Source organism: Streptomyces sp. NPDC086989, assembly GCF_044745505.1.
Lineage (GTDB): Bacteria > Actinomycetota > Actinomycetes > Streptomycetales > Streptomycetaceae > Streptomyces.
In genome coordinates this window covers 219337-275844 of the sequence record NZ_JBIVAL010000007.1, presented here as the reverse complement: position 1 = coordinate 275844, position 56508 = coordinate 219337, and the positions used below count along the sequence as shown (strand labels likewise).

Below are 56508 nucleotides of genomic sequence, written 5' to 3'. Positions count from 1 at the left end.
GCAACCCCGGGTGGAGCCCCCGGCCCCCGTGGTGGCGCCGCCCGCCCCGCCCCCGAAGAAGCCGGTGGCCAGGCCCGCGTACCGCACGGCGGCCGCCAGGAAGGTCGAACACCACATCTCGCCGGTGACCTTCACCTTGATGACCGCGGCTCCCGCGGTGCTCGCGATCGTCGCGCTGCGCCCGCGCTAGACCCGCCCCGCACACCACTTTCGTGACCGATTGGGAGTCATCTTGTCGGAATGGCTCGTCCTGTCCCTCGCGATGGCAGCGGCTTGCGCCGTGGTGCTGTCCATCGCCTTCTTCAACCAACGGCGGATCGGTGAGGACGACGATCCCAGCGAGACCCCGGACGTCATCGAGTACATGACGATGATGATCGGGGTGATCTACGCGATCGTGCTGGGCCTGGCGATCGCCGGCGTCTGGGAGGGCCGCGGGGCCGCCCAGGAGTACGTGCGCCAGGAGGCACAGGCCCTGCACGAGATCAGCGTCCGATCCGAGGTCTACCCGGCCGAGGTGCGCAAGAGGATCCGGTCCGACGTCGACGCGTACGTGACGTACGTGGTGGACACGGAGTGGCAGCGGATGGCCGACCAGGGCGAGCTCACGGACCGCAGCGGGCAGCTGCTGGAGACCATCCGCCGGGACGTCACCGACTACGAGCCGCAGACCGACCACGAGGGACAGGCGTACCAGCCGCTGGTGGACCAGGTCGCGCTGGTCGACGACGCGCGCAATGCCCGCGGCCAGAGCGCGGGAGCGACGATGCCGGGGGTCGTGTGGTTCGGGCTGATCGCCGGGGCGCTGGTGACGGTGGGCCTGGTCTTCACCCTGCAGATCCGCCGCTCGTTCCGGGAACTGCTGCTGGCCGGCCTGTTCAGTGCACTGATCGCCTTCCTGCTGTTCCTCATCTGGGACTTCGACGCGCCGTTCGGGCGGGGCGTCGCGGCGACCGCCGAGCCCTTCCTCGCGCAGTTCCCGCATCTGCCCCTCGGCGGCTGAGGCTCCCGACGGGCGCGCCGGGCGCGCGGCCGAACCTGGCCCGCCGGGTACGCGGCCAAACCGGGGGCGGGCTCCGCGTCCCCGGTTCGGCCCACACCCGTGCCCCATTCGCCCGTTCCTGATCGCGGGGCGCGGCGCCCGGACCTAGCGTGGCGGACATCGAGGCGCACGACCCCCCACGTGCGGAAACCGTTCCGCGGCTGCTCCTCGGGGATCCGGAGAACCAACCATGGGTGCGATACGTACCAACGCCACAGCCCTGCTGAGCGCCGGCGCCACGGGTGCCGTACTCGCGCTCGGCGTCCTCGGCGCGCCCTCCGCGACCGCGGCCGAGGCCCAGCCCATCACCTCGTTCGGCTTCGCCATCACCCCGTCGACGGTTGCCCCGGGCGGCCAGACGGTGCTCTCCGTCAGCGGCTGCAGCGCGGCCTACGCCACCGTCTCGTCCGGGGTCTTCGACACCGTGAGCATCGCGCGCGGCAAGACCGCCCGGGTGACCGTCGACCGGGACGCCCGCCGCGGGGCCGTGTACTCCGTCTCCTTCACCTGCAACGGGGAGACCGGTTCGGCGGACCTCACCATCACCGGCGGCACCTCCCGGCCGACCACCAGTTCCACCTCGACCGCGATCGGTTCCTCGACGGCCTCCCGGGGCACCTCGCTCGGTGTCCGCGGAGGCCTGGGCGGCAGTGTGGCCGGGATGGATTCCCGTGAGCTCGGCGCGGGCGCCGCGCTCTTCCTCGCGGCCGCGGGCGGCACGGTGTACGTCCTGCGCCGCCGCCGCGCCTCCCCCCGCGGCCACTGACCGCGCCTCACGGGCAGCCCGGAGCGGAACACCGACCGCCGGTCGCCCCGAGTCCCGGCCGGGACTCGGGGCGACCGGCGTTTCCCGGGCTGCGCAGCGTTGCGACCGGGGCGGCCGGTCGTCAGGCCCGCCCGCGCAGCGGACGGCGCCTGCGCATCACGTGGACGCCCGCCCCCAGGGCCGCGACGCCGACGAGGCCCGCCCCGATGGCGGTCTCGGCGGTGGACGGGCCGAACGAGCCGCCGATACCGCCGTGCGCGCCGTTGCCCGCGAGGATCGTGAACCGGTGCGTGGCAACCAGGCTGTTGTCGTTGCACTTGACCGACAGCGTGTGGTTACCGGGTGAGGCGTGGTTGAAGATCCGGACGGTGGCGAAGCCGACGGAGCCGGCCGACAGGTTGGTCTGCGGAAAGTTGCCGGGCGACCAGACCGTGCCGCCGTGACGGCAGCCGGCTGCGCTGACCTGCATCGTCGAGCCCTGGTGCACGTTGTACGGGTTGACGGTGACGTTGCTCGGACCGTTGCCGGTGTTGCTCCCGTTGCCGCCCGCGGGAGAGCCGCCCAACGGGTCCGACGGGTTCGCGCCGGCGAACGGGGTGCTGAGCCCGACGGCTACGCAGGCCGCCGCGGCCACGGTGAGGGCGCGGAGAACACGCATGGTGGAACCTCCAGCGGGAAGCGCCCCGGAGCGGTCGCCCGGGAAGATCGACGAGAACGCCTCCCAGTCGAACCCTCAGGGCGGCTGGCACCCAGCGCATTTCCAGGCTTGGGCCGCAAGGTTGAGCGACACGCCGGGACACGCCGAGGGCGGCTGACGGATCCGCAGGTCACGACCCGTCAGACATTTATGTGACGAATACCTGGATGGACGCACCCCTTCCGGCCCCGCCACCCGTTCGCCCTTCAGCGATCGCCGTCTTGCGCAGGCAGCCTTAGCGTGCGTGGGGAAGGGCGTACAGGGGTGGGACAAGAACGCGGGTCGGGACCCCCGCGTCGGGAAGGGAGAGCCATGACCGAGGACGAGAGCGAGCAGCCACCGAGACGACGATCCCCCTGGGGCGTACTCGCGCTGGTGATGCTCAGCGGCCTCGCCATGATGCGCAACGGAGCGGACGTCGGTGACGGGCCGCCGCAGCCGACGGCCGCGGCGGCCGTCGGCGTGCCCGCCGAGCAACTGCCCGCGGATCCGCCGGGACCGGGACAACAGCCCATGCAACAACAGCAGCAGCCCGCGGCGCCGGCGGAGGTGGCGCCCCTGGAACACTCGTCCGTCCAGCGCATCCGCATCCCCAACATCAAGGTGGACGCCCCGGTGATGCCCGTCGAGCTCGACGCGCAGGGCTGGATCCAGGCTCCGCCCCCGCAGGACCCGAACCTGGCCGGCTGGTACCTCAACGGCATCTCGCCGGGGCAGCGCGGCTCGGCGGTGATCGTGGGCCACGTCGACAACGCGAGCGGCCCGGCGGTCTTCTACGGCCTGGGCGCGCTGCGCAAGGGCAATCACATCGAGGTGGAGCGGTACGACGGGCGCACGGCGGTGTTCGAGGTGTACGGCGTGGAGGTCTTCTCGAAGGAGACGTTCCCCGGAGCCCGGGTGTACGGGGACACCGGGCAGCCGGAACTCCGCGTGATCACCTGCGGCGGCGGTTACTCCAAGGCCCGGGGCTACGACGGCAACGTCGTCGTCTTCGCCCGGATGGTGCAGGTCCGCTGAGCGACGGCGGGCCCGCCGGACCGGGCGGGCCCGGCCGGGCTCAGCGGGGCGGCAGCGCGGGCAGGGTCATCCGGTAGCCCCGGCCCAGCAGTTGGGGCAGGTAGGTGCTCACCGCCCGGACGCTCTGCGAGCGGTCGCCGCCCGCGTCGTGGTTCAGCACGATCACCCCCGGAGCCGCGCCCTTGAGGACGTTCGAGACGATCGTGTCCGTCCCCGGCTCCGTCCAGTCCAGGGTGTCCACCGTCCAGGCGAGCGGTTCCATGCCCAGTTCGGCCCCGATCTCGAACGCGGCCCGGTTCCACGCCCCGTACGGAGCGCGGAACCACACAGGCGCCTCCCCCACGGCCTGCTGGACGACCTCGCTCGTGCGGGCGATCTCGGAGGCGAGGGCGGGCCGGCTGAGCGTGGGGATGAGCGGGTGGGTCCAGGTGTGGTTGCCGATGAGGTGGCCCTCGGCGGCCATCCGGCGCAACAGGTCCCGGTTGTCGGTGGCCATCTCCCCGCAGACGAAGAACATGGCACGGACGTCGTACCGGGCGAGGGTGTCGAGGATGGCGGGGGTGTAGCGGGGGTCCGGCCCGTCGTCGAAGGTGAGCACCATGGCGCTCGCGGTGCGTGCGTCGGGGGGAAGCTGCAGGATGGGCCGGGTCCGTACGGCGGGCTTCGCCGCGGGCGGGCGCAGCGGGACCTCGGAGGTCATGGGGCTAAGCCGGTACGCGGCCTGCCCGGGCGCCTGCGGACGCAGGGCGCGGACTCCGCCCGGTCCGGCGGCTCCGCCGGGTCCCGGCTGTCCCGGCGCCGGGCCGCCGGCGGGCGCGGCGCCGAGCCCCGCGCCCGGTGCACCGCCCGCCGCGCTCTGACCGGGTGCGCCGGTCTCGCCGCCGGTGAGCAGTCCGGAGGCTGCGGCGATTCCGAGGAAGACGGCGGTGCGCAGGAGCATGCGTCGCCCTACTGTCGGCTCGTCATTTTTCATTATTACTACGTATCAACGACATCCCCGCAGATGTCGAGAGGCGCGAACGGGCGGGCTTCCCCTCACCCGATCAGCCGCGCCGGACCAGCGGGAACGGCAGCGTCTCGCGGATCGTGAGGCCGGTGAGGAACATGACCAGCCGGTCGACGCCGATGCCCAGCCCGCCGGTCGGCGGCATCGCGTACTCCAGCGCGTCCAGGAAGTCGTCGTCCAGTTCCATCGCCTCGGCGTCGCCGCCCGCGGCGAGCAGTGACTGGGCGGTGAGCCGGCGGCGCTGTTCCACCGGGTCGGTCAGCTCCGAGTAGGCGGTGCCCAGTTCGGTGCCGAAGGCGACCAGGTCCCAGCGCTCGGCGAGGCGCGGGTCCCTGCGGTGCTGCCGGGTCAGCGGTGAGACGTCCGTGGGGAAGTCCTTGTAGAAGGTGGGCAGCTCGGTCTTCTCCTCCACCAGCCGCTCGTACATCTCCAGCACCACGTCGCCGCGGGTGTCCTCGGGTGCGTGGGGCACCTTGGCCCGGTCGCAGAGCCGGCGCAGGACGTGCTCGGCGGTGTCGGCGTCGACCTCCTCACCGAGGGCCTCGCTGATCGCCCCGTACATCGTCTTGACCGGCCAGGGTCCGGAGATGTCGTGGACGACGAGCTTGCCGTCCGGGCCTGCCTTGTGGGCGACCGGCGATCCGAAGGCGGCGGTCGCGGCGCCCTGGATCAGCTCGCGCGTGAGGTCGAGCATCACGTCGTAGTCGGCGAAGGCCTGGTAGGCCTCCAGCATCGTGAACTCGGGGTTGTGCTTGTAGGAGACGCCCTCGTTGCGGAAGGTGCGGCCCATCTCGAAGACCTTCTCCAGGCCGCCGACGCACAGCCGCTTCAGGTACAGCTCGGGCGCGATGCGCAGGTACAGGTCGAGGTCGTAGGCGTTGATGTGGGTGCGGAAGGGCCGGGCGTTGGCGCCGCCGTGGATCTGCTGGAGCATCGGGGTCTCGACTTCGAGGTAGCCGCGGTCCAGCAGTCCCTGGCGCAGCGCCTGGACGGCCGAGGAGCGGGCCCGTACCACCTCCCGTGCCTCGGGGCTCGCGACCAGGTCGAGGTAGCGGCGCCGCACGCGCGCCTCGGGGTCGGCGAGACCCTTGCGCTTGTCCGGCAGCGGGCGCAGGCATTTGCCGGTGAGCTGCCAGGAGGTGACGAGCAGGGACGGCTCGCCGCTGCGGCTGGCGCCGACTTCGCCGCTGGCGACCACGTGGTCGCCGAAGTCGACCTGGGAGGTGAAGGAATCCACTACGCCGGGGCCGCTCTCGTCGCGGGTGAACATCAGCTGTACGTCCCCGGACCAGTCGCGCAGGACGGCGAAGACCACGCCGCCGAGGTCGCGTACGAGCATCACGCGGCCGGCGAGGGTGGCCCGTTGCCCGGAACGGGCGCCGGGCGGCGGTCCCGGGTGGGCGGCCAGCAGCCCGGCCACGGTGTGGGTGCGCTGGGGGATGCCGACGGGGTACGGGTCGGTGCCGGCCGCCCGGATCCGCTCCATCTTGTCGTGGCGGACGCGGACCTGTTCGGGCAGCCGCTCGGCCCGCGCCGCCGTTTCGGCCTCCACCCCCACGAGGTCCAGTCCGAGGGAGTCGATGGGGGGCAGCCCTTCGGTGCTGGCGGGCGCGGTGACGCCCCGGGCGTGGCCGTTGCCCCAAAGTTTGCGCAGGCTCGGCACGGAGACGAAGCCCTCGGCGATGCCGGAGGCGAGGCTGACCCGGGCGAGCGAGCCGGCGTCCTGGTAGCAGAGGAACCGCGGGTACCACTCCGGGCCGTACTTGACGTTCGAGCGGTACAGGGCCTCCAGCTGCCACCAGCGGGAGAAGAACAGCAGCAGTCTGCGCCACAGCTTCAGGACCGGGCCGGCGCCGATCCGGCCGCCCTCCTCGAAGGCGGAGCGGAAGACGGCGAAGTTCAGGGAGATCCGCCGCACCCCCAGGCCCGGGGCGGCGGCGCACAGCTCGGCGACCATGAACTCCATGACGCCGTTGGGGGCGGCGCGGTCGCGGCGCATCAGGTCCAGGGAGATGCCGTCCCTGCCCCAGGGGACGAAGGACAGCAGGGCGATCAGCTCGCCCCGGGCGTCGAAGGCCTCGACGAGCAGGCAGTCCCCGTCGGCGGGGTCGCCGAGCCGGTCCAGGGCCATGGAGAAGCCGCGCTCGGTCTCGGTGTCGCGCCAGGTGTCGGCACGGTCGATGATCCACTGCATCTCCTCCTCGGTGAGGGCGGAGTGGCGGCGGATGACGGTGGTGGCTCCGGCCCGCTTGACGCGGTTGACGGCCTGGCGGGTGACGCGCATGTCGCGGCCGTCGAGGTCGAAGTGGGCGACGTGCAGGATCGCCTCGTCGCCGAGCTGGAGGGCGCTGAGTCCGGAGCGGGCGTACGCGGTGGCCCCCTCCTCGGAGGCCCCCATGACGGCGGGCTGCCAGCCGTGGCGGCGGGCCACGGTGAGCCAGGCGTCGACGGCCGGGGTCCAGGCGGCGGGGTCGCCGACCGGGTCGCCGCTGGCCAGGCAGACGCCGGCCTCGACGCGGTAGGTGACGCCGGCCCTGCCGTTGGGGGCGAAGACGACGGCCTTGTCGCGGCGCGTGGCGAAGTAGCCGAGCGAGTCACTGCGGCCGTAGGCGCCGAGCAGGGCGCGGATGCGGGGTTCCTCGTCCCCGTGCAGGGCGGCGGTCAGGCGCTGCGAGCGGAACAGCGTGGAGGCGGCGTTCAGCAGGGCGAGGGCGCCGAACAGGCCGAGGAAGAAGGAGAGCGGCCGGGGCGGCTGGCCGTCGAACTGGCGGGGTGAGACGAGGCCGCCGAAGACCTGCCGGGCGGCCCAGTCCAGCCACTGCCCCTTGGGGAGGGTGCCGGGGAACAGAGCCACCAGGCCCCAGCCGAGGAGCACGGCGGCGAGCAGGCCGAGGCCGAGGACGAGCAGGGCGCGCCAGAAGGCGCCGGGCCGGGAGGCGGCGTAGAACTCCTTGCGGGCGGCGATCAGGATCCCGAGGGCGGCCACGGCGAGGGCCATGGAGGGGCCGCCGATCCAGTAGTACTCGTCGGCGATGATCAGGACGTCGACCAGGACGAGCAGGGCCAGATAGGTGACGACGATCCACCAGGCGACCTTCTTGCGGGTGCCGAGCGCGGCGGCGAGGAGGAAGAGGAAGACGGCGTAGGCGAGGTTGGCGCTGACGGGCACCACGACCGCGTCGAGGAAGCGCACGACGTGCCGCAGGAGGTGGCGCAGGGTCGGGGAGAGCGCCAGCAGGGCGCACAGCAGTCCGAGCGTTCCGAAGAACGCGGCGAACGCGTCGGGCACCCGGTTGAGGAAACGGTTCCGGGTGCCCCGGGTCTCCTCCACGGTGGCACTCATGGTTCGCACTGTAGGGAGGCCCGCGCCGCCGCGCGCGGCGAAGGACATACCGTGGGGAGGGTGACTGAGCACGTGAACACGGGATTCGAACGCGGTACGGACGGCCCGAAGGTGATCTTGGCCGGGGTGGACGGGTCGGAGTCTTCCCTGCGGGCGGCGGCGTACGCGGCGGGCCTGGCCCGGCGGCAGAACGCACTGCTGGCGCTGGTGTACGTCCAGCCGGTGATGCCGGCCGGGGCCTCACTGGGCGCGCCGGTGGCCGGCACCACCGGTGAGATCGCCGAGGGGCTGGTGGCCGAGATCCGGGAGGCGGCGGAGCGCGTCAAGGGCGTCTACGACGTGCGCTGGCAGTTCCACACCTTCCACGGCGACCCGTACACGGGTCTGGTGAGCGCGGCGGAGGAGCTGATGGCGGACGCGGTGGTGGTCGGTGCCTCCGAGCAGGCCGGGCACCGCATCGTCGGTTCGGTGGCGGTCCGCCTGGTGAAGGCGGGCCGCTGGCCCGTCACGGTGGTTCCGTAACGGGCCGGGGGTCACGTATGCCGGAGGCCACCCAGGGCCGGCGGCCACCCGGGGCGTGCGGCCCCCGGGGCCGGAGGCCCCCCGAGCCGACGGCCACCCGGGGCCGGAGGCCGCCCGAGCCAGCGGTTGCCCGGGGCCGGTGGCCACCGGCCGGTGGCCACCGAGCCGGTGCTACCGGGCCATCGTCAGGCCGTCCTTCGCCGCGCCGCGGCCGAGGACGGCTTCGCTGACGGCGTCCCGCGCGCGCTCGTACTCGTCGTTGCCGGGGTCCTCGGCGAGGGCGGCGGGCAGGTTGACGACCTTGCCGGCGGACAGGTCCATCATCTGGGGGACGAACTCGGCCCTGGTGACCTGCCAGCGGCCACCCGCGGTGGCCGGCGGGGCGAAGGTGAAGCGGCCGATCGAGCCGTAGTTGCCGCGCATGTCCCGCGCGCCCGAGTAGTTGAACATCTCGCCGGCGACCTGGTCGCCCATGCCGTAAATGATCCACGTCCCGTTGACCTTCTCGTAGGCCTGCGGGATGTGCGCGTGCGTACCGAGGATCATGTCGATGTCGGGGCGACCGCCGGTCTGCGAGGCCGTCAGCTCCTTGCCGAGCGAGAGCTGCTTCTCGTCCGGATCCGTCTGCCACTCCGTGCCCCAGTGCAGGCTGACCAGGACCACGTCGGCGCCGGCCTTCCGGGCGGCCCGGGCATCCGCGATGATCTTGTCCTTCTCCATCAGGTTGACCGCCCAGGGCTGTCCCTCCGGCATCGGGTAGCCGTTCGTGTCGTACGTGTAGGCCAGGTGCGCGACCTTCGCGGAGCCCGCCGTGTACAGGGTCGGCGTGGCCGCCTCGGCGGCCGTACGGGCCGAACCGGCATGCTTGAGCCCGGCCTTGTCGAACCTGCCGAGGGTGCGCCCGATGCCGTCCGCGCCGGCGTCCAGGGTGTGGTTCGAGGCCGTGGAGCAGCCGTCGTACCCGGCGTCCTTGAGCCCGTCGGCCACCTCCGGCGGGGACTGGAAGGCCGGGTAGCCGGTGAAGGGTCCGTCGTCCTCCCCGTAGACGGTCTCCATGTGGCAGATCGCCAGGTCGGCGGCCGAGACCACTGGCTTGACCAGGGAGAACATCGGCCTGAAGTCGTGGCCGTCGCCTTCCGCGTCGGCTGCCGCCCGCTTGATGACCGAGTCGTGCGGCAGCACGTCACCGGTGGCCACGAGGGTGAAGCCCTTCGCGGCGCCGGCCCGGGCGGAGTGGGGCCCGGAGCCGGTGGACGGTGCCGGAGAACGGGAGTTGCCGAGAAGGGCGGGCGCGGGGCCCCTCCCGGCGGAACAGCCCGCGGCGGCCGCGGCCAGCAGGGCGGCCGACAGGAGCGTGAGGGCGTGCCGGATGTACGTGGTCATCTGAGCCAGCTCCCATTAGTAGGACTATCTGATCATCTGTAATCCATGGGGGAGGGCGGCACCAGTCGGGTTTCGGCTCCGGGGGCGTCCCGTCTCACCCGGGTGGCCGTTCGCCGCGCCGTTCGACCGTTCACCGCCGGGCGCGGCCGCCCACCGGTCGACCCGGGTGCTTGGGCGCACCGCCGGGACAGGACGGTTCCCGGGGCGCTCCGTGCAGGTGAGGGTGGGTCCGTCGGAGCCGAACGGACCCAGGAAGGAGCCACTCGTGCCCCTCTCCCCCACCCTCCTGCGCACGGACCCCGAGGCGCTGGCCGAGCTCCAGCGCGACCACGGGCGGGCCCTGTTCGGCTTCCTGGTCGGCCTCACGGCCGGTGACCGCCAGCGCGCCGAGGACCTCGTACAGGAGACGCTGGTCCGGGCGTGGCAGCACCCGGAGGTGCTGGAGAGCGACCACGAGTCCATGCGGCCCTGGCTGTTCACCGTGGCGCGGCGGCTCGCGATCGACGCGCGGCGGGCGCGCCTGTCCCGGCCGCAGGAGGTGGACCCGGAGGGGCTGGAGCAGGCGCCCGCGCCCGAGGACGCGGTGGCCGGCTCGGTCACGGCCATCGATGTGCGACGGGCCGTCGGCTCGCTCGGGCCGGAGCACCGCGAGGTGCTGATGCAGGTCTACTTCCAGGACCGCTCGGTCGCCGAGGCGGCGGCGGAGCTCGGCATTCCGACAGGAACGGTCAAATCCCGTACGTACTACGCGCTGCGCGCCCTGAGGAAGGGTCTGCAGGGGTACGGATACGGCCTCGGCGCCTGAACCTCCCGGGGGACCGCGCGGCGAACGAAACGAATACACGCGGACCGGACACAAAACGCATCGAAATCGGCCTCAGAGCGTTCAAGTTGGGTAAACATCCCCCGTTCCGCGCGTCGCTCGGTGAAGGCTCATGGCTGACGACGGGAAGCTCGACGCGCGGGAGAAGGTGGAACGGTGCAGCCCGAGGGTACGAACGGCACCAGTGACGGCGGGCTCGCGGTGCCCATGGCATGGCTCTACGCGGAGTACATCGCCGACGAACTGCTGCGCACGGGACGGCTGATCCCGGTCAGTACCCTGGAGTTCCGCGCCGGGCGGGACACGCTCGCGCTGACGATCTACCTCTCCGACGCGGCCGGCGAGCTCTCCGGGATCCGGGTGGTCTCGCAGCTCGACGAGTGGCTGTCGCTGACGGCGTACGGGCACCCCTGGCGCGACTGGGTGGACACCCGGTTCCTCGCACTGGGCGAGGAGGCCAGGGAGCACGGCCGCGGTGAGGACCCGGACCTCGAACTGGCCCGGGCCGCCTGGCGCTGGCTGGACCGCACCGAACTGTTCGCCACCAACCTCGACCCGGGCCGGCACGACCACGCCGACACCCCCGCGGGCCTGGACGAGAACGCACGGGTGTGGACCCCTGCCTGGCAACTGGGCCTTCCATTGGGCCACTTGGCGATGCACCTGTTCTGACGCCCGGCCCGGTACGGACGTTCAGGACCGCTCAGGCGTCCCGGCGCGGGGCCGGTGCCTCCGCCGGGTCCATCACCAGGCCGGTGAAGTCGGCCTCGTTGCGCTCGGCCCGGGTGACGTACCAGCGGGCGATCAGCCACAGCACCGGGTACACCACCAGGCCGAGGGCCACCCACACCGGCGGCCCCGACGCGGAGCGCGGCAGCGCGAACAGCAGCGGCAGGGTGCCGACGAGCAGCGTCAGGACGCCCAGTGCCCCCAGCCCGGCCCGGAGCTGGCTGCGCATCAGGGCCCGTACGTAGGTGGCGCCCAGGGTGGTCTGTTCGGAGATCTCCGAACGGGCCGGGGTGTGCGCGGGCGGCCGGCGGCGGGCGCCGCGGGGCACACCCGTGACGACCTCGCGCCGGGGCGGCGACGGCTGCTGCTGCTCGGCCATGGGGCCGGATTCTACGCAGGGCCGCCTCATTTGAGGAGACGGGACAGTCTCCGGTCGGCGAGCGGCTTCCCGCCGGTCTGGCAGGTCGGGCAGTACTGGAGCGAGGAATCGGCGAACGACACCGACCGGACGGTGTCCCCGCACACCGGGCAGGGCTCCCCGTCCCGGCCGTGCACCCGCAGCCCGCTCTTCTTCTCGGCCTTCAGGTTCCCGGCGGCCACGCCGTGCGCGCGCTCGACGGCTTCGCGCAGGGTCCGCCGGACGGCCTCGTACAGGTGGGTGACCTGCTCCCCGTCGAAGGAGGCGGCCAGTTTGAAGGGCGAGACCTTCGCCGCGTGCAGGATCTCGTCGCTGTACGCGTTCCCGATGCCCGCGATCACGCTCTGGTCGCGCAGCACGCCCTTGATCTGCCGCCGTTCCGCCGCGAGGAGCGCGGCGAACGCGTCCCGGTCGAACTCCTCGGCGAGCGGGTCGGGGCCGAGGCGGGCGATGCCGGGCACCTCCTGCGGGTCGCGGACGACGTACACGGCGAGCCGCTTCTGGGTGCCCGCCTCGGTGAGGTCGAAGCCGCCGCCGCCCTCCAGTGCGACCCGCAGGGCCAGCGGCCCCTTGCCCGGGCGCGGTGGCCGGTCGGGCAGGGCGTCGTGCCAGCGCAGCCAGCCGGCCCGGGCCAGGTGGGTGACGAGGTGGAGATCGCCGATCCGCACGGCGAGGAACTTGCCGTGGCGGGCGGTGGCTCCGGCCCGCTGCCCTTCGAGGGCGGTGAGCGGCGGGTCGTACGTCTTCAGCACGCTGACCGCGAGCGGGAGGACACGTTCCACGACCCGCCCGGCGAGGTGCTCGTCGAGGTACTCCCTCAGGGCCTCGACCTCGGGCAACTCGGGCATGCCTCCAGCCTGCCCCGCCGCCCCCGCCCCGGCTACCCGAACCGGGAGCTGCGCACCGGGCCGGGTGAGCGGACGGGGTCGCGCGGACCGCTGAGCCATCCGGCGGCCACGGCCGCGGTGAAGGCCCGCAGGGCCTCGTCCGGGTCGGCGGGGGTCCGCCCGTCGCCCTCGTCCGGGGCGGGGTCGGCGGTGACGATGTCGCGGGCGATCTCCTCGGCTGGCCGGGTGTCGGCCGACCGCTCCCCCTGCTGTGCCCACGGTGCGGCGGTGTACTGGGCCAGCAGGCCGCTGACGTCGGCGGGCACGGCCGGCGGGTCGGTCCAGCAGGTGGTGTGCTCGTACAGGACCTGGCCGTCCGCGCGCCCGTGCAGAGCGGACAGGAGCTCGCTGTCGTGGGCGTTCAGGTCGTACGCCACCACGAGGGTGTCCGTGCGTGCCGGGTCGTACGGTACGGCGGGCAGCCCGAGCAGCCCGGCCGCGGCCAGCCCGATGACGTGGCAGGACCGGCCGGGCAGCAGGGAGACGGTGGCCGGGCTGCGGCCGGGCCGCAGGCTGCGCACGGCCCCGGGGAGGTCTCCGGCCTTGATCAGCCGGCGGACGTCGTCAGTCGTCTGGGTCATCGCGATGATCGTCCGGCACCGCGGTGAGCGGCCGCAACGGAATATGTGGCCGGCGGGTCAGGACATCACGAACTCGCACCAGACGCATTTGCCGCTGCCCCGGGGTTCCACCCCCCAGACGTCGGCCAGCCGGTCCACCAGCATCAGGCCGCGGCCCGAGACGCCCGAGTCGCCCGCCTCGCGGCGGCGGGGCAGCGCGCTGGAGCGGTCCTCGACCTCGACGCGCAGCCGGCGGTCCGGGCCGGTCAGGACCCGGAGGGTGACGATCGCCGGGCCGTCCGTGTGCATCAGGGCGTTCACGATGAGTTCGTCCGCGACGAGTTCGATCTCGTCGGCCCGGTCCCGTGCGCCCCATGCGCGCACCGCCGCGCCGATCATGTGGCGGGCGGCGACCAGGGCTTCCGGGTCGCCCGGGGCGACGTGCTGCTGGAGGCGGCCGCCGCCCGGCTGGGCCTCCTCGGCCTGGCGGCGCAGCAGGAGGAGGGCCATGTCGTCGTCGCCGCCCCGCTCGTCGATCACCTCGCACAGCCGGTCCGCCAGCCGTGCGAGGTCCGCGGGTCCGCTGCGGACCAGGGAGGTGAGCAGCCGGATGCCGTCGTCGAGGTCCGCGCCGGGGTGTTCCACGAGACCGTCGGTGCACAGCAGGAGCGTTTCTCCCGGGTCCAGTTCCACGGTGGTGACCGGGTACGCCAGGCGGCCGAACTCCGCCGACAGGCTCAGCGGCATCCCGCCCTCCACCGGCAGCCGCCGGCAGTCCCCGTCGCGGGTGCGCAGCAGGGGGTCGATGTGGCCGGCGCGGACCACTTGCAGCACGCCGGTGGAGAGGTCGGCCTCCACGTACGTGCAGGTCGCGAAGCGGTCGGTGTCCAGCTCGTGCAGGAAGACGGAGGCCCGGGCCATGACGGTGCCCGGGGAGTGGCCCTCGGCCGCGTAGGCCCGCAGGACGATGCGCAGCTGGCCCATGACCGCCGCCGCGTGCGTGTCGTGGCCCTGGACGTCGCCGATGACCGCGCCGACCCGGCCGCCGGGCAGCGGGATGACGTCGTACCAGTCGCCGCCGATGTCCCGGCCCATCCGGGCGGAGCGGTACCGTACGGCGATCTCCGCCCCGGCCACCGACGGGATCCGGCGCGGCAGCATCGCCTGCTGGAGGCCTTCCGCCAGGTCGTGCTCCTGCTCCAGCAGCATCGCGCGCTGGAGGCTCTGCGCGATGCTGCTGCCGAGGGCGACCAGCAGGTTCCGCTCGTCCTGGGTGAAGCCGTCCTTGTCCTGGTAGAGGAGTCCGATCGCGCCGATCGGGCGGGCCTGGGCGATCAGCGGCAGGTAGGCGGCCGCCGAGATCCGCATGTACGAGATCTTCTCCCAGAGCTCGGGGTAGCCCTCGGCGAACTCCTCCGCGGAGTCGAGGAAGCGCGGTTGCAGCGAACGGACGACCTCGCTCATCGGGTACTGCTCGTCGATCCGGGTGTACCGGGTGCCGGGGACGAAACTGTCCTGGGGGCCTTCGGCCACCAGGTGGATGCGTCCGGCCTCGACCAGGCCCATCACCATGCCCATGGAGCCGAGCCGTTCCAGGCCGTGGGCGTCGCCGATGACGTCGATGACGTCCCGCACCGTCCGGGCGTGGGCGAGGGCGGCGGTGGTGCTCTCGACGACCGAGGTCTGGCGGCGCCGCTCCTCGTCGAGGCCGAGGCGCTCCGCGGAGTGGCTGAGCTCCTCGGTGGCGTCGCGGACGATGCCGATGATCCGGAACGGGCGGCCGTCGGGGCCCCGCATGACGCGGCCCTGGGTGTGGGTCCAGCGCAGCCGCCCGTCCCGGCAGCGGATCCGGAAGTAGGCGCCGTAGCTGTCCTCGCCGCTCTTGAGGGCGGCGGAGACGAGGGCGTCGAGCCGGGTCGCCTCGGCGGGCGGGACGCGCGGGGACAGGGACTCGGGCCGTCCGTCGTACGCGTCGGGCGTCGTGTCGAACACGTCGAGGGCGGCCGGGTCCATGTGCATGAGACCGGTCTCCAGGTCCCAGTCGAAACTGCCCATGCGGTTCAGCGAGAGCGACCGGTCCGGGTGTGCGGGCCAGTCGTCCGGCAGCGATACGGTGGTCGGCACCGATCCACCATGACACACGGGCCGGTCAGGCGCTCTCCAACGGGGAAACGGGATCCGGGGCGGACCCGCGCCGGTCCGCGGCGCCGAACGGGTCGTACGGGGAGCCCTGGTCGTTCGGGCCGAACGGGTCCGCCGCGTCGGGCGGCCGGTTCGCCGAGCCGTCCGGCTCCGGCCGGCGCCCCGGGTCGGTCTGGCCCTGCGGGGGCGAGTCCGGGGAGAGGCCGGCGAGCGGGTCGGTCAGGGGGTTGAGCGGGTCGAGCGGGTCGAGCCGGTCCGAGGGCGTACCCGGGGGGACGTCGCCCGGCTGGTTCCGGGGCGCGTCGGACCGCGGAGGCGCGGGCGGCTGCCCGGGCTGCCGCCGCTGCGGGGCGGACGGCCCGGACGGGGCGGGCTGGGCCGGCTGGGCGGGCTGCGCCTGTGGTCCGTCTGGCACCGGGACGCAGTCGGTGGCCTGCGGCGCCGGGACCCCGCCGGGTCCGCTCGGCGGCTTGGGCGGGGCCGGCGGCGCGGTGTGGGCCAGGCCGTTCGTCCCGGCGCCGGCCTGGTCGCCGGTCTCGGGCGGGGCGCACGGTTCGGCCGGGGCGACCCCGGGCGCGGTCAGGGGGCCGGCGGGGATGCCCTGGGCCGGGTCGTACGCGGGGACGGGCTGCGGAGTGCGGTCCTGGGCGCCGTCGTCGCCGGTCCTGCGCTCGAGCCAGGTGTTGTCGGCGATGTTGACGATGACCAGGCTCTTGATCACCTGCTGGGCCGGTTCGATGACGATGACCTGGTGGGGCTGGTAGCCGTTCCACTGGTCGCCCTTGAGCGCCGCCCCCTTGGGGGCGCGCGGTGCCTGGAGCGGGTTCCCGCAGGCGCACCGGACCCTGGGCATGCCGTGGTCGTCGACGAGGACGGCGGTGCCGGCCTGGAGGACGGACTGGAAGGGGTCCGCGCGGCCGTCGCGGAAGGCGTGGTTGGTGACGCGGGTGTCGGCGCGCAGGACGACCGGGGTGAGGCCGCGCAGGAACTCGGGGAGCTTCGCGGGCTCGACGGAGACGGCCTGGGCGAAGGCCTTGGCCTTGCCGTCGTCCTCCGTGAGGGCACGCAGCTGCTGTTCCACGTCGCAGCTGCCCAGCCGCTTGGTGCCGCCGTACAGGCCGGGGGTGGCCGCGTTGACGGTCCGGACGCCCTGACCGGTCGGGTTGGCCAGCGGGGGCTGTGCGGGGGCGGACTCCGCGGTGGCGGAGCTGGTGGTGAAGGGGTCGGGGCCGGCCGAGGCGACGGGCTGGAGCAGTACCTCCTGGCTCTCGGGGCCGGCGGTGCTCTTGGGCTCCTCGGGGCCGCCGCAGGCCGCGGCGAGCAGCCCGAGGACCGTGAAGAGGGCGGCGCGGACCGGTGTATGACGGCGCGGAGCCTGACGGTGTGTCGACACGTGCACGTGTATCTCCCTTTTCGCCCCGGTTGTTCCCTCCTGTCTGCCGCATCCGCGGAAGGCCCGCAACCGGAGCGCCCGGACGGGGCCGGGCCGCGTCTTGAACATGTTCAAAGAACCTCGTAAGGTCTCCATCGTGAGTTGAACGCGTTCAAAGCGTTTGGCCTCGTCCGGAGGGGGAGTCCGCGATGGCGGTACTGGTGCGTCTGATCGTCACGCTGGGCATGCTCTACGTCGTCCCCACCGGGCTGCGTCTGATCGACCCGGCCGGACTGCGGGCCACCGCCCGGATCTGGCCGCTGCTCGCGGCCCCCGGGGCCCTGTGCCTCTGGCTGCCGCGCGGCGACGCCGCCACCGCACTCGCGGCCGTCTACGCCGCGGCCACCCTGGCGCTCGCCGCCCGCGCCCCCGCCCGCCTGCTGCGGGCCCTGCGGACCCCGGCCGGCGCGATCCGCGCCCCCGCCCCGGCCGAGACGGCCGTGGCCACCGCGCTGATCGCACCGTCGGTCGCGGGCACGGCCCTGGTCGCCGAACGCGCCGGGTACCGGCTGTTCGGCTTCGACCTGGACATCCTGGCGCTGACCGTGCCGCACTTCCACTTCGCCGGATTCACCGCCGCACTGGTCGCAGGGCTGGTGTGCCGGGCCGCCGCACCCGCGCACGGCCCCCTCGCGCGCTGGGCCGCGTACAGCGTCCCCGGCGGGACCCTGCTCGTCCTCCTCGGCTACTTCGTGGACGACTGGGCGGAACTGGCCGGCGCGGTGGTGCTGACCGGCGGGATGTGGGCGGTCGCCCTGCTCACCTGGCGGGAGATCCGCCCCGCCGCACGGGACCGCGCCACCGGGGCGCTGCTGGCGACCTCGGCCGCGGTCCTGGTGGCCACCATGCTGCTCGCCCTGTGGTGGGCGCTCGGCGAGGCCACCGGCCTCGTACACCCCACCTTGACCTGGATGGCCGCGACCCACGGTCTCGGCAACGCGCTCGGCTTCGCCCTGTGCTCGCTGCTGGCCTGGCGCCGGCAGGCGCGGGACGCGGCCCGACAGGAGGAGACCACCCCATGACCCGACTCATCGGCACCGGCCGCGGCACCTTCAGCTACCCGGACCGGGGCGCGACGCGGCACCGCCCGCTGCCGGCCGGATACCACCACCTGCACCACCGCACCCGGGTCGGCCACGGACAGGCCGTGTTCGAGGCCGCCGGAACCGCCGTCACCACCTTCGGCGCCCACCGGGCCTCGGGCATGCTGGTCCGGGCCGGGCACGGCGCGGTCCGGCCCGGGAGCCGCGTGGTGGTCGGGATCGGCCTCGGGCCGGTGCGGATCAGCGCACCGTGCCAGGTGGTCTGGACGGCGTACGAACCCGCGGCCATCGGCTTCGCGTACGGGACCCTGGCCGGCCATCCGGAGTGCGGGGAGGAGTCCTTCATGGTGCTCCGGGACCCCGACGGCACGGTGTGGTTCGAGGTGACCGCCTTCAGCCGCCCGGCCGCCTGGTACACGCGGCTGGCGGGCCCGGTGGTCCCCTTCCTGCAGCTGCGCTACGCCCGCTGGCTGGGCCGCACCGTGCGCAAGCTGGCCGCCGGGGCCTGATCCGCCCGATACTGGAGGGGATGGACTGGTTCACGGCGCCCGGATACTGGTTGGGCCGGCTGGTCTTCCAGCGGGCCCTCGCCGGCGTCTACGTCTTCGCCTTCGTCGCGGCCGCCCTGCAGTTCCGGGCGCTGATCGGGGCGCACGGCATGCTGCCCGTGCCGCGCTACGTGCGGTACGTGCCGTTCCGTCGCGCCCCGAGCCTGTTCCAACTGCGCTACTCGGACCGCCTCTTCGCCTGCTGCGCGTGGGTGGGGGCGGCGGTCGCCGCGGCCCTGGCGGCGGGGGCGGGCGACCTCGTCCCGCTGGGCGCCGCCATGGGCATGTGGGCGCTGCTGTGGCTGCTGTACCTGTCGGTCGTGAACGTGGGCCAGACCTGGTACTCCTTCGGCTGGGAGTCGCTGCTGCTGGAGGTGGGCTTCCTCGCGGTCTTCCTCGGCAACGCGCGGGTCGGGCCACCGGTGCTGGTGCTGTGGCTGCTGCGCTGGGTCGTCTTCCGGGTGGAGTTCGGCGCCGGGCTGATCAAGATGCGCGGGGACTCCTGCTGGCGCAAGCTGACCTGCCTCTACTACCACCACGAGACACAGCCGATGCCGGGGCCGCTGAGCTGGTTCTTCCACCATCTGCCGAAACCGCTCCACCGGGTGGAGTGCGCGGCCAACCACGTGACGCAACTGGTGGTCCCCGTGCTGCTGTTCACTCCGCAGCCGGTGGCCTCGTACGCGGCCGGGATCATCGTGGCGACGCAGCTGTGGCTGGTGCTGTCGGGCAACTTCGCCTGGCTGAACTGGCTGACGATCACGCCCGCCCTGGCGGCGGTCGACTTCACGGGGATCGCGGGACCGCCGCCGGCGGCCGCGTCGAACCCCGCGCCCCTCTGGTTCGTGGTCCTCGTGTGCGCGGTGACCGTGCTGGTGCTGGTGCTGAGCCGGCATCCGGTGATCAACATGGTCTCGCGGCGCCAGGTGATGAACCGGTCCTTCGACCCCCTCCACCTGGTCAACACGTACGGGGCCTTCGGCAGCGTGGGCCGGATCCGCGACGAGGTGGTGGTCGAGGGGACCGCGGACCGGCTGCCGCGGGAGGACGGGATGTGGCTGGAGTACAGGTTCAAGGGCAAACCGGGCGATCTGCGCAGGATTCCGCGCCAGTTCGCCCCGTACCACCTGCGCCTCGACTGGCTGATGTGGTTCGCGGCGCTCTCACCCGGCTATGCGCGGGACTGGTTCGGGCCGTTCGTGGAGCGGCTGCTGGCGGGCGACCGGGACACGCTGCGGCTGCTCCGCCACAACCCCTTCCCGGACGCCCCGCCGGCGTACGTGCGGGCCAGGCTGTACCGCTACCGGTTCACCACCTGGCGGGAGCTGCGCGAGACGGGCGCGTGGTGGCACCGGACGCTGCTGCGCGAGTACCTGCCGCCCACCCGGCTCTCCGAGGCCGCCTGGTCAGAGCCCGAGTAGCGCCGCCTCGCGCTCAGCGGACAGGCCCGGGGCCGGCCGGTCGGAGCGCTGCGGGGCGACGAAGCCGAGGGACCGGAGCCAGGTCCAGGTGTCGGCCACCGTGTCCCCGACGGGGCGGCACTTCAGGCCCGTCGCCTGCGCCCTGGAGACGTCGCCGCCGTACATGTGGTCCTGCAGCTCGCCCTGCGGGAGCCAGATCGGCAGTTCGGTCCAGGGCTGTACGCCGGCTTCCGCGATCCGGGCCGCGTCGGTCCAGCGGAGCTCGGCGCCGCCGCCGGTGACGGCCGCGCAGGCTTCGAGGAGGCTGCCCATGGTGGCGTGCCCGGGCGGGGAGACCACGTTGTACGGGCCGCCGAGCCCGGCCCCGGCCGCGTCGAGGGTCCACTGCGCGAGGTCGCGGACGTCGATGTACTGGAGCTGGTCCTCCGGCCGGCCGGGGGCCAGGGTGGGGCCTCCGCGGGCGGTCCGGTTCAGCCACCAGGGAAGCCGGCCGACGTTCTCGTACGGGCCGAGGATCAGGCCGGCGCGCACCAGGAGGGCCCGGTCGCCGAAGGCGTCGAGGGCGGCGATCTCACCGCCGCGCTTGTCCTCGGCGTAGGCCGTGGCGTCGGCGTCGGGCGAGCCGTCGACCAGCGGACCGTCCTCGTCCGCGCCGGCGGGGACCGGGTAGCGGTGCACGGAGCGACTGGAGACGTACGCGTACCGGCCGGTGCGGCCGGAGAGCAGCCGGGCGCTGTCGCGCACGGCGGTCGGGGCGCCGCCCCAGGTGTCGACGACGAGGTCCCACTCCCCCGCGCTGAGGGCGTCCAGGCCGTCGGGTGCGGTGCGGTCGCCGTGCACGGCGGAGGTTCCCGGCGGCGGTGCGTGGTGCCCGCGGTGGAAGACGGTGACGTCCCAGCCCCGGGCCAGGGCGTCCTCGGTGATCGCGCGTCCGACGAACTCGGTACCGCCCAGCATCAGTAGCTTCATGCGGACCAGCGTGCCGGGGGGCCGAGGCGGTCGGAAGGCTTGATCGCCCTCAGCGATGACGCTCACGGCGTACCGCGGACGGGAACCTCCCGCGCGTCCCGAACGGTCGGGCGCGGGCGCGGGGCCGCCGGGACCGGCCGCGCAGCACCGCGCCCCCGTCGCCGGTGGGCTCGGGGGCGCTGCTTGGGGTCGTGGTCAGTCGATGCCGGGAAGGATGTGGGACTCCGCCAGGTCGTCCTCGTAGCCCGCGAGCCGGATCGGGGCGGACCGGGCCCAGACCTCGAGACTGCCGAGCTCGTCGGCATGGGGGCGGTTCCGCCGTGCCGGGTACTCCGCCAGCGTCTCGTCGGACTTCGTCGTCGTGTCTGTCACCGCGCACTCCTTTGTGTCGCGTAACCCGGAGGGCGAGCCGCGCGCCGGGCACAAGGGGTAAAGGTTTTCCGGACGCGGTGGCGCCATGGTGGAGCGGGGCCTGGATACGGCCGTCTTGTGCCACTCAGAGTACACATATGAGCGCGCCCCCGCTCGATGGGTTGGCAAAATCCACTCGACGGTTTGATTTCTCCGCGAGTTCAGGAAGTCGTACGCCGGTGTACCCGTGTCGGGTGGTCTGCTCTTCGGCGGCAGCACGACGGGAGTACGGGCGGCGGAGGGAGCGGCGGTGGCGAAGTCCGGTGTGCCGGGGGTACCGAGGGTCGACGGCGTCGAGGAGCTGATGGAGCTGCTGCTCGCGTGCCGCGGGGCGTGGGACACGCCCGACCGCAGCGGAGACCCGGTCGATCTGCACGATCATGGGCTCCAGACTGCTGCACTCCTGCGCCGCTCGCATCCGTTCGACAAGGAGCTCCAAGTCGCCGGCCTGGTGCACGACCTGGGCCACCTGCTGTTCCCGGGCGACGACGCCGGGCACGCCGACCACGCCGCGCAGGCGGTCCGTCCGCTGCTCGGCGAGCGGGTGGCCCGGCTGGTACGGCTGCACGTGCCGGCCAAGCGCTATCTGGCGGCGGTGGAGCCCGGCCGGGCGCTGTCCCCGCAGAGCGCGCTGACCCTGCACGCCCAGGGCGGGCCGATGGACGGGGCGGAGATCCGGGCCTTCGCGGCCGGCCCCGACGCGGAAGCGGCCGTGACGTTGCGCCAAGCGGATGACGCGGGCAAGGTCGTCGGCCTCGACGCCGGCGTGATGGAGGACTGGCGTCCGGTCCTGGAGCTGGTCGCGGCGGGGGCGTACGAGCGCACCCCGTGAAACGGCCGTGCCCCGGCCCCTTCGCGAGGGCCCGGGGCACGGGGTTGCGGCGCGCGGACCGGGCCGTGGGCCCGGGCCGGCGGCCTACCAGTTGGCGGGCGCGTAGTCCTTGAGGAAGACGCCGTAGAGGTCCTCGCCGGCCTCGCCGCGGACGATCGGGTCGTAGACCCGGGCCGCGCCGTCGACCAGGTCGAGCGGGGCGTGGAAGCCCTCCTCGGCCAGGCGCAGCTTGTCGAAGTGCGGGCGCTCGTCGGTGATCCAGCCGGTGTCGACCGAGGTCATGAGGATCCGGTCGGTCTGGAACATCTCCTGGCCGCTGGTCCGGGTCACCATGTTCATGGCGGCCTTGGCGGCATTGGTGTTGGGGTGCCCCGCGCCCTTGTAGCCGCGGCTGAACACGCCCTCCATCGCCGAGACGTTGACGATGTGGGCGCGCCCGCTGCCCGCCCGCCGGGCGGCCTCGGCCATGGCCGGCCGCAGCGCGCTGATCAGGATGAACGGCGACGTGTAGTTGCACAGCTGGGTTTCGAGCAGCTCGACCGGGGAGATCTGGTCGATGGTCTGCACCCAGGTGTTGGTGTCGACGACGTCCGGCAGCAGACCGCCGGCGTCGATGGCGGTGCCGTCGAGGTGCCGGGCGATGCTGGCGTTGCCCGCGACCAGCGCGAGGTCGGCGACCTTCTGCGCTTCGAGGCCGCTCACGCCGACGGGCAGCGCCGCCAGGCCGTCGACCGCGCCGGAGTTGAAGGCGCCGATGACGTGGTGGGCGGGGAGCTCACCGGCGGGCAGCGGGGCGCTCTCCCCCTCGACCAGCGCCGCGTAGGCGGAGGGCAGGCGGCGCACGGTCTGCGTCGCGTTGTTGATCAAGATGTCCAGCGGCCCCGCGGCGGCCACCTGGTCGGCGAGCGCGACGGCCTGGGCCGGGTCGCGCAGGTCGATGCCGACGACTTCCAGGCGGTGCATCCAGTCCGCGGAGTCGTCCATCGCCTTGAAGCGGCGGATGGCGTCCTTGGGGAAGCGGGTGGTGATCGTGGTGTGGGCTCCGTCGCGCAGCAGCCGCAGCGCGATGTACATGCCGATCTTGGCCCGGCCGCCGGTGAGCAGCGCACGCTTGCCGGAGAGGTCGGCGCGCGCCTCGCGCTTGGAGCGGTTCTCGGTGGCGCAGTCCGGGCAGAGCTGGTGGTAGAAGTAGTCCACCTCGACGTACCGCGTCTTGCAGACGTAGCAGGAGCGCGGGCGCTGGAGTATCCCGGCGATGCGGCCGGCCTCCGTGACCGAGGTGGGCAGGATGCCCTCGGTCTCGTCGTCGATGCGCTCGGCCGAACCGGTCGCGGTCGCCTCGGTGACGGCCTTGTCGTTGGCGGTCTTGGCGGCGCGGCGCTCCTGACGGCGGCGCTGCTTGACCGTGCGGTAGAGACCTGCGGTGGCGCGGCGTACGGTGATGGCGTCGGGGTGGTCGACGTCGATCTTGTCCAACTCGTCGAGCACGCTGAGGCAGAGCGCCAGCCGCTCGGGGTCGATGCCCGGCCCGTAGGCGTGGTCGTCCCCGCTCACGTGGTTGTCTTCGGTCACCGTCATGGCCGCTGCCGTTCCTTGCTCACTCGTCCGCGTCCGCCTGCTGCGGAAGTCCTCAAAACCGCCACTGTACGGATCCGACGCGCCCGGGGCCAAACCCGTCCCGGGCATCTCACGCACCGCGACGGCCCGGTCACCGTGGGCGGCATCGAGTGGGCCTGTACTCCCCGCGGAGTATGCCTGGAGTACCGCCGATGACCACCTCCAGGGGGAGGAATCGGGAGCTCGGGTCGGGCATTGTGGAATTCATGAGTGCCCTGGCGTTGTCGGTCCTGCTCTGCCTGGTGTCCGCCCTCGCGTACGCGGGTGGCGCGATCGTCCAGGAGCAGGTCGCGGCGAGTACCCCCGACCGCCCGTACGCGCCGCTGCGCCGGGCCGGCTGGTGGTGCGCGGTCGGGCTGAACGGCCTGGGCGCGCTGCTGCACGTGGTGGCCCTCGCGTACGGGCCGCTGAGCCTGGTGCAGCCGCTGGGTGCGCTGACCATCGTCTTCGCGCTGCCGATGGCGGCCGTCTTCGTGCACCGCCGCGCGGGTGCGGCGGCCTGGCGCGGCGCGGTGCCGGCCACCGTGGGGCTGGCCGGGCTGCTGGCCCTGACGGGCGGGGCCGGGGACGCGGACCAGCCGCTGGCCGGCGGGGAGCGGAGCCTGCTGCTGATCGTCACCGCGGCCGGGGTGGCCGGGCTGTTCGTGGCGGCGCACCGGATACGCCGGCCGGTGCTGCGCAGCGTGCTGCTGGCGGCCGCGGCCGGGACCGCCTTCGGCATGGCCTCCGTGTTCACCAAATCGGTGGCCGAGGAGGTCTCTCCGGGCGCGCTCGGGGCGCTGTGGCCCGATCTGGCGGGGATCGCCGTCCTGGCGTCCGTCGGACTGCTGCTCTCGCAGGCGGCCTACCGGGGCGCGGGGCTGACCGCGCCGCTCGCCACGGTGACCGTGGTCAACCCGGTGGTCGCGGCGGCCGTCGGCATCTCGCTGTTCGACGAGGGCTTCCGGTACGGGGCGGCGGGCACGGCGGCGGCGCTGGCCAGCGCCGTGGTGGCGGCGGCCGGTCTGGTCCTGCTCGCGGTCGTGCCGCCGCACGTAGCCGGGTCAGATGCCGACGCCCCGGCCGCGGAGGTACTTCAGCGGGTCGATGTCGGAGCCGTAGCCGGGGGACGTGCGGATCTCGAAGTGGAGGTGCGGTCCGCTGGTGTTGCCGGTGGAACCGGAACGTCCGATGCGCTGGCCTCCCGAGACCTGCTGCCCGGCGTTGACCCCGAGCGCCGACAGGTGCGCGTACTGGGAGTACCGGCCGTCGGCGTGCCGGATGACGACCTGGTAGCCGTATGCCCCCGCCCAGCCGGCGGAGACGACCTGGCCGGGGCCGACGGCCTTGACCGAGGTCCCGGTGGCCACGGGGAAGTCGACGCCCGTGTGGTAGCCACTGGACCAGGAGGCGCCCGCGACGTGGTAGGCGGTGCCGATGGCGGCGTCCACGGGGGCGACGAAGCCACCCGAAGCCGGCTTCTGCTGCGCTGACGCGGCCAGGGGGGCGGCCTTGTCGGCGGCCTTCTCCACCGGCTTCGCCGCAGCCTTCTCGGCGGGCTTCTCGGCGGGCTTCTGCGCGTTCGGCTCCACCGGCTTGACGGGCTCGGCGGTCCGCGGCGGCTTCTCGGGGTTCTGCGCGGGCGGTGCGGCGGTGATGCGCAGGGTGAGCCGCTGACCGGGGAAGATCAGGTTGGGGTTCTCGCCGACGGTGGCCCGGTTGGTCTCGTACAGCGCCTGCCAGCCGCCTTCGACGTGCTGGGTGGTGGCGATCGCCGAGAGGGAGTCGCCGGGCGCGACGACGTACGGGTTCGGCAGGACCGAGGTGCCGGTCGGGCGCGGCGTGGTGGTCTGAGGGGCGGCCGGCTCGGCCTCCTGGACCCGGACCTTCACTCCTTGGCCCTGTCCCTGGCCCTGACCCTGGCCCTGGCCCTTTCCCTGGGGGGAGACGGCGGGCGCCGGGCCGCTGCGGGAGAGCCCGGCCTGCTTCCCGCACGCCGGCCAGGCCTGCGGGCCCTGCCCCTTGAGGACCTTCTCTGCGACCGCGATCTGCTGGTCCTTGGTGGCCAGGTCGGCGCGGGCGGCGTACGCGGTGCCGCCGAAGGCTCGCCACGTGCTCTGGCTGAACTGGAGCCCGCCGTAGTAGCCGTTCCCGGTGTTGATGTGCCAGTTGTTGGTGGACTCGCAGTCGGCGACCTTGCTCCAGGTGTCCACCGAGGCGGCCTGCGCGGTTCCGGCACCGATCAGAGGGAGTGCGAGCCCGGCGCCACCGGCGGTGACGGCGAGCGAGGCGCGGTTGATGCTGCTCGGCTGGTACCGGCGATGCCGACCCCGTACACCCATGGGAGCCCCCATTGAAGACATCAGGAACCGCACAACCTAACGGTGCGATCAGAGCATGACAAGGGGCGCAACAGGGCGCACCTTCGCGGAAGTTGACAAGCTTTCGCATGGCGTGGGAACGGCAGGTATATCTGCCCGTGTAGCGTCGCTTTGACCCGCACATCGAAGCACTCAGGAGCGCATGCATGAGCAGCACGGCCCAGATCGGTGTCACCGGGCTCGCGGTGATGGGGAGCAACCTCGCCCGGAACTTCGCCCGCAACGGGTTCGCCGTCGCCGTCCACAACCGGACGGCCGCGAAGACCACCGCGCTGGTGGAGGAGTTCGGGCACGAGGGGACCTTCGTCGCCGCCGAGTCCGCGAAGGAGTTCGTCGACGCGTTGGAGCGGCCGCGCCGCCTGATCGTCATGGTGAAGGCCGGGGAGCCGACCGACGCGGTGATCCGCGAGTTCGCCCCGCTGCTGGAGCCGGGGGACGTCATCATCGACGGCGGCAACGCCCACTTCGAGGACACCCGGCGGCGGGAGAGGGAGCTGCGCGAGCAGGGCATCCACTTCGTGGGCGCCGGCATCTCGGGCGGCGAGGAGGGTGCGCTGCTCGGCCCGAGCATCATGCCGGGCGGCTCCGCCGAGTCGTACGCCTCCCTGGGCCCGATGCTGGAGAAGATCGCGGCGAAGGCGAAGGACGGTACGCCGTGCGTCTCGCACGTGGGCCCCGACGGCGCCGGGCACTTCGTCAAGATGGTGCACAACGGCATCGAGTACGCCGACATGCAGCTCATCGCCGAGGCCTACCACCTGCTGCGCGAGGTCGCCGGCTACTCCCCCGCGAAGATCGCGGACACCTTCAGGGAGTGGAACCGGGGCCGGCTGGACTCGTACCTGATCGAGATCACGGCGGAGGTGCTGGCCCACACGGACGCCGACACCGGCCGGCCGTTCGTCGACGTGGTGGCGGACGCGGCCGAGCAGAAGGGCACCGGCCGCTGGACCGTGCAGATCGCACTGGACCTCGGCGTGCCGGTGTCGGGGATCGCCGAGGCGGTCTTCGCCCGTTCGGTTTCGGGCCACGCGGAGCTGCGCAAGGCCGCCCGGGGGCTCGCGGGCCCGGCTGCCGAACCCCTGGCGGCGGAGGCGGCGGACGCCTTCGCGGCCCAGGTGGAACAGGCGCTGTACGCCTCGAAGATCGTCTCGTACACCCAGGGCTTCCACCAGATCCAGGCCGGCAGCAAGGAGTACGACTGGGGCGTGGACCCGGGCGCGGTGGCCTCGCTGTGGCGCGGCGGCTGCATCATCCGGGCCGCGTTCCTGGACCGGATCCGCGCGGCGTACGACGCGCGGCCGGACCTGCCGAGCCTGCTGGCGGACGAGGGCTTCGCGCAGGAGATCGGGGCGGCGCAGGAGGACTGGCGGGCCGCCCTGGTGGCGGCGGTGTCACACGGAATCCCGGTGCCCGCGTTCTCCGCCTCCCTCGCGTACTACGACGCGCTGCGCGCCGAGCGGCTGCCGGCGGCCCTCACCCAGGGGCAGCGTGACTTCTTCGGGGCGCACACCTACCGGCGCACCGACCGCGAGGGCACGTTCCACACCCTCTGGAGCGGTGACCGCTCCGAGGTCCGCACGGACTAGTTCCCGCCCTTCCCGCCCCGGACTAGTTCCCGCCGCGGCTGAGCGGTCCGGGCTGCGGGATCGGCGCGGGGCCGGGCGGCGGCGGCACCGGGTCGGGCTCGGGCACCGGCGCGGGCACGGGCGGCACCGGCCGCGGAATCGGCTCGGGGTCCGGGAACGGACCCGGTCCGGGCGTGGGCGGCACGGGATCCGGCTCGGGGGCGGGCGGCTGTGTCTGCTCTGCGTTTCGCACCATATGACCCACCTTCCCCGGTTCCGGATCCGTACGCCCACCGAAAACGACGCCCCCGGCGGCCCCAAGTGCCGCCGGGGGCGCCTTCGTGTTGCGGGGGCTCAGCCGCCGGAGACGGGGGTGCCCCCTCCACGACGGGGGCACCACCGCGGAAGGGCCACGGCCGCCCGTCGGCGGTGACGGCCCACAGGTCCGTCCAGGCCGTCGCCGGTGAGGTCACCGCCCGGCCAGGGGACCGGGTAGGCCGCACGGGCGATGCCCGAGCCGATCTGGACCGGGTTCGCCGTGGACGCCGGTCAGTGCGAGCGTGCGGCGCATCGCGTGATCGACACCGGGGTACGGATCACACGACGGCGCGGAGGGCCGCCCTCAGGCCGGGGGCCGGGCTGGAGAGGACCGGGGTCGCGGTCGTGGTCAGCAGGGTCGCGTCCGCCATCGAGGCCTGGGCCAGGACGATGGCGTCCGCGTCCGTGACGGCGTCGGCCGCCTCGGCCACCAGGCGCAGGTAGCCGGCGGTGTCCCCGGCCTCGAAGCGGGACCAGGCGTCCGGGACCACGTCGGCGGAGACCGACACGGGGCGGCCGGCCCGCCCGGCCTCCTCCGCCAGCAGGGCGAGCGTCGGGTGCAGCGTCGACTCCACGGTGGCCAGGACCGCGATGCGGGGGCCCGTACGGACCGCCTCGGCGGCCATCGGGCGGTCCACGCGCAGGACCGGGACACCGAGCCCGGGTGCCAGTGACTCGGCGACGGCGCCGATGGTCGAGCAGGTGACCAGGACCGGGGCGCCGGAGCCGTCCAGCAGGGCCCGGACGGCCGGAGCCGCCGAGGCCGGACCCTGCGTACGGGCCCGGTCCAGCAGCTCCGGCGCCACGAGGTGGCGCAGGACGGCACCGGGGTGTTCCCGGTCCCGCAGGGCGTCGAAGACCGGCACGTGGACCGGCGACGTGTGCAGCAGGGTCAGGCCCGTCACCACAGGTCGGGGCTTGCGTCGAGCTGTGCCTTCGCCGCGGCGACGACCTCGGCCGGCGCCGCGGGCGCGTGCTCGGGGTGGCGGGCGGCCCAGCTCGCGGCGTAGGGGCACAGCGGGACCACGGGCACGCCTGCGCCGGCGGCGATCCCGTAGAACGTCTTGACGAGGTCCCCGGCGATCCCGCGGCCCTCGTGCCCCGGCTCGACGACGGTGTGCACAGCCACCAGGGCGTGCGGCGCCGCCTCGGTCACGAAGTACGCGATGAGCCCGACCGCTTCCCCGTCCTCGACGGCGAGCAGCCGTCCGGCCTTGCGGTCGTCCTTGAACTCGATGGCACCGCTGTGCGACATGGTCCCGACTCCCCTCAGCCGGCCACCGCGTGGGGGCTGCGCTCCTGGTCCGTTCCCGGCACCGGGGCGGACGGGTCCGCGCCCAGTTCGACGATGCGGTTGTCCGCGTCGACGTGCACGACGCGGGGCTTGAGCGCCCGCGCCTCGGCGTCCTCGACCTGTGCGTAGCTGATGAGGATGACGAGGTCCCCGGGGTGCACGAGGTGTGCGGCGGCGCCGTTGATCCCGATGACCCCGGAACCCCGCTCGCCCTCGATGACGTAGGTCTCCAGCCTCGCCCCGTTGGTGATGTCCACGATGTGAACGAGCTCCCCGGGCAGCAGGTCCGCCGCGTCGAGCAGATCGGCGTCGATGGTCACGGAGCCGACGTAGTGCAGATCGGCCTGGGTCACCGTGGCCCGGTGGATCTTGGACTTGAACATGGTACGAAGCATGAAGAAACTCCCGGAATGTCTGCTCCCTGCCTGCTCCACGCAGGTCAAGGGCGGTCCCGGCAGCCTACAACCGTTCGCAAGTCCGGTCAGCTGTCCCTGCCTCAGGAGCGCCGGGAGGCGCAGACTCCGGTGAACCCGGCACCGCGGCGGTGCCCTTCCGGTTCAATCAACCCTGTGGCACGAGCACTGGGTTTCACCGACGAAGACCTCCGCAGGCTGGCCGGGTCCCGGTCTTATGACCGCGGCCTCGGCTATCTCTCGGCCGTGTCCCGGCTGGAGATCGAGGAGACGGCGATCACCGCGACCGTGGACGGCACCGACGCCTACGAGGTCGAGCTGACCGACGGCGCCGACGAGGGGCTCACCGGATGGTGCGACTGCCCGTACGGGCAGGAGGGCAACTTCTGCAAGCACTGCGTGGCAGTCGGCCTGGTGGTCCTCGGGCAAGCGGCGTCGGTGCCAGGGCAGCGGGCCTCCGCCGCGGGCCGCACCAAGGTGCTGACCGCTTGGCTGGACGGCCGTACCCGCGAGGAGCTCCTCACCCTCCTGCGGGAACATCTGGCCGACGACCGTGACTGGCGCCGCCGCCTGGAGCTGCGTGCGGCCACCGCCGGGGAGGACACCGGTATCGTCCGCGAACGGATCCTGAGCCTGCTCGACACCCGCCCCTTCGCCCGGTACGGCTACGTCGAGTACGCCGACGCCCACGCCTACGCGCAGCAGGCAGCCGAGGCGGTGACCGCGTTGCGTGCGCTGACGGCGAGCGGCCGGGCGTCGGACGCGGTGGAGGTGTCCCGGGAGGCCCTCTCAGCCCTGGGCCGAACGTACGGCGAGATCGACGACTCGGACGGCGTGATCGGCGACGTGGCGGCCGGGCTGGCCGAAGCCCATCTGGCGGCCTGCCTCGCCGCCCGTCCGGACCCGGTCCAGACGGCCGAGTGGCTGGTGACGCACCTCCTCGACGACCTGAACGACGCTACCGACATCGATCTCTTCACCTACCACGAGGTACTGGGGGAGCCGGGCCTTGCCCGCACCCGGGAACTGGTGGTCGCCGCCTGGCAGGCCAACCCGAAAGGGTGGGCGGAGAAGTACCTGATGGAACGCCTCCTCAAGGCCGACGGAGGCAGCACAGACGCGCTGATCGCCGTCCACGCGGCGGACCTCGCCCCGAACGGCCACACCCATCTGGTGATCGCGAAGGAGCTGGAGAGGGCGGGCCGCCCGCCCGAGGCACTGGAATGGGCCGAACGCGGCCTGCGGGAGGCCGAGCCGGAGTGGGGCCCGGACGGCGAGCTGGTCGCCTTCGTCTGCGAACGTTACGCGCGGACCGGCCGCCTCGCGGACGTGGTCACGCTCCGCCGGGACCTGCTGCGGGCCCGCCCCACGCTGGCCGCGTACCGGGACCTGCGTACGGCGGCCCGCGCGGCCGGAACCTGGCGGGCATCCGAGCGCAAGAGGGCACGGGAGGTGCTGCGGGCTGCCGATGCACCCACGTCCGGCCTCCGGTACGGCGGTTCGGTGCTGATCGATGCACTCATGGACGACGGCGACCTCGACACCGCCTGGCAGGCCGCCGCCGACGGGTACGCCGACCAGCGGCAGTGGCTGGCCCTTGCCGACCGGATCTGCGGCCAGCGGCCGGCCGACGCGCTGACCGTTTACCTGCGCGGGATCGAGCCATTGCGCAAGCAGACGGGAGACAGCACGTACGAGCGCATGACCGAGCTGCTGCTCAGCGCCCGCGACTGCCACCGCGCGCTGGGCACGCAAGCGGAGTTCGCCACCTACCTGGCCGCGCTGCGCGCCGACCAGAAGCGCAAGCGAAAGCTCATGGCGAGGCTCGACCGGCACGGGCTCTAGCCACGGCGCGGTGCGGGCGGGCGTCAGTGCCCGAGGGCCGCCTTCGCCACGGCGACCGCCGTCCCGATCGCCGCACCGACCGCGCGCATTTCGCGTTCCCCTGCGAGAGCCGCATGCACCACGCGAGGGGCCTGCTGATCGGCGACCAGTGCGGCCAGCCGCGGACCCACCCAGGCGTTCATGGCCGTCGCCGCCGCACCGAGGACGCCACACGGCGGCTGCCGCGAGCCCGATGACTACAACACCGCACACCTCTGCGGCCGCACCCTCGGTCGTGCGTCCGCCGCACCCTTCTCCGGGCTAAGCCCCCTCCCCACCCTCAAGAGGGGCGCACCGCACGCACCACTAACACTGATCTATAAATACCGCAAGGCACTTCATTGGTTTGAGTGAAAATACTTTGGCGGCGTGTGGATTGGTTTTCCCAACTCCTTTCACGCAATCACAAGTTCGACCGTGACTCCGCGAGAGTGAACGCCCCAAGTCGCGGCTCGCGATGGCGATGGAGAGTGTCAAGCTTCCGCTCGTCTGTTTAACAAGCCAAGGCGACGCAGGAGTTGACCGGCTGGTCGGTGCTGCCACGTCTGTCCCGAAGGGCATCGATCATGGATTCTCCTACAGAACCACCCCGTTCGAGTGAAGATCGGATGAAGTGCCGCCCTCATCGCCGGATCGGCATTTGGATCAGTGTGGCCAGGCTCGTTCTCATGGGCCTCGGACTGTTCACCGATAGTCCTGCCCTGCGCGCGGCACACAAGATCGCCGATTGGGTGGCGGGCCACGCCCGAGACTCCGAGTGATGTGAGGATGCACATGCCTGAAGCCGTCATCGAAGGCCCCTTCCCCTTGCCTGCTTCCAAGGAGTGCCAAGAGGAGTGGATCGAGGCAGTGCTGGCCACGGACGGGGTCAACCTTCCCCGCGGCGCACTGGAGAACGCAGCCCCCTTCATCGCCGACCCTCGTGAATCGCTCGGAGAGCCGGACTCCGATGGTGTACGCAGACTCAAGGGCGGAGCGGTGCGCCGTATCCGCACGGATGCCGGTGAGATGCTGGTGGCGGTCGTCCGCATGCACGGTGTCGGGGGCGTGCTGTGGAGCCACAACGAGCGCATCAGCTCGATCTGGCGTTCCGTGGCAGACCCGACGGTGGCACAGGGAACCGAGAAGACGCTGGCTTCGGTTCGCCCCTGGAGTCATGTCGACGATGAAGGACGCGAATGCTTCCTCGCGGCCCTGGAGAGTTCTGTACCGAACCGGCAAGCGTTGATCATGGATGCCGAGGACGCTGCGGATGCGTTGTTGAAGTACGACCGGCAGCGAAAGTACGACCTCGGCGAGGATCTGGTCCTCAACGGGCAGCAGGAGCCCGGAATGTACGTTCCGCAGCACATCCGGTTGCAGGAAAACCCGGAAGTGGACATGGAGGGAAACCCTATCCATCCGGACGCGTACTGGGGATGGATGGCAGTCCGCGGAAATAATCGAACACAGAAGCGCCAATCGATCTTCCGTCTGAGTTCCGGGGAGGTGCTCGCGGGTGTCCCGGCCGAGAAGCTGGGACGGAGCCAGGGCGGCGTCGTCTGCGACCCGCAGGTGTGGCTGGCCGAATTCTCTACTCTCCTCAACCGGGAATTCGCCGAATCGGAAGAAGACTTGGACCCGAAAACCGGCGCGCGGGCACACCGCGCCGCGGCCATCGCCGTAGTGGAAGCGCATCTCGTCATCGGCACCCCGACCCCACAGCGCCTCTACCGAATCGTCCAGATGAGCAACCGTCGCGACCATGTGAACCCGCCACTGGAGTTCGATGCCGTCGGCCGTTCCCGCGCCCTGGGGCGTGGCGTACTGGGCATGTACGTCGCACGGCAGCTCATGGACGAGAAGACCGCAGAGGTACTCTCCGGCCTAGCGCCCATCCGTGAACTCCCCGATGCCTCCTCGGACATGTCCGTCTCGGAGTTGCGTGATCGGCGTTCCATGGCACTGCTGCAGGCGCTGTTCCCCACCGAGCCGCTCAAGCGTCACCTTCTCCAGCGGGCACTCAGCGAGAATCCGCCGTCCCAACTGAAGGCGACCGAGATCCACCAGCGCGCCCGGGCCTGGTCGGCCCTCACTTCCGAGAGCTACCCGAAGCCGTGGAATCCGAGGATCGGCGAAATCTTCACCACCAAGATCAGGGACGGCGTGGTCCTCTCAGGACGCCCGCTGCCTGATCTGCTCGCGAGCGCGCACACCGACAACGACGCGTTCGAGGAGTTGGTCTCGTACCGTGCTGTGCACTGGCTGGCCTCCTTCGGCCTGGTGGAACCCGACCGTGGTTCGCTGGACGGCCAGGAGGCGATCGACGACACGGGCGGGCGCGTGGCCAGGGGGCGGCGGACGGTGACGAACGTCCTGCAAGCGCTGCGCCACGAGAAGAAGCGGATGATGGCGGTGGGCGTCCTCAGGGCGCTGGTCGCAGCGATGGACGAGGGGGACCGCAGACCATGGCGGGTCAGCAGCAACGGGTTGCAGCTGCCGGGCCGTGAGATGACGCCCCTCTGGTTCGACATGGAGTTCCCCAAAGAGATGGGCACGCGGCCTCGCAAGGCGCCCGTGCCCGCGCCTTCCGTGCAGGCCACCGCCCCTGCTCCACGGGCCACGGCCCCAGCGCGGGAGCAGGTCCGGGCCCAGGCGGAGACCGATCCCCCTCCACCTACCGCCCCTGCCGCCGTCCTCCCCGCCCAGGGAACGCAGGCTGCACACCCGGCACAGTTGGCGATCCCGGCGAGCCCTCCCCCGAGTCCGCCCGTGGCGGACACCCTGATGGTGAGGATCGAGGAACTGATCCACGGTGTCAGTGACGGATCAACCGAGATCCGCCGGCTACTCCAGGTTCTGAAGAGCCGGGCGGAGGATTCCTCAGCGTCTCCGCCCATCACCCGTGGCCGGGCCGACGCGGCTGTACGCCGCCTCAACCAGACAGTGGCCCGCCTCCGTGAACTGCCTGAACTCCTGGAGACGATGGCGGAATCGGAGTGAAGGGACGCGACAGGGCCGGCTCTCCTGATTAAGCACCAGCCCTGCACTTACGCCCCCACGCTCTGCCCAAGGTCGACGACGATCGCGGCGAACCGCTTGCGAGGTCGGGCGGTCACGGCCCAGCTCTGCTCACGAGAGACTGCACCGACGCACAACCTTGGGTAGGAGAAGCTGCTCAGTGCATCGCGGCCGATGGGCTCCCTCCGCACCGGTGGTGGCGCCACCGATCTGTTCATCGCCCACCCGATCTGGCTCGACGGCAGCAGGGCTCGGCGGCTGCGCCAACTCGCGGAGACCGCTGCCCTGCACGTGGGGGCCGATCCCGTCGAAAGTGTTCAGCGTCTCGGGCATGCCGTTCGGGAGACCGCGCGCCCGGTCGAGGTGGTGCATCGAAGTCAACAGTGGTTACCACCGCACCGGGGTCCTCCCGGCCGGCGCCGTCGTCGTGGGCAAGACGGCAGCCGAGGCCGGGCTGGACGTTGCCGGAGTGTTCCCCTTCCCCGGGCACGCGACCGGCGCGAAACCCGCCCCATGAGCAGGAGGTCCGCAAACGTGGGACATCCTGCCTGACCCGCACATAAGCTCAGGACGGCCAGCTTGGCAGCGCCCGGCTGGCGAACCGGGGCAGGGGGGGCAGCGTGGAACATCTCTTCACCGTCGACGGTGACACGGCCACGCCCGTCCCAGCGACTGCGCTCGCGGCGGAAGGCCTCCTCGAGCGACAGCACCTCCAGGAGTGGGTGATCGCCAATCCGCAGGTCCTCGGGGAGTCGGTGCTCGTGATCACCTCTGAGTTCGACCGGTGGGCCGACACGGACGGGGTACCGGCGCGAGATCGCCTGGACGTCCTGGGGCTGGATGCCACTGGGCGGCTCGTGGTCGCCGAGCTCAAGCGTGGGACGGCCGACCGGGACGTCCACCTCCAGGCGATCACCTACGCCGCCCTGGTGTCCCGGTTCGACCTGGACACGCTGGCACAAGCTCACCGCGACTTCCGGAAGGGCAGGGGGGAAATCCTCGAACTAGACGCGAGTCGCCAGCGCCTGCTGGACCACGTGGACGGCGAATGGAGCCCTGATCTCCTCCAGCGCCCCCGGCAGGTGATCATCGCCGCCGACTTCCCCAAGCAGGTCACCCACACCGTGGTGTGGCTGTCGGAGATGAACCTCGACATCGACCTCATCCAGGTGGGACTGTGGAAGGTGAGGGAGCAGCTCGTCGCCGGTTTCACCAAGGTGTACCCCACGCCGGAGGTCGAGGAGTTCACTCTTGCCCCGGCCCGGATCGAGGCCAAGGCCGCGGCGCAGAAGCTGGAAGAACGCTCGCGGGCCCGGAACGCCGTGCATGTCGTCGTCGGCGCCGGAGTGCTCCCGGACGGCACCCTGCTCACGCTCACGCCGAGGCACGGCGTGACCGAAGGCATCCGCGAGGACATCCTCGCCTGGGTTCGTGAAGAAGGCAGCCGCGCACGCGTCACGTGGAACAACAACACCGCCAAGCCGCTGACATGGCAGGCGGATGGCAAGCCGTACACCCCGACCGGACTGGCCAACCACATCTTCACCAGCGTGACCGGCCGCAAGGCCGACGGTATACAGGGCACCACCTGGTGGGACGTCGACACCGTCCACATCCCGTACGCCGTCGACCCCGACGAGTGGGGAACCCTGGCCGGCACCAGCCTCGCCGGCCTGGCCAAGCAGCTCGGCGGCACCGGCAAGGACTGGACGAGCCTGCACGCAGTCCTGGCGGCCGTTCCCGCGGGCCGGTGGGCGACATACGGGGACGTGGCCACCGTGATCGGCAGCCATGCCGTCCCGGTCGGCACCCATCTGGCCACGTGCGGCCAGTGCCCCAACGCCTGGCGGGTCCTGAACGCGGCGGGCCGCATCAGCCCGGGCTTCCGCTGGACCGACCGCACACGCACAGACTCTCCCGCCGACGTCCTGTCGGCCGAGGGCATCCGCTTCGATGCCGGGGCAGCGGATCCGGCCGCGCGCCTGTCCGTGGATGCCATGCAGAGCCTCGTCGGCAACTGAACCCGAGCTGCGGGGAGACAGGCCGGGAACCAGCCTGGCAGCCCGGCGAGCCGTCGCTGGCCACGCTGATCGCCGGCGAGGGCGACCCCGCCACGTTGCTCAGCCAGTCGGCGCCCCCGTCCGCCAGTGACGAGGCGGTCCACATCGGTGCGTGGTACGAGATGCCGGTTCTGGTGCTCCGTACTCGCGGTGCGCGTGCCGACCCGGCGTTGACCGGGCGGGGGTGATGGTGTCGCGCACGGGTGGGTGGGAATATCTGTGTTCACGGGATGAGAATTTGGCGGACCGCGCGCTGAGGGTTTTTCACGGCTTAGAAGAGCTTAGGAGAGGGCGCGCACATTTACGGCGCGGGCCACCGTGCCGTGCTACTGTCGATCTCAGTTGCAGTTGTGGTTCCCAAAATTGCAAGCGCCCAGCAGGACTCCGCGTCCACTGTCAGCGCTTGTGCATTCCGGCCTTATCGTCCGGCGGGGCAATCATCGCGGCGACACGAGATCCGCACGGTGCGGATCCCGTTGTACTGCCCCAAAGGAGATTAGACATGGCCAGTGGCACCGTGAAGTGGTTCAACGCCGAAAAGGGTTTCGGCTTCATCGAGCAGGACGGTGGCGGCGCTGACGTGTTCGCCCACTACTCGAACATCGCCGCGCAGGGCTTCCGCGAGCTGCAGGAAGGCCAGAAGGTCTCCTTCGACATCGCGCAGGGTCAGAAGGGCCCCACGGCCGAGAACATCGTCGTCGCCTGACGCTGACGCGTACTGTGCAGCTGGGGCCCGCATCCCTCGGGGTGCGGGCCCCAGCTGCATGTCTTCCCCGCAGTGAGTTCACCTGCGGGACGATCCGGGGGGATTAGCGGCCCTCCGCACGAGGATCCTCGCCCAGGGACACCGGCACCGCCTTCGCGCCGCGTCCCCGTTTCCAGCACCTGAGTCCGCACTGATTTTCGTCTTTGGCGGCCAGATTCGCTTCACGCTTCATCCGGCCCATTCTTGCAATTCTCCGTGCGCTCGCCGCTTCGGGAATTCCTTGATATGCGCCGCATTCGAGGAAGGTTCCGCATGAACCGCACACGCACGACCGATCGCTCCTCCGCCTCCTCCTCCCGGACGGGCCGGAAGGGGTTCACCGCGGCGGCCCCCGGCCGTTCAGGCGGCCAGGCGCGCCCGGGAGGACAGGGCCGGCCCGGAGGACAGGGCCGTCGGCCCGCCGCCGTACAGGGCGAGTTCGCCCTCCCCCGGACGATCACACCCGCGCTGCCCGCCGTGGAGGGGTTCGCCGAGCTGGACATGCCCGCCCCTCTGCTCGCCGCGCTCGGCGCGGAGGGCCTGAGTGTCCCGTTCCCCATCCAGGCCGCGACCCTGCCGAACACCCTTGCGGGCCGTGACGTGCTCGGCCGCGGGCGCACCGGCTCCGGCAAGACCCTCGCTTTCGGCCTCGCGCTGCTCGCCCGGACCGCCGGACGGCGGGCGGAGCCCCGTCGTCCGCTGGCCCTCGTACTCGTCCCCACCCGCGAGCTCGCCCAGCAGGTCACGGACGCCCTCACCCCCTACGCCCGCTCCGTGAGGCTGCGGATGGCCACGGTCGTCGGCGGCATGTCGATCGGCAAGCAGGCCGGCGCGCTCCGCAGTGGCGCCGAGGTGGTCGTCGCGACCCCCGGACGCCTCGCGGACCTCATCGAGCGCGGCGACTGCCGGCTCGACGACGTGGACACCACCGTGCTCGACGAGGCCGACCAGATGGCGGACATGGGCTTCATGCCGCAGGTCACCGCCCTGCTCGACCAGGTCCGCCCGGGCGGCCAGCGGATGCTGTTCTCGGCGACCCTCGACCGCAACGTCGACCGGCTCGTGCGCCGCTACCTGAACGACCCGGTGGTCCACTCCGTCGACCCTTCGGCCGGAGCCGTGACCACGATGGAACACCACGTGCTGCACGTGCAGGGCGCCGACAAGCACGCCACGACCACGCAGATCGCCGCCCGCGACGGCCGCGTGATCATGTTCCTGGACACCAAGCACGCCGTCGACCGGCTGACCCAGGACCTCCTCGACAGCGGCGTCCGGGCCGCGGCCCTGCACGGTGGCAAGTCCCAGCCGCAGCGCACCCGCACCCTGGCCCAGTTCAAGACCGGGCACGTGACCGTGCTGGTGGCCACCAACGTCGCCGCGCGCGGCATCCACGTCGACAACCTGGACCTCGTGGTCAACGTGGACCCGCCCACCGACCACAAGGACTACCTCCACCGCGGCGGACGCACCGCCCGTGCGGGCGAGTCCGGCAGCGTCGTCACCCTCGTCACCCCCGGCCAGCGGCGCGACATGGCCCGCCTCATGGCCACCGCCGGGATCACCCCGCGGACCACTCAGGTCCGCTCCGGTGAGGCCGAGTTGCAGCGCATCACCGGCGCCCGGACGCCGTCCGGCATCCCCGTGGTCATCACGGTGCCGGTGCGCGAGCGCACCGAACGCGGCGCCGGGCCGCGCGGCCGACGGGGCCGTCCCCCGCAGTCCTCGCGCCGCGGCGGCCGGCGCCAGGGCACGTTCGACGCCGCGGCCTAGGGCCCCCGGCGCGCCCGGGCCGCCTCCCGCTTCCGTACTTCCCCCTTCCTCCCGTGAGTGAGGCATCATGCGCTGTGTCATCGCCCGGTTCCCGTTCGACCTCACCAAGGCCGGCGTGCTGGAATCGATGAAGGGCGTCAAGCCCGAAACCGTCGTGGGTGAGTCGGTGATCATCGGCCGCCGCGTCTACCCCGTCATGCAGGTCGGCGAGGTCATCACCCGCCAGGACCGCCGTGACTTCAGCGCCGGCGAGGTCATCCGGGCCATGACCCGGCTCGGCTTCACCCTCCGCGGCCTGCCCGAGGCTCCCGCGGCGGCCCTGAGTCCGCTCGAGCAGGCGTCCGCCATGCTCGGCGGCCCCGTCTGCGTCTGACGTCCGAACGACACCGACAGCCCCGACAGCCCCGACCGGCACGCGCCGGCCGGGGCTGTCGCCGTGCGCGGCGTCCGCGAGCGCGAACACCCGCCCGCGGGGCAGGAAACACACCAGAGCCGGCGGATGGTGTTGAATTTCCTCCGGGGCCCTGGTGCCGTACGGCAACAGGGCCCCTCGACGCGTTCCCAAGAAGAGGTGCAAATGACAGCGGACGATTCGCTCGGCGGCCGGCTGGACGACGATGACTACCCCGCCTACACCATGGGCAGGGCCGCCGAACTGCTCGGTACCACGCCCGGTTTCCTCCGTGCCGTCGGCGAGGCCCGCCTGATCACCCCGCTCCGCTCGGAGGGCGGCCACCGCCGGTACTCGCGCTACCAGCTGCGCATCGCCGCCCGCGCCCGGGAGCTCGTCGACCAGGGCATGCAGGTCGAGGCCGCCTGCCGCATCGTCATCCTCGAGGACCAGCTCGAAGAGGCCCAGCGCCTCAACGAGGAGTTCCGCCGCGCCGCGGGCACACCCTCCGACACGTCCGGCTGACCCGCCCCCAGTCCGGTGTCGGCGCCGGCCGCCCGGCGAGCGGGCCCGCCTTCGGGCGGGCACCGTGTCGCACCCGGTGCCCGCCCCCGGCCGCCCGCGTCAGGCCTGGAAGAGGGCGCGGACCGAGTCGTCGTACGCGGCGCTGATCCGGAAGGCCTTCTCCGCCAGGGCCAGGCGTCGGGACAGGGGGACCGCCGAGGGGCTGCCCGCACCGGACTCCAGCAGGGCGAGGACCTCGTCGTAGTCGTCGGGGTCACCGAGCGGGATGACGTGCTCGCAGTTCTTCGCGGCGCCACGGAGCATCGCCGGGCCGCCGACGTCGATCTTCTCGCGGAAGGCGGCGAAGTCGATGCCCTGCTGCCGCTCGGGCAGCAGGTAGTAGTTGCAGGCGACGAGGTCGACGCGGGTGATGTCGTACGCGGCGATCTCCGCCAGGTCCGCGGGGGTGTCACGGGCGAGGATGCCACCCATGCGGTCATTGACCGTCCGCGGAGAGGATGGCGTCGACGCCGAAGGATCCCCGGTACTCGGCCTCGTCACGGAGGGTCTCGCCGGTCCTGCCCCAGATCGCAGGCTTCGAACGCCTCGGCCAGGCACTCCTTCGTCAGCGCGCTGACGGTGGAGGGGAGGAGCCGTGCTCCGGCCCGCTTCCAGAAGGAGTCCGCGATCGTCTTGTCCTCGTACCGCAACCACTCAGGCCGGCGCCATCCCAGGCAGCGGCGGTCCAAGAGCGTGCTGTGCCCGCGCTCGAAGGGCGGGGTGACGACGAGGGCCTCACGATCGGCATCGAATGCGTCCAATGCCGCGCGGAGGTCGGGGGACGGCGTGACGAGCCGGTCCTTGAGCTTCCTCAGCCGATCGTCCACGGAGTCGGCACAGACACCTAATCCGAAGAAGCGATCCTCGGGCGACAGCTGCGATGCGCCGCCCACCACCAGGAACGGGTGTCCATACCGTGCGGCTGGAGGAGGTCGAGCAGCCAGGACGCGGCTGCGGCGCGCGGCGACACGAAGATGATCTCCTTGTCCCTGAAATGGCGCGCCGCCACGTTCGCGAGGCGTTCCTTTGCACCCTCCGACACGCCTCCGACCTCGTTCACCACTTCTTCCTTGCGCCGCGCCCGTCAGGGCCTGTCCGCACGCGTGGCAACGAGGTCGTACAGCGGAGTCCCCACCAGCCTGGGGCTCTGCGAGACCTCGGCGGACAGACCGTGCTTTCCGAGGAGTGCCACGATCTCCTCCAAACGACCGCCTTCGGCGTGCACTTCTGCAGCCACGCAGCGGATGCGCGGCCAGTGGTCGTCCTCGATGCCTCGCAGCACGGACAGTTCGGCGCGCTCGACGTCGACCTTCAAGAGGCCTATGTCATCGAGTCCGTACCGGCGGATGGTCTCCGATACGGTGGTGGCGGGCACGGTGAGGGACGTACCGCAGTGGAGGCCTTCGAGGAGTTCGTCGATGAACTCCTCGTCGATCCCCGAGTTCCGCAGGAAGTGCCGGGTCGTCTCGTCGTCCGCCTCGCGGTCCGCGAAGAGACCGGAGTTGCCCGGAGAGTTCGGGTAGAAGGTGAAGTCCAGCTCCCCGACCTCGTCGCTCACGGCGGCGCGCACCGCAACGGCCCCCGGAACGTGCCGGCGCAAGTTCTCTTCGAGACACGCGAAGGTCATCGGCGCCGGCTCGAACGCGATGATCCGCACGTCCGGGACCGTGTGTCGGAACATCAGCGAAGCCAGTCCGATGTTCGCCCCGATGTCGAGTACGGCATCGCCGGGGCGCAGGCGGCCCGCCGCAATGCCGTACATGCCCTCCTCGGACATCTCGGACCACAGCAGGAGCGCTTCGGACTCGGTGATGCAGGCAACGGCCTGCCCGTTGGGCAGCTCGACGTTCAACTGTCCCGCGCTCGGTTCATCGGTCTTCATCGTGGGAATCCTCTCTGTCGCCGTCTTTCGCTGCGGTCGCTGCCGAGCTGACCGGGCTCAGCCGTGCCATGACTTTTAGGGGACCGCGTGTGAAGTTGGACGGACTCCACTCCACGGGCGCGGTCAGCTCGATCTCCGCGACCCGGGTGCGCAGGTCCTCCAGGAAGGCGGCGATCTCCATGCGCGCGAGTCGGGCACCGACACAGACGTGGCGGCCGCTGCCGAAGCTGAGGTGCCGGTTGGGGCGCCGTGCCACGTCGAACACATGGGCATCAGGGAAGACGGCCGGGTCACGGTTGGCCGCGTGGGTCCATACGGTGACCCGGTCACCGGGAGCCAGGACCTGATCGCCGATCCGCGTTTGCCGGGTGACGGTCCGCATCGCGTGCACCGCGGGCGACACCCAGCGCAGGATCTCCTCCACTGCCGGAGCGACGAGTTCGGGGTCCTGTCGCAGTCGGGCCCACTGGTCGGGATGCTCCGCGAGCGCGACCAGTCCGCCCGCGACCGCATACCGGGTCGTCTCGTTCGCGCCGATGAGAATGCCGGCCAGGTTCACCACGAGGTCGACGTCGGAGAACGGGTGTTCGCCCGATGCCTCCGCCTCGGCGGCGGCGCCGACGAGGATGCTGATCAGGTCTGGACCCGGCTTCTGCCGGCGCTCCTCGATCACCTCGGTGAAATACAGGAACAGCTCCGTGTTGGCAGCCATGCGGACTTCTTCGTCCTCGGAGTCGATTCCCTCGGTCGTCAACCGGCCGATCCAGTCCCAGTCGCCGCGAGGCAGTGCCATGAAGGCACATATGACGTGTGTCGGGAGGGGACGCGCGACGGACGAGACGAACTCACAAGGGGCGCCGCCGAGAGTCGTGTCCATCAACTCCCCGACAACGTCATTGACGTGGGATTCAAGGGTGCGGACGACGGGAGGCGTGAAGGCGGCTCCCACCAGTCTGCGCACCCTCACGTGCTCGGGATTGTCCGTGACGATCAGCATCTTGTCGGCCACGGCCTTGACTGCATCGGCATGGCCCCCGAGGCGCATGCCGCTGCGTGAGCTGAACAGGTCCGCGTTCGCGTAGACGTGGGACACGTCCGCATGGCGGGTGAGGGTCCAGAATCCCGGTCCGTCCTCCTCCTCGTGGAAATGAACCGGGCTTTCCTCCCGCAGGTGCCCGAGCACATCGATGAATTGATCGTCGGCGAACAGCGCCGGATCGGTGAGATCGATGCACCTTTCCCGCTGCCTGCCCCCTCCCGAGTACATGACGCTTCCCCCTCCGGCGTGGCCGTGACTGAATTTGTTGGCGCGCGCGAATGGCGCAGAGATCGGCAAGAAAAGACGCAGGAGCAAATGCTCACGGGTTCAGGCCCCGGCCACGGCTCCCGGTCGGCGTGCCGCACGGAATTCCGATCGTCGACCGCACGCCGCCGATCATTCCTATCAGACGTCAACTGGTGCGTACAGAGTGATCGGTTCGGCTCGCCGCGCCGCAAAATCTTCGCTATCACGCCAGAATGTCACTCGCCCCCACAAAAACCGCGTACGGTAGCTTCTGTGCGACAACGTCCGGTATGGCCTGACCGAACGCCCCGGCACCCCCTCTGAGCGGCAACGATACTTGAGTGATTCGCAGTTGACACTCGATGAGTGGTGCTGTGTATCGTGCAACGGCCTCCTCCAAGATCACCTGCCGAGAGGGGGCGTGACCGAGAGTGCGAGCACGGGGGAGGCAGGTTTGCATATCCACACAGGTCAACCACAAACGGAGACCAGGGCTCCGGCAACGCCGGCCCAGCGCCGAATTTGGCTGGAAAGTCGAGTTCGGGAGGACTCGGGATCCGAGAATGCGGGATTCCACTCAGTTCTGCTCCTCAAACTTCAACCACGCGTGTGCTTCACCTCGTTAGGCCGCGCCCTGTCCGGGCTGGTGGAACGGCATGAGGCACTGCGCACCACTTTCGAAGTCATCGCGGACGAACTCTTCCAAATCGTCCGACCTTCCCGCCCACCGGAGCTCTCCGTCGTGCGGCAGGGCTCCGAAGGCGAGCCGTCCCCGGAGCACCAGCAGTCGGCCTTCTTCCGGGAACCGTTCGACCTGGCCGCTGGACCGGTCTTCCGGGCCCGCGTGTTCACCTCCGCATCAGGCGAGCAGACGCTGATGCTGGTCATGCACCACATCGCGACGGACGGCTGGTCCCTCGGCCTTCTCCACAACGACTTGTCCGAGTTGTACCGAGCCGAAGTCGAACACGGCACGCCGGAACTGCCGGAGCTCCCACTGCGGCTCACCGACCTGGGTGAGCAGGCCGCCGGCGACGCCGCACTCGCCGACATCAAGGACTGCCTCGTCCACTGGGAGCAGCAGCTGTCGGGCGCCCCACCGGTCCTGGAGCTGCCGCTCAAGGGCACGCGGCCCGCGGTCCGTTCCCACCAGGGCGACCGTGTCGAGCTGGAGATCCCGGACGTGCTGCGGCGCCGTGCCCGTGGCCTGGCCGCCGAGGTCAACAGCGCGGACTTCGCCGTGTATCTGAGTGTTCTTCAGATCGCTCTGGGCCACTGGTGCGGTCAGGACGACATCGTGGTGGGCACGGTGACCGCAGACCGGTTCGAGCCGGGTTCGGAGCACCTCGTCGGACCCCTGGTCAACATCCTGCCCCTCCGGGCCCGGATCGACGAGGAAATGAGCTTCCGGCAACTGGTGTCGTCCAACCGTGACATGGTGCTGGAGTCCATGCAGCACATGGCCCTCGGGTTCGACGAACTGGTCCACCACCTCGCTCCCGAACGGGTTCCCGGATGCGCACCGCTGGTCCAGGCGGTGTTCAACGACATCCGCGAGGTCGAGCCCGCCGGCGACTCCGTGCTCGGCACCCCCGTGCCGTTCGCCTACGGGGAGAGCACGCACTTCGACTTCGTGGCCGAGCTGGAGGACCGTGCGGGATTCTCCTACCTGGCGCTCTCGTTCGCCGTCGACATACTGGACCGCCGCTCCGTCACCGCCTTCGGGGTCCGGTACCTGCACCTGTTACGGCTGCTCTGCGATCGGCCCGACCTGCCCCTGGCGGCGCATCCCCTGGTGAGCCCGGCCGAGCGCGCCGAGCTCCTTTCCAGGGGGGCGGGTGGCGCCGCTGCGCCGGCACCGGGTTTCGTGCAGCGTGTGTGGGAGTCCGCGGCACGCCATCCCGACCGTCCGGCCGTCGTGGCGGCGGGCGAGACGCTCACCTATCGGGAGCTGACCGACCGCGCGGCGCGGCTCATGCACGAACTGCGCGCGGCCGGCGTCGGGCCCGAGAGCCCGGTGGGAGTCCACCTCCCCCGCTCCCCGGAGCTCGCGGTGGCGTTGGCCGCCGTCATGGGGGCTGGCGCCTCGTACGTGCCGCTCGACCCCCGCTACCCCGTGGACCGGCTGCGCTACATGGCTCAGGACTCCGGTATCCGGGTCCTGGTCACCGCCGATCCGGAGGGAGCCGCGGAGTGGGCTGGCCCGTGCACCGTGCTGCGGCCCGCGGCCGCGGGGTCGGGCACTGCTCCGGCGGTGCTGGCCGGACCCTGCCCGGACGGCGTCGCCTACACGATCTACACCTCCGGGACCACCGGTCGCCCCAAGGGAGTACAGGTCCCCCACCGCGGACTGGGCAGCATGGTCGACTGGTACGTCGACACGTACGGGCTGACCTGCCACGACCGGATCCCCCAGCTGGCAGGCATCAGTTTCGACGCCGCGATCCTGGAGATGGCCCCGGCGCTCGCCGTCGGCGCCTGCCTCGTCGTCGTACCCGATGACACCAGGGTCGACCCGGCGGCGCTGTGCCGCTTCCTCGACGCCTCCGGGGCCACGGTCGCCTTCCTCGTCACGCCGGTGCTCACTGCGATCGAGGGCGCCGGGCTCGCACTGCCCGACCGGATCCGCGCGGTGCAGGTCGGCGGCGACGAGCTGCCCGCGGTGCCCCAGGGGTTGCACTACCGGCTCTCCAACCTCTACGGCCCCACCGAAGTGTCCGTGGTCAGCGCTGCCGGAGAGCAGGTCGAGGGGGCGGCGGTCACGCTGGGCGGTCCGCTGCCCGGCGGGCTCCTCTACCTGCTCGACGACAGGCTGCGGCTGGTGCCGGACGGGACCCCCGGCGAGCTGTACGTCGGCGGCACCGGGGTCGCCCGCGGCTATGCGGGCCGACCGGGCCTGACCGCCTCGCGGTTCCTCGCCGACCCGTTCGCCGCCGACGGATCGCGGATGTACCGGACCGGCGACCGCATGCGGTGGGACGACGACGGGACACTGGTCTTCCTGGGCCGCAGCGACACCCAGGTCAAGATCCGCGGATTCAGGATCGAGCCCGCCGAAGTGGAGCGGGTCCTGCTGGAGACCGAGGGAGTGGCCGTCGCCTGCGTGGTGGTCCGCGAGCTGCCCGGCGCGGGGAAGCAACTGGCCGCGTACTTCGTGCCCGAAGCCGCGAAGGGCGGCGGCCCCGACCCCGAAGAGGTCCGCGACCGTCTCGCCCGCACGCTGCCGCAGCACATGGTGCCGGCGTCACTGGTCAGCCTGTCCGAGCTCCCCCTGACACCGAACGGCAAGGTCGACCGGGTCGCTCTGGCCCAACGCCCGGCGCCCGCCAGCGACGAGGCTCGTTTGACGGCCCCCGAGGGTCCCGTGGCCGAACTCCTCGCGGACATCTGGGGCGAGGTCCTGGGCATGGCCCGGGTGTCGGCCCGCGACGACTTCTTCGTCCTCGGGGGCCACTCCCTGCTGGTCACCCGGGTGGCGGCGCGCGTGGGCGACCGACTGGGCCTGCCCGTGCCCCTGAGCCTCTATTTCGAGAAGACCGTGCTCCAGGACCTCGCCGACGAGATCGAGCAGCGCATCCTCGCCGCCATCGGCGAAGCCCCCTGAACCCCCCTCCCTTCTTTCACTTTGCCAGGAAGAGACACATGACAGCCTCTGGCGCCCACCACCAGGTACTCGTGAACGACGAACGGCAGTACGCGATCCACCCCGCCAGGCTGAGTCCACCGGCCGGCTGGCGGACAGCGGGATTCACCGGCACGGAGACAGCGTGCATGGAATTCGTCGATGAGGTGTGGACGGACATGCGTCCCCAGAGCCTCATCGACCAGATGTCCGGGAGCAGTGAGTGAACCAGACGGCCGATCGCAGGGCAGCCATCGCGAAGTGGCTGGCAGAGCGCGCCGAAGCCGCATCGCAGGGCCCCGACGCGACACCTGCGAACACGGGGCGCATTTCCATGGGCCAGCGCGGGCTGTGGTTCCAGAGCGGACTGGGAGAGAGCGAGAACACCGGCTCCGCCTTCTGCTACCGGCTTCGCGGCCACCTGGACCACGACGGCCTCGCCCGCGCCTTCGAAGCGGTCATCGCCCGCCACGAGCCGCTGCGCACCCGCTACGTGTACCGGGGCGACGAGCCGGTCATGGTGGTCGACCCGGCTGCGCCAGTGGTCCTCGACGTCACCGATGTCGAGGCTCCTGCGGGCGAGGAGGGCATCGACTGGCTGGTACCCGCGGTCCAGCAGTACGTCGGCGAACCGTTCGACCTCGGTGCGGACGCGGCCTTGCGCCTGAAGCTGTGGAGGATCGCGCAGGACGACCACGTCCTGGCCTTCGTGGTGCACCACATAGCCTTCGACGGCTGGTCCCTCGGCGTCTTCCAGACCGAGATCTCGCACTTCTACGACCACTTCGTCGCGGGCGGTCCGGTCACGCTGCCCGAACTCGGCACCACGTACGGCACGTTCGCCGAGGAGCAGCGTCGATCGGTGGACGAGGGGCGGTTCGGCGAGCACGCCGCGTACTGGAGCGAGCAACTGCGCTCCGCCCCGCCGCTGCTCGACCTCCCCACCGACCATCCCCGTCCCGTGGTGCAGTCGTTCAAGGGCGACCTGCACGACGTCGTGGTGCCGTCCGGTGTCTGCGGGGGCCTGAGCGCGGTGGCCGAGGAAGAGGGGGCCTCACTGGCCATGGCCCTCACGGCCGGCTACGCGCTGTTCCTCGGCCGCTGGACGCGCAAGGACGAGGTCGTCGTGGGTCTCCCCGTGGCCAACCGGTCCCGGGCCGAACTCGAGTCGCTCATCGGCATGTTCGTCAACCTCCTGCCGATCCGGGTCCGGCTCGACGGCGAGCTGACGTTTCGCGGACTGCTCCGGCAGGTCCGTGCGACGATGCTCGCGGCCTTCGACCACCAGGAACTGCCGTTCGACCAGATCGTCCAGGACCACCGGCGGGCGGACGAGGACCAGCGGTCCACGCCCATCGTGAACGTGGCCCTCGCCCTGCAGACGGCCAACCGCGGCAGCCTGGTGTTCGGCGAGGCGTCGGTGGAGCCGCTCATGGTGCACGAGCGCACCAGCATCTTCGACCTGACGCTGACCATGGCCCCGGACGGGGACCGGTTCGCCGGATACATGGAGTACAACAGGGAACTGTTCGAGGCCGAGACCATCGGCCGGATGAACGAGGCGCTGGCCGTGGTGTTCGCCCACTGCGGTGGCCGCCCCGACGCCCTCCTTGCCGACCTGTCGCTGGCGGGGGACGAGCCCGCCGTACGGAGCAGCGGTCAGCCGGCGTCGGCAACGGCACCGGACGAGCCCGCCGCCCGAGGCCTGTTCGACCGGTTCCTGGCCACCGAGCGGGACGAACCCCAGCTCGAAGCGGTCACAGACGAACAGCGCACCCTCAGCTACGGCGAGCTGGGCGCGGCTTCGGCTGCGTTGGCTGCCCGGCTGACCGCGGCCGGCGTCGTCCCGGGCTCGGTGGTGGGCGTGCACCTGCCGCGGGGCACGGACCTCCTTGTTTCCTTCCTGGCCGTGCTGTGGGCCGGCGGCGTCTACCTTCCGCTGGATCCCGTCCATCCCGAGCAGCGGCTGCGCGAGATCGTCGAGGACAGCGCTGCGGGCCACATCGTGTCCGATGCCCCCGCACCGGCCGCGCCGTGGACGGCCGGCCGCGTCGTTCTCGCTCCCTCGCCTGACCGCGACGACGTGGTGGCGCTCACGCCCGACCACGGGGGCCGTCCCGCTCCGCTGCAGGTGGAAGGTTCGGCCCCGGCCTACCTCATCTACACTTCCGGGTCCACCGGTCGGCCCAAGGGCGTGCTGGTGAGCCGGGCGAGCCTCGACCACCTGGTCGCGGCGCAGGATGCGCTGCCGGTGGAGGCGATGGAGCGCTTCGCCGCCGTTGCCACACCATCTTTCGACGCCTCGGTCTGGGAGATGGTGCTGCCCCTGGGCCGGCGGGGACGCCTCGACTTCTGCGCTCCCGAGGAGCTCGCGGAGCGGCTCGCCTCGTACGGAACGCAGGTCCTGACCGCCACTCCGTCGCTGCTGGGGACGGCGGACCGGCTGCCGCCGTCCGTGAAGGTGGTCGTGTCGGCCGGTGAACCGCTGCCGGAGGCCCTCGCCGAGAAGCTGGAGCAGTCGGCCGTCCTGGTCAACGCCTACGGGCCGACCGAGGCAACGGTGTGCGCCTCGTTCTCGACCTCCGCCCGCGGTCAGGACACCCGCAGCATCGGCGTGGCCCTGCCCGGCGTCGGCCTTCACGTCCTCGACGAGAGATTGCGTGAGGTGCCCCGCGGTGCCGTGGGCGAGATCTGCATCAGCGGTGCGGGCGTCGCCCTCGGCTACCACGGCGACGAGGCCCTCACCAAGGCCCGGTTCCCCGATTCCGTGGTCGAGCCGGGTGACCGCGTCTACCGCACCGGCGACCTCGGCCGGTGGGGGGCGGACGGCTGCCTCCACCACCTCGGCCGCGCGGACGACCAGGTCAAGCTCAACGGCCAGCGCGTACAGCTGGCGGACATCGAGGCAGCGGCATCCCGGGCCGGCGGCGTCGCCGCAGCAGCCGCGTACGTCAGCCGGACGGCGGCGGGCGTGCATTTGGGCCTGGCCGTGACCGCACGGGGGACGACCGACCCCGCCGCCCTGGTCACGGCGGTCGGGGAAGCGTGCAGCGCGTGGCTCCCGTCCGGTGTCGTGCCCACGTGCGTGTGGGTGGCCGAAGAGCTGCCGTTGACCCCGAGCGGGAAGGTCGACCGAAAGGCCCTGGCCTCCGCGGAACCGGCGCCGGCGCAGGCGACACCGGATGCGGCGCAGCCGCGCACCGCACTCGAGGAGTCGGTCGCCGGGATCTGGGAGGACGTGCTGGGCGCGCCCGTGAACGACCTCTCGGCCACCCTCTACTCCCTGGGCGGCCAGTCGCTTCAGGCGGTCCGGATCATCTCGAAGATCCGCGAGCAGCACGGCATCCGGATCGCCGTACGGGACTTCCTCTCGGCCCCGACCGTGGCCGCGCTGGCCGAACGGCTCGGCAAGGAACTGAACCAGTGACGCCGGCCACCGCATCCGCACCCGTCCTGGTCCTCCTCCGCGAGGCGGACCCCGTAGCCTCCGGCGCCCCGCTGGTCGTCCTCATGCCGCACTCGGGCTGCAACAGCGGTGTGTTCCTGCCCGTGGCGCAGGCCATGATCGGCCCATCAGCCGTGGTGGCCGTCGACTACCCCGGCCACGGTGGACGTTTCATCGAGGCGCCCGCACCCGACGTCTTCGTCCTCGCCGCGGAGATCGCCGACGCCGTGGCCGCGCTCGCCCCGGCGGAGGTCGTCCTCTTCGGCCACAGTTTCGGATCCATCGTCGGCTTCGAGGTCGCACGCGGGCTCGCCGAACGGGAGGTGCGGGTCCGCCGGCTCGTCGCGTCCAGCTGTGTCAGTCCGCATGCGATGGCCGCGGAGACCCGGGCGGTCCACCAGGTGTCCGACAAAGTCCTGCTCGACCTGCTGGTCGGCCATGGCGGCCTCGATGCCGACCTCCTGGCAGAGCCCGAGCTGCTGGAGGTGATGCTCCCCGTCATCCGTCACGACACGATGCTGGGCGAGCTACACCGCCCCGTGCCGGGCGCGGTCGTCGAGGTACCGGTGACGGCGGTCGGCGGATCCGAGGACCCCACCGTCAGCCGGACCGATCTGGCCGGCTGGGGCACGTGCACGACGGCCGAATGCACGGTCGAGTTCGTGCCCGGAGGCCATTTCCACGTGATGGAACACCCGCAGAACATCGCGGCCCTGCTCACGGCCGCGGCACACCGCGACGCCGGAGCGCCGCTGGAGAACACCGGAGGACCGACATCGTGAGGCCGCTCTCGCCGAGCTTCTGGGAGCTCACCCCCGACGCTGCACCGGAGCTCCCGGTGGCACTCGTCTTCCCCTTCGCAGGCGGCAGCGCCCACTCCGTCCGGGAGTGGGGCGAGCGCCTCGCCGGCCACCGCGCCATCGCCGTGCAGTACCCGGGCCGGGGGACCCGGCTCGGCGAGCCCTTCGCCGCGTCCGTGGAGGAGTTGGCCGCTGCGCTGGTGGACGAGTACGCCACGTTCTCCGCGGAGGCACCGTCGCTGCTCCTCGGTCACAGCATGGGCAGCCTCGTCGCCCTGGAGACGGCGCTGGTCTTCCAGGAGCGCGGCACGCCCGTGGGCACCCTGGTCGTGTCCGCGGCCGGCCCCCCGGGCACCCGGGCCCGCGGTGACGGCCCGCTGTCGGAAAGCCGGCACGGCAAGCCCCTGCACCTCCTCGGGGACGACGAGCTCGCCGCGTCTCTGGTGGCGGCGGGCGGCCTGCCGGCGGAGACCCTGGACGAACCCGAACTGCTCGCCATGGCACTGCCGGTGGTGCGGCACGACTTCCGGCTGGGGTGGACCTATCGGCATCCGGTGCCCGGACGGGTGGTGTCGTGCCCGCTGTTCGCCCTGGGCGGCATCGACGACCAGGCCGTGCCCGCCGAGGTCCTCCGGGGCTGGGCGTCGTTGACGACCGGTACGTTCACCACCCGGACCTGGCCGGGCGGTCACTTCTACTACCGCAGGGAACTCGTGGACTTCAACGCTCTGGTCCATCCGGGGACGGCTGCCCCGGCCGGCGGCGCCGACGCCGCGCCGCAAACCGCTCCTGCCGCCGCGCTGCAGGACGCGGAGGACGAAGTGCTGCAGGCGGTCGTCGACGTCTGGGGCGAGCTGCTCCCCGGCGCCGCCCTGGACGGGCAGACGCGCTTCTTCGAGGCCGGGGGCACGTCCATCGCAGCCATGCGGGGCTGTGCGAAGCTGAGCTCCCGACTCGGTGTCCGCGTTCCCGTGAAGGTCCTCCTCAACCACGGCCGCTTGGACGAGTTCGCCACCCAGGTCTCCGAGCTCCGGCGCGCCGCCCGATGAAGCGGCTGCTGGTGCCCTATGACAAGGGTGCGGTCCATCCCGCGGAGATGGCGGGCGCCCTGGGTGACGTGGCGGAGATCGTGTACGGCGTCGCGGACTCCGAACACGCCCGGCGGCTCGAACCGGTCATGGCGGCCCTGGGCCGTACCGTCGCGTTGACCGGTGGCCGCGAAGCCGACCGGAGGGCGGTCGAGGCGCTGGACGTCGACGGCGTGGTCACTTTCAGCGAGCGGATGATCAGGACGGCGGGTTGGCTCAGCGCGGACCTGGGCCTGCCGGGCCCCGGCGCCGCAGCGGCCGAGGCGGTCACCGACAAGAGCCGCCAACGTGACCTGATGCGCGCCGGCGGCGTCGACACCACGCGGTCCGCGGTGATCGCCTCCGGCGCCGACTGGGACGCAGCCGTTGCGGCCGTCGGTCTGCCCGCCGTGCTCAAGCCGGCGCGTGGCGGGGGCAGCCGGGAGACCCACCCCGTCACCGACGCGCAGGAAGGACGCCGTCTGCTGGCCCGCGTCCAGGGCGCGGGTGAACCCTTCGTACTGGAGGAGCTGCTGCTCGGGCGGGACCACAAGCCCTTCGGGGACTACGTCTCGGTGGAGAGCCTCGTACTGGACGGAACGCCCCACCACTTCGCAGTGACCGGCAAGTTCCCGTTGGCGGCCCCGTTCCGCGAGGTGGGCCAGTTCTGGCCCTCGCCGCTGGGGATCGCTGAGACCGACGCCGTGCTCGACCTGGTGACGGCCGCACTGCGGGCAATCGGGTTCGGCACGGGGGTGACGCACACGGAGCTGAAGCTGACCCCCGGCGGCCCCCGCGTCATCGAGGTGAACGGCCGTCTCGGTGGACACATCAGCGAACTCGCCCGCAGAGCGGCGGGCTTGGACGCGGTGCGCATGGCCGGCACGGCCGCCCTCGGCGACACCTCGACACCGTCACCGGTCCCGACCTCGGGCCGGGTGTACTGGCAGTACAACAACCCGGCGCCACGGGAGCGCTGCGAGCTCCAGGCCGTCCTCGGATGGCGCGAGACCTTGAGGATCAAGGGCGTCACCGCCTACACGCCGTATCTGCGGCCGGGGGCGGGGCTGCCGGGCGGAGTGATGACGGAACCGCTGGACCTCGTGGCCGGAGACGCCGCCGACCACGACGAGATGTTCGCCCAACTGGCCGAGGCGGGACGCACTTTGTCATATTCCTTCACGTTCGCCGATGGTGAGCGGACCATTTCCATGGGGTGCTTGTCCGATGCCTAGTACCGCGGGCGCGTCCACGCGCCCCGTCACCGAACCGGATCTGACGGATCCGTCACTGCATGCCCAGCAGGACCTCTCGGAGTACTTCGGGCGCTTGCGCGCCGACGAGCCCGTGGCCCGGCGGGAAACCTCCGACGGGCGCGGGTTCTGGCTGGTCAGCCGACATGCCGACGTGCTGACCGTGTGCCGGGACACCGACTCGTTCGTCTCCACCGGCGGCAACGTCATGGACACGCTGCTGACCGGCGGAGACACGGGGGCCGGTCGCATGCTCGCCGTGACGGACGGCCCCAAGCACGCCAGTATGCGCAAGTTGCTGTGGAAGTCCTTCACCCCTGGTGCCCTGCAGAGCTACGCGGAGCGGATCCGGTCGGCGACGCACGACCTCGTCCGCGAAGCCGTACGCACGGGGCAGTGCGATTTCGCCCGCGACGTCGCGGCGCACATTCCCCTCGCTGCCATCTGCGACCTGCTGGGCGTTCCGGCCGAAGACCGGCCGTTCATCCTGCAGCGGACCAGCAGCGCGCTCGGCTCCGAGGACGCCGCGCACGCTCCGGGCGCCGCCCGGCTGGCCAAGGGCGAACTGCTGCTGTACTTCGCCAAACTGGCCCGGGCCCGACGCAGTGCCCCGGCCGACGACTTGATCACCCTGCTGTCCACGGGCGTGGTGGAAGGCGATCGGCTCACGGACGACGAGGTCGTACTCAACTGCTACAGCCTCATCCTCGGTGGGGACGAGACGACACGGCTGGCCATGATCGGCGGGGTCAAGGCCCTGATCGACCATCCCGATCAGTGGCAGGCGCTGAAGAACGGCGACGTCGAGACATCCTCCGCCACCGAGGAGATCCTCCGGTGGACCTCGCCGGCGCTGCACGTCGGCCGGACCGCCGTACGCGATGTGGAGCTGGGCGGAGTACGCATCCGCGAGGGCGACGCGGTCGTGGCCTGGACGGCATCCGCCAACTTCGACGAGGCCGAGTTCGACCGGCCGGACCGGTTCGACCTGGCCCGGCAGCCGAACCGGCACCTGTCCTTCGCCCACGGGCCCCACTACTGCATCGGCGTCCACCTCGCCCGGATCGAGATCGGGGCTCTGCTCGACGCCCTGCGCGAGACCGTGGGCGTCATGGAGCCGACGGGCCCCATCCGACGTGTCCATTCAAATTTCCTGAGCGGTCTGAGCAGCCTGCCACTGAAGTTGCGAGCCTAGAGAGTTGACGATGCAGGAACCGGCGACCATTCCCGAGCTCTTCGACGAAGTCGTGCGGCGCCACGCCGACCGCGTCGCCCTGGTACACCGGGGAACCACGCTGACATACCAGGAGTTGCAGCACCGCTCCGATGACGTCGCCGCGCTGCTGGGCCGCAGCGGCGTCACCACCGAGACCGTCGTCGGGGTGTACGCGGAGCGGTCCGTCGAGCTCGTCGTCGCCCTTCTGGGCGTACTCAAGGCGGGTGGCACGTACGTCTGCCTGGCCCCCGACCACCCCCGGGAGCGCCTCGCCCGGATCCTGTCCGACGCGGGGGCGAAGGCCGTGCTCACCACGGGCCGGCACCGGGAGGACGCAGCCGGGTTCGGCCTGCCCGTGGTGCAGGTCGCGGAGGACTCCGTACCGGTCCACGGCGCCGCGGGCGGCGTGGCTGCCCGCGGGGCGACGGCCCCGGATGCCCTCGCATACATCATCTTCACCTCGGGTTCGACCGGGAGGCCGAAGGGCGTCGGGATCTCCCACCGCAACCTGCTCGGTCTGGTCCGCGGTCAGACGTACGCCGCGTTCGGCCCCGAGGAGATCTACCTCCAACTGTCCCCCACGTCGTTCGACGCCTCGGCGTTCGAGATCTGGGCCGCGCTGCTGTCGGGAGCCCGGCTCGTGGTCCCGGCGGCCTCGTACCACGCCCTGGACGAGCTGCCCGACGTGCTGCGCTCCGAAGCGGTCACGATGCTGCTGCTCACGCCCCCGCTCTTCCACGAACTGGTTCGGCGGCAGATCGACTGTCTGAGCTCGGTCCGACGGCTCATCGTCGGGGCGGAGGCGATGTCGCTGACGGCCGCACGCACCTACCTCCGGCACGCCGAGGGCCGCGGCGCGACCTTCGCCAACGTCTACGGGCCGACCGAGGCGACGACCCTGGCCAGCTGCTACGAGATCACCGACCTCGAAGGGCCCGACGCCTCCATCCCGATCGGCTCGGCGATCGAAGGAGCAGCCGTCCATCTGCTCGACGAGGACCTGCAGCCCGTCGTGCCGGGCGCCACCGGGCAGATATTCATCGGCGGACCCGGCGTCGCGCGCGGGTACGTCGGCCGGCCCGGACTGACGGCCAAGAGCTTCGTCCCGGACCCGTACTCGGCCTCCCCCGGAGCGCGGATGTACGCCACGGGGGACATCGGGCGTCGGCGACCGGACGGCGGCATCGAGTTCGTCGGACGCCGGGACGACCAGGTGAAGATCCGCGGGCACCGAGTCGAGCTGGGCGAGGTGGAAGCGGCCCTCGCACGGTGCCCCGGTGTCCACGGCGTGGCCGTGACCGCCCGGACCACCAGCGTCGGCAGCCACCAGCTGGTCGCCCACGTGGTGGCGGAGGAGCCCGGGAACGACCGGATGGACCACGAACTGGCGGAATTCGCCGCGGCCGGCCTCCCCGCCTACCTGCGGCCCGCCACGATCCGTCTGCTGCGAGCCTTCCCCCTCACTCCGTCCGGCAAGATCGACCGGAAGGCCCTCGTCGCCGGGTCCGACACCGAGGGCGTTTCGGCGCAGGGCGTCCCGCAGGCGCCGGTGCCGACCTCCGCCGACGACGACCGGTCCGTACTCACGGGCATCTGGCGGCGGGTCCTGGGCGTCGACGACATCGGTCCGGACGACGACTTCTTCGCCCTGGGGGGCGACTCCCTCCTCGCCATCCGCGTCATCGCCGACGCGGAGGCCTCGGGCATCGAGATCGCCCTCGCCGACCTGTTCGCCACCCCCACCATCCGGGCACTGGCCGGCGGGGACGACGGACTCTCGCCGGACCAGCGGACGCTGCGGGAGGTGTGGGGCAAGGTACTGGGAGCGGTACCGGGGCTCGACGACGACTTCTTCGCCCTGGGAGGCGACTCCCTCCTCGCCATCCGCGTCATCGCCGACGCGGAGGCCTCGGGCATCGAGATCGCCCTCGCCGACCTGTTCGCCACCCCCACCATCCGG

51 protein-coding genes and 1 pseudogene (1 of these 52 only partly in view) are annotated in these 56508 nt (G+C 71.9%); 29 read left to right on the top strand and 23 right to left on the bottom strand.

Going from position 1 to position 56508, the window contains the following annotated elements:
* The 3 genes from ACIPK4_RS19270 to ACIPK4_RS19260 all read left to right on the top strand — a co-directional run.
* Positions 1-190, top strand: partial view of a hypothetical protein gene (locus ACIPK4_RS19270; protein WP_402314058.1) — the 3' end only. The gene continues 497 nt to the left of window position 1, outside the view; 190 of the gene's 687 nt are visible here — the last part of the coding sequence; the start codon falls outside the window, past its left edge; the stop codon is at positions 188-190.
* Between the two features lie 42 nt (positions 191-232).
* Positions 233-1003 (top strand): DUF4239 domain-containing protein, encoded by a 771-nt coding sequence (locus ACIPK4_RS19265; RefSeq protein WP_054222038.1) that lies wholly within the window; start codon positions 233-235, stop codon positions 1001-1003.
* A 229-nt stretch (positions 1004-1232) separates the two neighbouring features.
* Positions 1233-1808 carry a hypothetical protein gene (locus tag ACIPK4_RS19260; protein WP_054222037.1) on the top strand — a complete coding sequence of 192 codons (576 nt, stop codon included), beginning with the start codon at positions 1233-1235 and terminating at the stop codon, positions 1806-1808.
* 121 nt (positions 1809-1929) lie between these two features.
* Here ACIPK4_RS19260 and ACIPK4_RS19255 read toward each other — a convergent pair whose 3' ends face one another.
* Entirely contained in the window at positions 1930-2466 is a 537-nt protein-coding gene (locus ACIPK4_RS19255; RefSeq protein WP_054222036.1) for a hypothetical protein, read from the bottom strand.
* A gap of 351 nt (positions 2467-2817) precedes the next feature.
* On the opposite strand from ACIPK4_RS19255, the gene ACIPK4_RS19250 reads away from it, so the two are divergent.
* On the top strand, positions 2818-3522 hold the full coding sequence (locus ACIPK4_RS19250) for a class F sortase (protein ID WP_402314055.1): 705 nt from the start codon (positions 2818-2820) through the stop codon (positions 3520-3522).
* A 40-nt stretch (positions 3523-3562) separates the two neighbouring features.
* On the opposite strand, the gene ACIPK4_RS19245 is transcribed toward ACIPK4_RS19250, so the two are convergent.
* Together ACIPK4_RS19245 and lysX are read right to left on the bottom strand one after the other, a co-directional pair.
* Positions 3563-4462, bottom strand: coding sequence for a polysaccharide deacetylase family protein (locus ACIPK4_RS19245; RefSeq protein WP_402314053.1), 900 nt, complete (start codon positions 4460-4462; stop codon positions 3563-3565).
* A 103-nt stretch (positions 4463-4565) separates the two neighbouring features.
* A complete protein-coding gene (gene lysX, locus ACIPK4_RS19240) occupies positions 4566-7871 on the bottom strand; it encodes a bifunctional lysylphosphatidylglycerol synthetase/lysine--tRNA ligase LysX (protein ID WP_402314051.1) in 3306 nt (1101 codons plus the stop codon).
* A 60-nt stretch (positions 7872-7931) separates the two neighbouring features.
* Between lysX and ACIPK4_RS19235 the strand changes: the two genes are divergently transcribed.
* Complete coding sequence (locus ACIPK4_RS19235; protein ID WP_402314049.1) at positions 7932-8393, top strand: universal stress protein; 462 nt, start codon at positions 7932-7934, stop codon at positions 8391-8393.
* A gap of 171 nt (positions 8394-8564) precedes the next feature.
* On the opposite strand, the gene ACIPK4_RS19230 is transcribed toward ACIPK4_RS19235, so the two are convergent.
* Positions 8565-9776 (bottom strand): CapA family protein, encoded by a 1212-nt coding sequence (locus ACIPK4_RS19230; RefSeq protein ID WP_402314047.1) that lies wholly within the window; start codon positions 9774-9776, stop codon positions 8565-8567.
* A gap of 265 nt (positions 9777-10041) precedes the next feature.
* Here ACIPK4_RS19230 and ACIPK4_RS19225 point away from each other — a divergent pair, with 265 nt between their 5' ends.
* Both ACIPK4_RS19225 and ACIPK4_RS19220 read left to right on the top strand, forming a co-directional pair.
* Positions 10042-10581: a sigma-70 family RNA polymerase sigma factor gene (locus ACIPK4_RS19225; RefSeq protein WP_082410299.1), complete on the top strand. Its 540-nt coding sequence runs from the start codon at positions 10042-10044 to the stop codon at positions 10579-10581.
* 225 nt (positions 10582-10806) lie between these two features.
* Positions 10807-11271, top strand: coding sequence for a hypothetical protein (locus ACIPK4_RS19220; RefSeq protein ID WP_054222039.1), 465 nt, complete (start codon positions 10807-10809; stop codon positions 11269-11271).
* A 31-nt stretch (positions 11272-11302) separates the two neighbouring features.
* Here ACIPK4_RS19220 and ACIPK4_RS19215 read toward each other — a convergent pair whose 3' ends face one another.
* The 5 genes from ACIPK4_RS19215 to ACIPK4_RS19195 are packed head-to-tail and all read right to left on the bottom strand — an operon-like array spanning position 11303 to position 16728.
* Positions 11303-11707, bottom strand: coding sequence for a hypothetical protein (locus ACIPK4_RS19215; RefSeq protein WP_054222030.1), 405 nt, complete (start codon positions 11705-11707; stop codon positions 11303-11305).
* 26 nt (positions 11708-11733) lie between these two features.
* Complete coding sequence (locus ACIPK4_RS19210) at positions 11734-12594, bottom strand: Fpg/Nei family DNA glycosylase (protein WP_402314044.1); 861 nt, start codon at positions 12592-12594, stop codon at positions 11734-11736.
* Between the two features lie 32 nt (positions 12595-12626).
* Positions 12627-13214, bottom strand: coding sequence for a hypothetical protein (locus tag ACIPK4_RS19205; protein ID WP_402314042.1), 588 nt, complete (start codon positions 13212-13214; stop codon positions 12627-12629).
* A gap of 57 nt (positions 13215-13271) precedes the next feature.
* Positions 13272-15335, bottom strand: coding sequence for a SpoIIE family protein phosphatase (locus ACIPK4_RS19200; protein ID WP_402314040.1), 2064 nt, complete (start codon positions 15333-15335; stop codon positions 13272-13274).
* Between the two features lie 7 nt (positions 15336-15342).
* Entirely contained in the window at positions 15343-16728 is a 1386-nt protein-coding gene (locus ACIPK4_RS19195) for a DUF6777 domain-containing protein (RefSeq protein WP_402314039.1), read from the bottom strand.
* Positions 16729-16916: 188 nt separating this feature from the next.
* Here ACIPK4_RS19195 and ACIPK4_RS19190 point away from each other — a divergent pair, with 188 nt between their 5' ends.
* Genes ACIPK4_RS19190 through ACIPK4_RS19180 form a run of 3 tightly spaced genes read left to right on the top strand, consistent with a single transcriptional unit; the run spans position 16917 to position 19779 of the window.
* Entirely contained in the window at positions 16917-17789 is an 873-nt protein-coding gene (locus ACIPK4_RS19190) for a YndJ family protein (protein WP_402314037.1), read from the top strand.
* Positions 17786-18319, top strand: coding sequence for a DUF1990 family protein (locus ACIPK4_RS19185; protein WP_402314035.1), 534 nt, complete (start codon positions 17786-17788; stop codon positions 18317-18319). Before ACIPK4_RS19190 ends, ACIPK4_RS19185 begins: the two co-directional genes overlap by 4 nt.
* A 20-nt stretch (positions 18320-18339) precedes the next feature.
* On the top strand, positions 18340-19779 hold the full coding sequence (locus tag ACIPK4_RS19180; protein ID WP_402314033.1) for a lipase maturation factor family protein: 1440 nt from the start codon (positions 18340-18342) through the stop codon (positions 19777-19779).
* Here the strand turns inward: ACIPK4_RS19180 and ACIPK4_RS19175 are convergent.
* On the bottom strand, positions 19765-20748 hold the full coding sequence (locus ACIPK4_RS19175; protein ID WP_402314031.1) for an NAD-dependent epimerase/dehydratase family protein: 984 nt from the start codon (positions 20746-20748) through the stop codon (positions 19765-19767). The two genes, ACIPK4_RS19180 and ACIPK4_RS19175, sit on opposite strands and share 15 nt — an antisense overlap.
* A 195-nt stretch (positions 20749-20943) precedes the next feature.
* On the bottom strand, positions 20944-21120 hold the full coding sequence (locus ACIPK4_RS19170; protein WP_327286035.1) for a hypothetical protein: 177 nt from the start codon (positions 21118-21120) through the stop codon (positions 20944-20946).
* 343 nt (positions 21121-21463) lie between these two features.
* Here ACIPK4_RS19170 and ACIPK4_RS19165 point away from each other — a divergent pair, with 343 nt between their 5' ends.
* Complete coding sequence (locus tag ACIPK4_RS19165; protein ID WP_402314396.1) at positions 21464-21991, top strand: HD domain-containing protein; 528 nt, start codon at positions 21464-21466, stop codon at positions 21989-21991.
* Between the two features lie 84 nt (positions 21992-22075).
* Here the strand turns inward: ACIPK4_RS19165 and ACIPK4_RS19160 are convergent, their stop codons facing one another.
* Positions 22076-23569, bottom strand: a complete 1494-nt coding sequence (locus ACIPK4_RS19160; protein ID WP_376195422.1) for an SDR family NAD(P)-dependent oxidoreductase — start codon at positions 23567-23569, stop codon at positions 22076-22078.
* 245 nt (positions 23570-23814) lie between these two features.
* Between ACIPK4_RS19160 and ACIPK4_RS19155 the strand changes: the two are divergent.
* Positions 23815-24624 (top strand): annotated as a pseudogene (locus tag ACIPK4_RS19155) (DMT family transporter); the annotation flags it as partial.
* Positions 24625-24651: 27 nt separating this feature from the next.
* Here ACIPK4_RS19155 and ACIPK4_RS19150 read toward each other — a convergent pair.
* Positions 24652-25929, bottom strand: a complete 1278-nt coding sequence (locus tag ACIPK4_RS19150) for a transglycosylase family protein (protein ID WP_402314029.1) — start codon at positions 25927-25929, stop codon at positions 24652-24654.
* Between the two features lie 185 nt (positions 25930-26114).
* Here ACIPK4_RS19150 and gndA point away from each other — a divergent pair, with 185 nt between their 5' ends.
* Positions 26115-27557, top strand: coding sequence for an NADP-dependent phosphogluconate dehydrogenase (gene gndA / locus ACIPK4_RS19145; protein WP_402314027.1), 1443 nt, complete (start codon positions 26115-26117; stop codon positions 27555-27557).
* 22 nt (positions 27558-27579) lie between these two features.
* Here gndA and ACIPK4_RS19140 read toward each other — a convergent pair whose 3' ends face one another.
* From ACIPK4_RS19140 to panD, 4 genes are all read right to left on the bottom strand, one after another.
* Positions 27580-27792 (bottom strand): hypothetical protein, encoded by a 213-nt coding sequence (locus ACIPK4_RS19140; protein WP_082410368.1) that lies wholly within the window; start codon positions 27790-27792, stop codon positions 27580-27582.
* 340 nt (positions 27793-28132) lie between these two features.
* Positions 28133-28762: an aspartate/glutamate racemase family protein gene (locus ACIPK4_RS19135; protein ID WP_402314025.1), complete on the bottom strand. Its 630-nt coding sequence runs from the start codon at positions 28760-28762 to the stop codon at positions 28133-28135.
* Entirely contained in the window at positions 28756-29109 is a 354-nt protein-coding gene (locus tag ACIPK4_RS19130; protein WP_402314023.1) for a GNAT family N-acetyltransferase, read from the bottom strand. Before ACIPK4_RS19130 ends, ACIPK4_RS19135 begins: the two co-directional genes overlap by 7 nt.
* 14 nt (positions 29110-29123) lie before the next feature.
* On the bottom strand, positions 29124-29543 hold the full coding sequence (gene panD, locus ACIPK4_RS19125; protein WP_402314021.1) for an aspartate 1-decarboxylase: 420 nt from the start codon (positions 29541-29543) through the stop codon (positions 29124-29126).
* Between the two features lie 174 nt (positions 29544-29717).
* Here panD and ACIPK4_RS19120 point away from each other — a divergent pair, with 174 nt between their 5' ends.
* Positions 29718-31406 (top strand): SWIM zinc finger domain-containing protein, encoded by a 1689-nt coding sequence (locus ACIPK4_RS19120; protein ID WP_402314019.1) that lies wholly within the window; start codon positions 29718-29720, stop codon positions 31404-31406.
* 23 nt (positions 31407-31429) lie between these two features.
* Here the strand turns inward: ACIPK4_RS19120 and ACIPK4_RS19115 are convergent, their stop codons facing one another.
* Positions 31430-31588, bottom strand: a complete 159-nt coding sequence (locus tag ACIPK4_RS19115) for a hypothetical protein (RefSeq protein WP_402314017.1) — start codon at positions 31586-31588, stop codon at positions 31430-31432.
* Positions 31589-32219: 631 nt separating this feature from the next.
* Between ACIPK4_RS19115 and ACIPK4_RS19110 the strand changes: the two genes are divergently transcribed.
* From ACIPK4_RS19110 to ACIPK4_RS19080, 7 genes are all read left to right on the top strand, one after another.
* Positions 32220-34427 (top strand): hypothetical protein, encoded by a 2208-nt coding sequence (locus tag ACIPK4_RS19110; protein ID WP_402314015.1) that lies wholly within the window; start codon positions 32220-32222, stop codon positions 34425-34427.
* 349 nt (positions 34428-34776) lie between these two features.
* Positions 34777-34962: a hypothetical protein gene (locus ACIPK4_RS19105; protein ID WP_402314013.1), complete on the top strand. Its 186-nt coding sequence runs from the start codon at positions 34777-34779 to the stop codon at positions 34960-34962.
* Between the two features lie 103 nt (positions 34963-35065).
* On the top strand, positions 35066-36466 hold the full coding sequence (locus ACIPK4_RS19100; RefSeq protein ID WP_402314011.1) for a DNA-binding protein: 1401 nt from the start codon (positions 35066-35068) through the stop codon (positions 36464-36466).
* A gap of 541 nt (positions 36467-37007) precedes the next feature.
* Positions 37008-37211, top strand: a complete 204-nt coding sequence (locus ACIPK4_RS19095; protein WP_376195395.1) for a cold-shock protein — start codon at positions 37008-37010, stop codon at positions 37209-37211.
* 312 nt (positions 37212-37523) lie between these two features.
* Complete coding sequence (locus ACIPK4_RS19090) at positions 37524-39023, top strand: DEAD/DEAH box helicase (protein ID WP_402314009.1); 1500 nt, start codon at positions 37524-37526, stop codon at positions 39021-39023.
* 67 nt (positions 39024-39090) lie between these two features.
* Positions 39091-39396: an SCO5918 family protein gene (locus tag ACIPK4_RS19085; protein WP_402314007.1), complete on the top strand. Its 306-nt coding sequence runs from the start codon at positions 39091-39093 to the stop codon at positions 39394-39396.
* A gap of 204 nt (positions 39397-39600) precedes the next feature.
* Positions 39601-39939 (top strand): MerR family transcriptional regulator, encoded by a 339-nt coding sequence (locus ACIPK4_RS19080; protein WP_402314005.1) that lies wholly within the window; start codon positions 39601-39603, stop codon positions 39937-39939.
* Between the two features lie 99 nt (positions 39940-40038).
* Here ACIPK4_RS19080 and ACIPK4_RS19075 read toward each other — a convergent pair whose 3' ends face one another.
* The 5 genes from ACIPK4_RS19075 to ACIPK4_RS19055 all read right to left on the bottom strand — a co-directional run bounded on the left by ACIPK4_RS19075 (position 40039) and on the right by ACIPK4_RS19055 (position 43127).
* On the bottom strand, positions 40039-40410 hold the full coding sequence (locus ACIPK4_RS19075) for a hypothetical protein (protein WP_402314003.1): 372 nt from the start codon (positions 40408-40410) through the stop codon (positions 40039-40041).
* A 65-nt stretch (positions 40411-40475) separates the two neighbouring features.
* Positions 40476-40805 carry a hypothetical protein gene (locus ACIPK4_RS19070; protein ID WP_402314001.1) on the bottom strand — a complete coding sequence of 110 codons (330 nt, stop codon included), beginning with the start codon at positions 40803-40805 and terminating at the stop codon, positions 40476-40478.
* Between the two features lie 17 nt (positions 40806-40822).
* Positions 40823-41038 (bottom strand): hypothetical protein, encoded by a 216-nt coding sequence (locus ACIPK4_RS19065; protein WP_402313999.1) that lies wholly within the window; start codon positions 41036-41038, stop codon positions 40823-40825.
* 24 nt (positions 41039-41062) lie between these two features.
* Positions 41063-41860: an FkbM family methyltransferase gene (locus ACIPK4_RS19060; protein WP_402313997.1), complete on the bottom strand. Its 798-nt coding sequence runs from the start codon at positions 41858-41860 to the stop codon at positions 41063-41065.
* A complete protein-coding gene (locus ACIPK4_RS19055; RefSeq protein ID WP_402313995.1) occupies positions 41847-43127 on the bottom strand; it encodes a cytochrome P450 in 1281 nt (426 codons plus the stop codon). Before ACIPK4_RS19055 ends, ACIPK4_RS19060 begins: the two co-directional genes overlap by 14 nt.
* Positions 43128-43566: 439 nt before the next feature.
* On the opposite strand from ACIPK4_RS19055, the gene ACIPK4_RS19050 reads away from it, so the two are divergent.
* The 8 genes from ACIPK4_RS19050 to ACIPK4_RS19015 form a co-directional block, all read left to right on the top strand.
* Positions 43567-46749, top strand: coding sequence for an amino acid adenylation domain-containing protein (locus ACIPK4_RS19050; protein WP_402313993.1), 3183 nt, complete (start codon positions 43567-43569; stop codon positions 46747-46749).
* A 38-nt stretch (positions 46750-46787) separates the two neighbouring features.
* Complete coding sequence (locus ACIPK4_RS19045) at positions 46788-46994, top strand: MbtH family protein (protein ID WP_402313991.1); 207 nt, start codon at positions 46788-46790, stop codon at positions 46992-46994.
* Positions 46991-50194, top strand: coding sequence for an amino acid adenylation domain-containing protein (locus tag ACIPK4_RS19040; protein WP_402313989.1), 3204 nt, complete (start codon positions 46991-46993; stop codon positions 50192-50194). Before ACIPK4_RS19045 ends, ACIPK4_RS19040 begins: the two co-directional genes overlap by 4 nt.
* A complete protein-coding gene (locus ACIPK4_RS19035; RefSeq protein WP_402313987.1) occupies positions 50191-50994 on the top strand; it encodes a thioesterase II family protein in 804 nt (267 codons plus the stop codon). The genes ACIPK4_RS19040 and ACIPK4_RS19035 overlap by 4 nt, the downstream gene beginning before the upstream one ends.
* Positions 50991-52061 carry an alpha/beta fold hydrolase gene (locus tag ACIPK4_RS19030; protein ID WP_402313985.1) on the top strand — a complete coding sequence of 357 codons (1071 nt, stop codon included), beginning with the start codon at positions 50991-50993 and terminating at the stop codon, positions 52059-52061. Before ACIPK4_RS19035 ends, ACIPK4_RS19030 begins: the two co-directional genes overlap by 4 nt.
* Positions 52062-52072: 11 nt before the next feature.
* Positions 52073-53314, top strand: a complete 1242-nt coding sequence (locus ACIPK4_RS19025; protein WP_402313983.1) for an acetyl-CoA carboxylase biotin carboxylase subunit family protein — start codon at positions 52073-52075, stop codon at positions 53312-53314.
* The gene (locus tag ACIPK4_RS19020; protein ID WP_402313981.1) at positions 53307-54527 is read left to right on the top strand and encodes a cytochrome P450; all 1221 of its coding nucleotides are present in this window, start codon (positions 53307-53309) and stop codon (positions 54525-54527) included. Before ACIPK4_RS19025 ends, ACIPK4_RS19020 begins: the two co-directional genes overlap by 8 nt.
* 10 nt (positions 54528-54537) lie before the next feature.
* The coding region (locus tag ACIPK4_RS19015; protein WP_402314394.1) for a non-ribosomal peptide synthetase at positions 54538-56508 on the top strand (1971 nt) is incomplete at its 3' end.

What these genes read in the sequence shown, in the direction of transcription:
- ACIPK4_RS19260 (WP_054222037.1), top strand. Translation starts at nt 1,233, where the DNA reads ATGGGTGCGATACGTACCAACGCCACAGCCCTGCTGAGCGCCGGCGCC.
- ACIPK4_RS19255 (WP_054222036.1), bottom strand. Translation starts at nt 2,466, where the DNA reads ATGCGTGTTCTCCGCGCCCTCACCGTGGCCGCGGCGGCCTGCGTAGCC.
- ACIPK4_RS19250 (WP_402314055.1), top strand. Translation starts at nt 2,818, where the DNA reads ATGACCGAGGACGAGAGCGAGCAGCCACCGAGACGACGATCCCCCTGG.
- ACIPK4_RS19245 (WP_402314053.1), bottom strand. Translation starts at nt 4,462, where the DNA reads ATGCTCCTGCGCACCGCCGTCTTCCTCGGAATCGCCGCAGCCTCCGGA.
- lysX (WP_402314051.1), bottom strand. Translation starts at nt 7,871, where the DNA reads ATGAGTGCCACCGTGGAGGAGACCCGGGGCACCCGGAACCGTTTCCTC.
- ACIPK4_RS19230 (WP_402314047.1), bottom strand. Translation starts at nt 9,776, where the DNA reads ATGACCACGTACATCCGGCACGCCCTCACGCTCCTGTCGGCCGCCCTG.
- ACIPK4_RS19220 (WP_054222039.1), top strand. Translation starts at nt 10,807, where the DNA reads ATGGCATGGCTCTACGCGGAGTACATCGCCGACGAACTGCTGCGCACG.
- ACIPK4_RS19215 (WP_054222030.1), bottom strand. Translation starts at nt 11,707, where the DNA reads ATGGCCGAGCAGCAGCAGCCGTCGCCGCCCCGGCGCGAGGTCGTCACG.
- ACIPK4_RS19210 (WP_402314044.1), bottom strand. Translation starts at nt 12,594, where the DNA reads ATGCCCGAGTTGCCCGAGGTCGAGGCCCTGAGGGAGTACCTCGACGAG.
- ACIPK4_RS19205 (WP_402314042.1), bottom strand. Translation starts at nt 13,214, where the DNA reads ATGACCCAGACGACTGACGACGTCCGCCGGCTGATCAAGGCCGGAGAC.
- ACIPK4_RS19190 (WP_402314037.1), top strand. Translation starts at nt 16,917, where the DNA reads ATGGCGGTACTGGTGCGTCTGATCGTCACGCTGGGCATGCTCTACGTC.
- ACIPK4_RS19185 (WP_402314035.1), top strand. Translation starts at nt 17,786, where the DNA reads ATGACCCGACTCATCGGCACCGGCCGCGGCACCTTCAGCTACCCGGAC.
- ACIPK4_RS19180 (WP_402314033.1), top strand. Translation starts at nt 18,340, where the DNA reads ATGGACTGGTTCACGGCGCCCGGATACTGGTTGGGCCGGCTGGTCTTC.
- ACIPK4_RS19175 (WP_402314031.1), bottom strand. Translation starts at nt 20,748, where the DNA reads ATGAAGCTACTGATGCTGGGCGGTACCGAGTTCGTCGGACGCGCGATC.
- ACIPK4_RS19165 (WP_402314396.1), top strand. Translation starts at nt 21,464, where the DNA reads ATGGAGCTGCTGCTCGCGTGCCGCGGGGCGTGGGACACGCCCGACCGC.
- ACIPK4_RS19160 (WP_376195422.1), bottom strand. Translation starts at nt 23,569, where the DNA reads ATGACGGTGACCGAAGACAACCACGTGAGCGGGGACGACCACGCCTAC.
- ACIPK4_RS19150 (WP_402314029.1), bottom strand. Translation starts at nt 25,929, where the DNA reads ATGGGTGTACGGGGTCGGCATCGCCGGTACCAGCCGAGCAGCATCAAC.
- gndA (WP_402314027.1), top strand. Translation starts at nt 26,115, where the DNA reads ATGAGCAGCACGGCCCAGATCGGTGTCACCGGGCTCGCGGTGATGGGG.
- ACIPK4_RS19140 (WP_082410368.1), bottom strand. Translation starts at nt 27,792, where the DNA reads ATGGTGCGAAACGCAGAGCAGACACAGCCGCCCGCCCCCGAGCCGGAT.
- ACIPK4_RS19130 (WP_402314023.1), bottom strand. Translation starts at nt 29,109, where the DNA reads ATGTCGCACAGCGGTGCCATCGAGTTCAAGGACGACCGCAAGGCCGGA.
- panD (WP_402314021.1), bottom strand. Translation starts at nt 29,543, where the DNA reads ATGCTTCGTACCATGTTCAAGTCCAAGATCCACCGGGCCACGGTGACC.
- ACIPK4_RS19115 (WP_402314017.1), bottom strand. Translation starts at nt 31,588, where the DNA reads ATGAACGCCTGGGTGGGTCCGCGGCTGGCCGCACTGGTCGCCGATCAG.
- ACIPK4_RS19110 (WP_402314015.1), top strand. Translation starts at nt 32,220, where the DNA reads ATGCCTGAAGCCGTCATCGAAGGCCCCTTCCCCTTGCCTGCTTCCAAG.
- ACIPK4_RS19105 (WP_402314013.1), top strand. Translation starts at nt 34,777, where the DNA reads ATGCCGTTCGGGAGACCGCGCGCCCGGTCGAGGTGGTGCATCGAAGTC.
- ACIPK4_RS19095 (WP_376195395.1), top strand. Translation starts at nt 37,008, where the DNA reads ATGGCCAGTGGCACCGTGAAGTGGTTCAACGCCGAAAAGGGTTTCGGC.
- ACIPK4_RS19090 (WP_402314009.1), top strand. Translation starts at nt 37,524, where the DNA reads ATGAACCGCACACGCACGACCGATCGCTCCTCCGCCTCCTCCTCCCGG.
- ACIPK4_RS19085 (WP_402314007.1), top strand. Translation starts at nt 39,091, where the DNA reads ATGCGCTGTGTCATCGCCCGGTTCCCGTTCGACCTCACCAAGGCCGGC.
- ACIPK4_RS19080 (WP_402314005.1), top strand. Translation starts at nt 39,601, where the DNA reads ATGACAGCGGACGATTCGCTCGGCGGCCGGCTGGACGACGATGACTAC.
- ACIPK4_RS19075 (WP_402314003.1), bottom strand. Translation starts at nt 40,410, where the DNA reads ATGGGTGGCATCCTCGCCCGTGACACCCCCGCGGACCTGGCGGAGATC.
- ACIPK4_RS19060 (WP_402313997.1), bottom strand. Translation starts at nt 41,860, where the DNA reads ATGAAGACCGATGAACCGAGCGCGGGACAGTTGAACGTCGAGCTGCCC.
- ACIPK4_RS19055 (WP_402313995.1), bottom strand. Translation starts at nt 43,127, where the DNA reads ATGTACTCGGGAGGGGGCAGGCAGCGGGAAAGGTGCATCGATCTCACC.
- ACIPK4_RS19045 (WP_402313991.1), top strand. Translation starts at nt 46,788, where the DNA reads ATGACAGCCTCTGGCGCCCACCACCAGGTACTCGTGAACGACGAACGG.
- ACIPK4_RS19020 (WP_402313981.1), top strand. Translation starts at nt 53,307, where the DNA reads ATGCCTAGTACCGCGGGCGCGTCCACGCGCCCCGTCACCGAACCGGAT.